The sequence below is a fragment of the Heyndrickxia sp. FW510-T9 genome (assembly GCF_058781025.1).
On sequence record NZ_JBYSWK010000011.1, the window covers coordinates 39,482 to 97,152 of the forward strand.

Here is a 57,671-nt window from a genome sequence, read left to right on the forward strand (position 1 = left end):
TTTTTATCGGTGACCTTCCCGCTGATTGTAATGCTATCTAGATCGGTTGATTCTGGAATGGTGTTGACTGTAAGAACTGGATTCCCTGGGTTAAAAGTAATTTTTTTCGTAACTAAGGATTGCTTTCCAAGACTATTCACTGCCTCTACTTTGATAGTATTTGTCCCCTCTTGTAGATTAATAGTCTTGGACCATTTACCACTATCATATACATTCACATACACTTCTTCATCATTTACATAAACCGTTGGGTGGCTATCATTTTTATCGGTGACCTTCCCGCTGATTGTAATGCTATCTAGATCGGTTGATTCTGGAATGGTGTTGACTGTAAGAACTGGATTCCCTGGGTTAAAAGTGATTTTCTTCGTGACTGTGGTTTGCTTTCCGAGACTATTCACAGTCTTTATTTTGATAGTATTTGTTCCCTCTTGTAGTTTAATAGTCTTGGACCATTTACCACTATCATATACATTCACATACACTTCTTCATCATTTACATAAACCGTTGGGTGGCTATCATTTTTATCGGTGACCTTCCCGCTGATTGTAATGCTATCTAGATCGGTCGATTCCGGAATGGCGTTGATTATTAAAGCTGGTGCGGCAGGTTTAAAGTTAATTACTTTTGTTATAGTTGTGGCTTTTCCGGATCTATTCACAGCCTTTATGACAAAAGTGTTAGTACCTTCAGATAGCTCTATATTTTTCGACCAATCTCCGTTATATCCTACGTAAACTTTCTGATTGTTGATATAAATTGTTGGGTCATCATCACTTGGATCCGTTACTTTCCCACTGATGTTTATGGACTGTTCATCTGTATTAGCAGGCAAAGTATTGATTTTCAGTGTAGGAGATGGAATTTTGTAAATAACCTTCTTATTTATTTCTTTTATACTGAAAGGCTGGACAATTCTTATATTAAAAATGTAAGTTCCTTCTCCATTTACTAATCGAAAGGATTTTGATGCTTCATCATAATAGTCAAATTTGACTATTTGATTTTCCAAATAAACTTTGGCATTTCCTCTCATTTTCATGTAAATTGTTACATTATTATTAAAAGTACTATCAGGCAAAGTATAGGTGAACTTTACATTGTCTTTATATTTACTATAATATTTTTCCGATGTTTGATTTACCAAATATGCGGCGTTTGCTCGGTCTAACGAGCTACTGCCTTTAAAGGTACGATTGTCATAGCCTAAAATAAGATCATTGTTAATAGCAATAGCCACCAGCTTGTAAAGACTTGGAGAAATCGTTTTATAATCCTTATACCTTGCCTTTAAATAGGATTCTCCACTTATGCTTTGCTGGTCTAATAATGTTATTCTTGCCATGACAGCTGCTGCTTCATCTCTTCTAATAATTGCGTTTGGATTGAATTTCTCGTTCTTATCTGTCGAAAATTTTCCATTAAAATAGTATTTAGCAGCTTCAATATAAGGATAATATGAATTATTTTTTGACACGTCTGCAAAAGAAGGAGTTGCAGGACTTATTGTTTTGATTTTATAAGCTTGCACTATTAATTTAGCGAATTCCCCCTTAGTGACTGCGTTATTCGGGTGGAATTTCCCATCCTTATAGTCCTTCATTAACCCTGACTTGGTAACCTTAATAATCGAATGGGCTGCCCAGTGAGTTTTGGCTACATCTTTAAATCCTGTCGCTGGTAAAGAAGCATAGACAGTATGTATTTTATAATTTTTCTGGTTATGATTAATAACTAATTTAATAGTAGCTTTGTCAGATGTAATGCTTACTTTGGCATTAGTACTATTCGAAACTAGCTTCCATTTATTTTTGCCGGTAGAGATATACCAAGAGCTTGATTCTGCCCCTTTAGATTGATTACTAAGGGATATGTTTAATGGTAACTGATCCAATTTTATCGGTTTTTTTTGGTTGTCTGTTACATTGGACCCTTTATATTGAATCGAAAATTGCGCCGGTAGTTTTAATTTTTTTTCATGTAGTTTTCTTGAGGCCGCATCCACCGATTTTTGCAAACTGATAATTTTCGATGGTGCTGGACCATATATATTCACAGGGACACTTTGACCGAATAAGCCAACTCCTGTGGTTTGTTTAATATAATAATTCCAACCATAGTAATTGTTATAACTAATATTACGTGAATCATAGTTTTTAATTACAATGTTACCATCACTTATGAGCCATCCTGGATGACTAGGTGAGGCATAGTCACTCGCTGCAGTCCCCCATATCCATAATTCACTTTTACTCCTTTTAGTGATCTCACCGCTAATGTAGAAAGCCGGAGTCTTTTTCTCCGCAGCATGCAATTTAGCAACCGCAGTTTTATAAGCGGATAATGCTGCATTATATTCTTTTGTTACCTTGTCAGTACTTTTGGCGCTAACATTATGCGTACCAACTAGGAATAAAAGAGTCGATAAGATTAAGACAAAAGTCGACAATCTCCAATTTTGTTTGTATGAAAATCCTTTTTTCACAATCGTATATATCCCCCTTTGTTCTAATATACTACTCCATTATATAATCCAGTGGAAAACTTAACCATATTTAATTTGTCATTGAGATAAAATCCTAGTCCAGCGAATCAATATTTTTCAGGTGGTGCCTGACACCCATAGTGTCAGGCACCGGCCAAGAAACCACATGAACCGTCCCCGTAGTTATTACTCAGCCTTATAATGTACTGCCAATTTGCTGCTTTCTTTCATTCCTGCTTTTTTAACAGTTAGATAAACAGTCCCTGCTTTTTTACCTAGTTGTTTGATGGATATTTTCAAGGAGCTTGCTTTGGCAGTAGCACTTGTTAGCTTAGATTTACTAGAATAGACAGTTACGATATCACCTTTTAATAATTTAGAAATAGTGATGGTGTCACTATTATTTTTATTATTTTTTACAGCTACTTGTTTGGATGTTAATTTCGCAGATTGTTCCCCGCTGTAAGAGATTGCTACTCGCGAACTCTCCGCATTTCCTGGGTGATTAATCGTTACGTATAGCTTACCGGCTGTTTTGCCTATTTGCTTTATAGATAATACTAGTTTCGAGCTAGTTGCCTTTTGAGATGCAAGAAGTGCACCTTTGTTACTATACACTTTGATTATATCGTTTTTAGCCAAACCGCTAACAGTTACGGTATCGGATTTTCCAGTATTGTTTACCACTTTTACCTGGGATGCTTTTAACGGATCCGATAGCTCTGGCACTAAGGAAACTTTGTAAATGTTTGCTCCCTGGGATAGAAGGATAAAGCCTTTTGGGTGCACTACATACATTGATGTTGGAAAATTTACTGTCTTCGTATTTTGTATTTTCCCAGTCTTCCTATCTAGCAATTGGATAATGGTCTTTCCTTTTCCGATATCTCCAATATCCTGTCTGTCAAACAGGTAGAGACCCCTATTATCCGGTATAAATCCCCAATACCCTTTGACTTTCCACTGAACCTTACCTTTATTTACTGCCACATAATATCCATCTTCTGATATATATGCGACTCCTTCGTTCGATACATATTCAAGGTTAGAATAGTTTTTTGCCTTATAAGTCCATAATGTTTTTCCTTTTTTATCCGTTACGGTTAGGACATCATTCTCATAATTAAAGGCATATTTATTTCCATTGTCATCATATTGAGGGTTAAAATAGTTTATTTTCTTACTGGAAATAATTTTTCCCTTTAGTGAAATAGTGTAATTCAAAACTCCGCTATTATCAGCGTCCGTATTAATGACAAGATCATTACTACTATTTAGAGTTATATCGGAATATCGTCCATCGCCTTGAAGCTTTATGCTCCACTTTTTCTTCCCTGTCGGTGAAATAGCATAGAAATAGCTTTCATGGTATGGTCCGACATAATCAGTAGGATTGCCAGTTCCGATATAAATAGTTCCATCATTGGAAATGAAAGGTTTGGAAGGACCATATCCTAGTGCATAACTTTGATCAATATGGAATTTCCAATTTAATTTCCCTTTAGAACTGATAGAGGCCAAGTAATACTCACGAGTATTGAGTTTTCTTAAACCCACATAGAAGTTTCCCTTACTATCCGTTTGATATGTAGTTCTCATGCTCTCTACTTCTAAATTTTCCTCAAAAGTATAAGTCCACTTTTTCTTACCTTTTGAATCGAAAAATGATATTTTTCCGTTATAAGTATTTACTTGGTATATGTCTCCTTTTGGTGTGAGGTATAAATTAGCATTACAAAAGTAATCATCACACTTAGCATTACTATTATCACTGTAAAAATAAGATCCGCTAGAACTAGCTGCTTTCGTGTGAATAGTTGGAACTGAAAATGATAGTAAGATAACTAGAAGTGCTAAACCAAGATGAAGCCATTTTCTCGTATGACTCATAAAATCTTTTCCCTACCTTCCAATGATTAATTACAAGTAAAATTTCCTGCATCATTTTACCTACTTTTCCATTATATTTAAGTGAATGGTAGTAATCACCATGATTCTCTCGACACTTTCCTACATCGGTTGATAGAAAAAAGGGCAGGTTCCTAATCTGCCCTTCTTCTTCCTATTTTTTTGAGATTATCCCGTCTTTCACTTTCACCTCATATGAAATCGATTGAAGATGGCTCCATACTTTTTTCTTTGCTGCTGTGCTTTGTGTGATAATTTGATCTTGATAGATTTTATATGGAGTGAAACTCATCGTGAATGTATTTTTGTTAATATCGATGTTTAATAGACCTGTTTGGGCTTTATCACCGGTGACATAGTTAGGGAATAAGAAATTTCCTAGTGAATATGCAATAGGCTTCCCTTTATAATATTCAAATCCTTGCAGGACATGTGAATGACTCCCTATTACTGCATCTGCACCAGAATCAATCATTTTCTTTGCCCATGTTCGTTGGAAGGCTTCCGGTTTTTGATGTGTCTCGACTCCCCAGTGTAGGTAGACAAATACGTAATCTGATTTTTTCTTTGTCTTTTTGATGGTGGATGTAATCATATTTAAATTGTATCCGTCCGCGATACCCGCACGGTTAGATTGGACCACCCAACTAGAAGCAGGAAGTACTCTTGAGAAGGCAAGGAAACTTACCTTTTTTCCTTTTATCGTATATGTCTTTGCAGTATAGGCTTCCTTTGAATTGTACCCTGCTCCTACGTAAGACAACTTGTATTTCTTTAAGGATTTCATCGTATCGGTTAATCCTTCTCTTTTAAAATCCATGGAGTGGTTATTTGCCAGAGATACGAGATCGAATCCAGCATTTTTAACTCCTTGTAGAGAGGATGGATTGGATTTGAAATTGTATTCCTTTGGAAATTTGGATGTTCGGTTCGTAACGGCTGTTTCCAAATTGACGAATGCAACATCACTTTTGGAAACTTCCTTTTTAACCTGTTGAAACGGATAGTTTACACCCTTTTTATTGATCGTGGATTTCACTGACCAATCCATCATCAAATCTCCGGCAAAAGTATCCCGAATAGGGGATGTAGACGTTTTCTTCGTTATTGCCTGTGCAGTTACTATTTGAATCGGATTAGGATAGCAAGTCACCAAGTTTTTTTGCACATAGCCTTTTCCTGTACCAAATGGAATCTCTAACCAAGCACCTTTTATATTGGTAATATCAGCCAAGGAATCTTTTTTCAAGGTTCCAAGTTTTTTCTCTGTGTTCATACTTTCGTATACCGCTACATCCTGATTGGCAATAATGGAACCAACTTGGTTTTTGATTTTGTGATACTTATAGATTATAGAGGCAATGTCTGCAATCACTTTTTTTGACTTATTGTATGATAATTTATTCGTAGTTATAGCAAGAATAAACGGTTCCTCATCATAAATAATGCCTACATCATTGGAAACCTTGTTGGTTGGAATCATCCCGACCTTATGTGCAACTTTTGCCCCTATTATTCCTTTAGGTATTGTTTCATTGTAGACAGATTGCTCTAAATAAGAAATTAGTTCTTTTCCATGCATACTCTTTTGAGAGTATTCGTATAAATGCTTAGCATAAATGTTTAGGTCATGTGCAGATGTTTTATTTTGTCCATTTGGATAGGTATATTTTCCGCCAAGCTTTTTCATATAGTTAATGAAGTTTTTCTTACCCACTTTTTCCTTTAACATAATAAACGCAATATTGTCGCTATAAACTACCGCTTTTTTCACAAGATCTTGGATCGTATATTTGGTCCCAAATTTAGCCTTTTTTATTACACCACTGCCGCCGGAGAAGTGAGATTTTTTGTAGGTGAGCTTTTGATTTAGATTAAGTTTCTTCTTATCTACCAATTCCATTACATAGGTGACTAATGGCAGTTTAATGGTACTTGCTGCTGCACACGATTTCGTGCTATTCCTTTGATACATTTCCCCGGTAATTAAGTCCTGATATTCTAATGTAATATCTCCGCCGTTTTTCTTTATGTAGGAATTCAGTTCTTTCGAAAGATTTTTGGTGAAAATTTGATTGGAAGTTTCCGTTGTCACGGCATTTGAAGTAGGTGCTATCATTGAAAAAATGCAGATTAATAGAATCATAGCAATGAAAGGTCTCTTTATTTTTCCCATTTCCCTATACCCCCTTCGTTCTTTTCTACTATATTAGCAAGAAAAATAGAGTGAATTTATCTATTTTTGTCGAAGGGATTGGAGAATTTTTCTGTAACATTATGTTCTATCAACTATAAAGAAGAAACATAGGGACGGTTCCTATGTTTCATTGAGCACAAAAAGAAGACTTCGATTACACACTGAAGTCTTCTTTTTGCTGTGAAACACAAGAACCGTCCCCATGTCTCCCTTATCTCTTGGATACATTGTCGAAAACAAATAAGTATATTTCTTAGAAATCTCAATAATAATATAAATTATATAGATTTCAGTTAGTTTTCGACACTTGCAGTTAGTTGTAGTATTTGATAGGATTGGAGGTAAGAGGTGATGTTAATGCCAATTACAACTACACAACAAAAAAAATTTGAAGAAATAATTCATTTATTAAACACGATGGAATTAGAAGATTGGGCTTCTCTTAGCTTCTCAGACAAAGAATTTCGCCTGATTCTTATTAAAACAATCGCCACTCTTATTCCGGATTCAATTAATTTGAAAAGTAATTGGTCCGACGAATCGATTCTCTTTAATAGTAAATTTGAAAAAACAGTCTTAGAAGAAACCTTCCTTAAAGCTGTTAAAGCTGCTACAACTCCATCAAAACCTAGAGTATTTAAGTTTAAGGGGGTAAAAAGTAGCGAGGTAAGAGGATATAGTACCGGCCAATTGGCTTCTTTCTTTGGTGTAAGTACAACAACTATTAACAATTGGATCAATGAAGGTCGTTTTTTACAGGAGCTAGAAAATGGTCAAATGACAACAGTTGTTCGTAAATCAATCAATGAAAAATTAAAAATTCACCCTGAAACTTGGTTCGATGCCCCATCAGGTGTTCGATATCAAGTAAAAGAAGCTGCAGAAGCATTTGAAAAAGATTTAGAAGAATGGGAAGCTTCTAAACAAGCGAATACGGTTACTGAACAAGAACAAATTCAATCCTATTTAGAGCATTTTAAAAACAAATATCATGGGAAAGACTTCAGTGAAGTCTTTGGAAACAAGGATTGGAACAATATAACTGCTGAAGAAGAATCAGATGCAGCAATGTGGTCTTTCTTCTTACAGAGGATTTCGAATGACCAAAACACTAGGGATTAATAGAACTAACTTCAAAAGACTTGAAACACTAGATTTTCGAGACATCATAGAAGAGGTAAATAATATTTTTGGTGTTGAAGTCCCTGGTTATCATGGTCCTAATGTATCTGTTCAGGCAAAACGTATTAAATTTAAGCTCCACTTAGATATCCCTTCCCTCGGGGTGTGTGGAATTTATAGACAATGCAACTAATGAGATTATAGAATACTTTTACGATTGGGATGATAGTTCTGGAACACTAATGAAATTCCATGGACATTATCATCCAGAAGAAGCACCCGAAGTCGTAAAACAATTTGACCCTTTTCATTTACATTTAAAAGAAGACCAATTTGATTTAGAAGCTAAAAAACAGGAGCGTGACAACGAGTATAAATGCTTATACACTGTTTTGATGTTTATTAAGAGACACGCTTACGTGACAAAATATACTGGGAAAATACATTAAGATTTTTGAGAAGCAATGAGGCAATTTTTCTGTCCCTATTTCATAATAAATAATTCTTAGACAAATTTCTTGGAGTCACTCTGACCATTCTCCAAGTATTAGATATCTTTTTATCGACATTAAAAATAGTTTAAATGGATTGGAAAACTGTATTTTTTCATTTTCCACCTGCCTAGAGCACAAAAAGAAGACTTCGTTATACACTGAAGTCTTCTTTTTGTTGGGAAGCACAAGAACCAAACCATGTCTCATTCTTTTTGTGGTGAAACGCAAGAACCGTCCCCATGTTTCACACTAAATCATCTTGAACCTTTGCAAATTCATGTTGAACTTTTGCTGCTGTTTTTCTTTTTGCTGCAGTGAGTTTGTAAAAGATAAATAGTATTGCCATCCAGATTGGGCATACGTAGAGAGCAACTCTAGTAGCAGGCAGGAACCACATTACAATAACTATCAGGGTCATGAAAGCGATTGCAAAATAACTGGAGTATGGCCAAAATGGCATTTTGAAAGTGAGTTTATCCACTTCGCCGTTTGCAATTTTCATTTTTCTAAATTTTAATTGGCTAAATAATATCGAAATCCAGTTGGCGATAAGTCCGATAACAACAATGGAAGAAAAGACTTCAAAAGCAGATGCTGGCATTAGATAGTTAACAATAATACCTACAATTTGTGTTGCAATCGTTAAAATAAGTGCGGCAAATGGCGCTTTGCTTTTGTTTACTTTGGATAAAATTGCAGGTGCCTGGCCTTGCAGGGATAAATTGTACATTACTCTTGAGGAAGCATAGATACCACTATTCATTGAGGAAACACCTGCTGCAATGACAACTAAATTAATAATGGATGCTGCTGCTGGAATGCCCATCTTGGAGAAAACCGCTACAAATGGACTTCCATGTGTTCCGATATCTTGCCAATCATACAAACATACCATAACTCCAATTGCACCGATATAGAAAACGAGAATTCTCCAAAATACTCCGTTGATCGCCTTTGGTATGGTCTTTTTCACATCTCCGGCTTCTCCTGAAGCGACACCGACCGTTTCCACACCACCAAAAGCGAAGGCTACTAATACTAAAGATAGAATCCATCCACGGATACCCATCGGGAAGAATCCACCATTCTTTACAAGATTACTAAATCCTACAGCATGACCGGCGTTGCCAATCCCAAAAATAATCATTGCACCACCAAGGATAATCATCCCAATAATTGCTACCACCTTAATGAAGGAAAGCACGTACTCCAGTTCACCAAACGCTCGTACAGCCACTATATTAATAATGGTTACAAAACAAAGAATAACGGTGGCAGAAGCCCATACTGGAAAACTAGGAATCCAGAACTGAATATATTGCCCAATTGCGTTATATTCTGCTGCTGATCCAGCTGCTATTGTTAATAAAAAATTCCACCCTAAGAAAAATCCAGCAAAAGGTGTAATATAGCGACTCGCATAGGATACATAAGAACCTGACACAGGCTCTTCCACTGCCATTTCTCCCAATGCTCGCATAATACAAAGAATTGCAATTCCAACGACTGCATATGCTAGAATAATAGATGGTCCTGCTGTATGAATAGCACCAGCAGCGCCATAGAAAAGACCAACACCAATTGCACCGCCAATTGCAATCATTTGAATATGGCGATTTTTTAACCCTCTGTTCAAGTGCTCTACTTCTACTTTTTGACTTGAGCGATTAACTCCCATTTGTTGTTCCACCCCTAAGTTTTTTATTAAAATATAATATAATTAGAAAATTCAGAATATTGTAGATGTGCTATTTTCAATAAAATGGAGATATGGTTAATTTACACAATCTAACGATTACATTAGATTGTGTAAATAACTTCTTCTATCAATCTTTTATTTATTTAATAATATATCTGTTGTTTTTTTCAATTTTTCTAATGCCTGCATAATGGTTTTCGTCGGACTCGCTAAATTCATTCGCTCAAATCCTATGCCTTCTTCACCAAATACGTATCCTTCATCAAAGAATAATTCAGATTCGTGCATTAGTTTTTCAAGCTCGTCTTTATCCAAACCAAGTTCATTAAAGTCCATCCATTGTAAGTAGGTACCTTGAATATCATAGACTTTGATTTCCGGAATATTTGCTTCAATGTATTTTTTTAGTTCCAGATGGTTGTGATGAATGAGTGCGAGTAGCTCATCTAACCACTTTTCACATTTTGTATATGCAATTTCACACGCTTTATAGCCTAGAATATTTAATGAATGAAAGCCTTGTGAGGTAACTTCTTTTACATAAGCATCTCTTATTTTCTTATTTGGGATGATAATGTTAGAAGTCTGCATACCTGCTAAATTAAACGTTTTACTAGGTGCCGTACATACTATCGTATTATTTGCTATTTCTTCTGACAGTGAAGCAAGTACTGTATGCTTATGGCCAGGCATGATAAGGTCAAAATGGATTTCATCAGAAATTATTAAAACATTATTTCTTAGACAAATTTCTCCTACCTGTTCTAGTTCTTCTTTCGTCCACACTCTTCCGGTCGGATTATGCGGGCTGCAGAATAATAAAATTTTATTATTTGGATCTTGTGCTTTCCTTTCAAGATCCTCGAAATCTATTGTATAATTGGATCCTGTATTGATGAGCGGATTTTTCACTACCTTCCTATTATTTAGCTCTATCGCACTGTAGAAAGGATAATAAACAGGACTCATGATGATGATTCCTTCACCCGGATTAGAAAGCGCCTTGATAGCTGAATAAAATGCACCAACTACACCAGCAGAGCCAACAATCCATTCAGGATCTATTTTCCAATGATGTCGCTTTTCCATCCATCCGCACACAGCATTTAAGTAATTCTCAGTTGGCTGTGTATATCCTAAAATATTGGAATCAAGATAATCTTTTAATCCTTCAATAATCTCGGGCGGGTTTTTAAATTCCATGTCCGCGACGGAGAAAGGAATAGTTTCTTCTGATACATTCGGATTCCACATTTTCATTTGTTCCCATTTTGCTGATCCTGTGTTTGTTCGATTCACAATGGTTTCAAAATCATACATAATCTATTAACTCCTTTACTTTACTATTTTGAGATTAATGCTACTGCCTCAATTTCGATTAACCCAGCACTAGGTAATTTAGCAATTTGTATAGCACTTCTAGCTGGAAATGGTTCTTGGAAATAATCCCCGTATATTTTATTTACCTCAGCAAAATCATTCATATCTTGTAAAAATACAGTGGTTTTTACCACATCTTTTAAGCTCGAACCCGCTTCTTCTAAAATCGTTTTCAAATTCTGAATCGCTTGTATCGCTTGATCGTGTAGGCCTTCTTTTAATTTATTTGTTACTGGATCAATTCCAAGTTGACCGGATGTAAAAATGAATTCTCCTACAATGATGGCTTGAGAATATGGCCCTAAAGCACTTGGAGCGTTTTTAGTAGAAACTGTCTGCCTTTCCATGACTATCTTCCTTCTTTCTAGTTAACTTAGAAATAGATTATTTTTAATAATTTATTATAATAATAATAAATTATTATCACCTAATGTTACACGTCTCCATGTTGCAATCTTTTTAAAGAGAATTTAGGAACAAACCTAATGTAAACCCTTTCATTTTTGTTTAATCATCAATTGAATATTCTCTATTTTTAATAAATTATGGCATTTTTAAATACAAACGTCAATAATTTTTTATTGTAATAATAAATTTTTATTAAATATCATTATCACACATGCTTCGTTTTCTCTCTATCGGAAATTTTTATTAATTTTACTAAGATAGCGATAAATAGTAGCCTCAGAAGTTTGTAGATTGGCAGCCACTTCACTTACCGCTCCTTTTATCTGAAATAGGCCCTTATTCTGCAATTGATCGACAATGTTTATTTTTTCATTTGCAGTAAGACGATTTATCTGTACTTCTTTGTCCGCAATAACCTCTTTGATCGTATCCTCCACCATCATCGGCATGGAGCTCGGGTATTCTTCCATTAATTTATCATTATCATTTTCTTCTGTTTGCAGCCCATCGAAAAAGGAAAGTCTCTTTAGAACTTCTTCCGCTCTTTTATATTCCGAAATATCAATATTGATACAAAGCATCCCTACCGTTTCACCATTATTATCACGTATAAAAAAGCTGGAAGAACGTGTATTGAAGCCATTTTTTGAGGTACCTTTATAATTCATGATTCTATTTTCTAGCCTATGTTCTCCGTTTTTAATTTTGTTAAGAGCAAACATTGTTAATGGTGCCCCGACTTCTCTACCAGTTACATGTCCGTTACAAATGGCAATAACAGAATGCTCTAAATTAGTTAAATCGTGCAGTACAACTTCAACATTTTCTCCAAAACATTCCCCTATAAAATAAACTAATTCTTTATACATATCCCAATTAATCTTCTTTTTCATTTGTACACCTTCCTATCTTCTTTCCTATCAATATACCAACGCATTAATGTTTTTTCAATTAACTATTTGTAAGATAATAATTTATTATCAATGAATTGGAATTTTTACAAATACAAATCTCATCATTTATACATGCTATATTTTTAAAGACATTATTAAATTCAAATCTGTTTGTAATAATTTGATAGCATACTTCTCTTTATCATCATTTATATATCATATTAGGTTATTCATATGAATAAACACATAAAATAAGCCAAGGAGCTGGGACCCCTTGGCTTGAAAACTTTAACTGTTTTTAAAGAATATGTTTATTAGAGCAGATCTATTTTCCGCTGATGAAATCTCAATTTAAATTATTTCCTGTGCATCAAATGGTAACTTTCTTACAATTTCAAGATACTTCGTCATATTTGTTTCTTCATCCATTGGATATGTGAACCATAAGTCTCTTGCAACATCTTCTGCTAAAGATCTAAACAATTCACAAGTGACAAATATAGAATTCCAAAAATTATCATATTCATGATCAGAATAAGTTTCTTCATACATCTTCCAATAAGATTCAGGAAGATACTGTTTGAAGTACTTCCCCATTTTTCCTACCGATATTTGAAAATCATGTTTACTTCCAATCCACCATGAGACCATTTCATCCAGTTCTTGTCTAATTACATATTCAAACATTTGTTTAGAGTATGGCAATTCATCACGCCAAATTCCTTTTGCAACGTTTTGCAAACACCACCAAAAATTATTACAGCAGCTCACAAACATTGATTCTGTTGGCTTTTTTACATAATAATCAATTTCCGTAGGAGCAGGAATTGGCGGTAATATGTTGTCCTTATCTAATAATGGGACTGTCAGTTTTTCACTAACATATCCTTCAAGCATGGATTCTTTTGTCTCAATATGGAGGTCTATCCGATTTCCATCTGTAAAAAGCATTAAGTAACCATAGGAACGATCAAAATCCATCTGTATACCACAAGATTGGTTATTTTTATCTGGTTCCTGAATCATAAGCAAATCTCCAAAAATGTTTATCCAACTCTCATCTTTGATAAAAGTTGCTGTTTCCGTCACTACATAAACAATATCGTAATCCTGAAAGATATCTTTTGGAGCATTAGGATTTGTTCTCGAACCATTCATATATACAGCTCGAATACGTTCATCATCCTTTGCTATATTCATTATTAAATCCATCATTTCTTGTTCATTTCTCATTAAATAACACTCCGTTTTCCTTTATTAATTTTGAATGGAATGTGATTCACATTGGAGGGGCTCGTGAATTATGTAAGCCTAATCTATTATAATGAGGTTATAATTTATTCAACTCTTTTTTCATTTCAACTTCCCTTTCGTATTTAAAGAAATCTTTTATTAATATTATTTCTACATTTGCAAGTCAATTCCTCTTTTAAAAAGCACCAACATTTTCATTAAGTAATTAAAGAATATCTATGCTTATTCAATAGAAGTAACATTCCATAATCCTTTAATACATTTCCCCGGTAATTAAGTCCTGATATTCTAATGCAATATCTCCTCCGTTTTTCTTTATGTATGAATTCAATTCTTTCGAAAGATTTTTGGTGAAAATTTGATTGGAAGTTTCCGTTGTTACAGCCTTTGAAGTAGGTTCTATCATTGAAAAAATGCAGATTAATAGAATCATAGCAATGAAAGGCCTCTTTTTTTCCCATTTTCCTATGCCCCCCTCGATCTTTTCTACTATATTAGCAAGAATTGAATTGTAAAATATTGTTCGCTTTACCATTCATTACGAATATCCTCCACAACGATTGGGAATTACAGAAAAAAAGTTCGATTTAGAAAATATCATTTATTTGATATTTGAGGTAGTTCTCTTAATACGAAGCGAACTTGTTTTTTGAAGGAAATTGGAATTTTTTATGACAAAGTAAATTTATAGATTGTGTAATGATGAAAAGGGGAGAAAAAAACTGGATAATAAAAAATGGTTATTTCTATTTTGTTCAATTGTGATTTTGAGTATTAGTATTGTAATAGCATCTAAGTCCATCTCAGATGCTATTAATAATGTTGGACTAAATTTGCCTGCTTTAAATTCAAGCAATTCAAGCAATTCTTCATATGGGCATTATGAGTTAATCGTGAATGATGGTTGGATGTATTTATATGACACAGACAGTGGACAAATTTATAAAAAAGCAGATAATGATAATCCAGATGCTAAATGGGAGGAAGTAAAGCATTATACCCAATAATATTATTACTCTAAAAAACGCTCAGAAAAAGGTGGTTACCCCCAAATCTGAGCGTTTTTGCTTGCCAATAATATTGCAAATTTACTGTTAAAATATTTGCTAATTGGGTTGTCATTTACATTGTTTTCATCATTTTTCCACCCATCAACCGAACCCATTAATCACACACAGTAGTCTTCTTTTTGCTGTGAAACACAAGAACCGTCCCCTTGTTTCCTAATCACAAGGGAATTTTATTCCCGCTTGTTTTCTACATTCTGTTAAAATACGATGAATAGTTAATGATGTTTTAAAGGGAACACTAGAGGATTCAATATAACCTTGTTTTACTCGAGTGATCATTTCATTAATTTCATAATAGAAGTTTTCTTTTGGTTTAATACTTAATATTGTTTCTTCTTGTGTTTTTCTATCTTTAAATATGATTTTCTGTGGTTGGCTAGGCTGATCAATTGTTAGTATCCCTTTTTCACCGCAAATCTCACAGATATTATTTGTATCGCTAGCTTTAGAATAAGACAAAGTAGCTATAAAGCCATCATATTCTAGTATACTGCTTCCAGCTATATCTACACCTGTATCTAGTAAAGCTGCTGTGCTTTTTATAGATTTTGGTATACCAAATAATCCAATACAATCAGCTATAACATACACCCCTAAATCCATTATTGCTCCATTGGATAATTCACTTCTAAATGTAGTAGGATTCTCTCCTCGTAGATATGCGTCATATCGAGATGAATATTTTGAAAAATTAAAGGTTACTTGACGTATCTTTCCTACTAAAGATAAATTGTCTCTAACAATTTTAAAATTAGGATTATATAAAGGCATTAATCCTTCTTGTAAGTAAGTTTCGCTTTTTGTTGCACAGGCAATCATTTCTTCTACTTGGGCTATATTGCTGGCTAAAGGTTTTTCACAAAATGTCGGAATCTTTCTAGACAAAAAGTATTTACTAATCTCACTATGTAATCCATTAGGGACAGCAATGTAAACAGCTTCAATTAATCTGCTTTCATACATATCTTGATAGGATCCAAAGTAATTTGGTATACCATGTTTATTTGCAAATTTTTCGGCGGATTCTAAAGAGGTGGCGCAGACAGCTACAACTTCACATTCATCTACTTGCTTTGCTCCATCAATAAAGCAATCAGAAACAAAGTTTGTCCCAATTATACCAAATTTCACAATATCCCCTTCTTCCTCTAATCAATAATGAATCCTTCATAAGTATACATAATGTTATCTGGTGATACACGTTGAGAAATTAATTTATTTATATCACTGGCATTTAAAATAGGAAAAACAGGGGACGGCGAGCCGTCCCCCATGTGAGAATTTACAGATATCCCTCTAAAATTAAGCATGGTTAATCCAAATAAAATCTCCAAAATGGAGCATAGCTTCCGAATGGGCCTTTTTATCCTTTAGCTATAAAATGAATTTTAAATGCAAAGTCATTAGGTCTAAGCTGATATTCCGGGAATGGTCTTGGGCCACAGCTATTGCTTCCAATTCCGTTTAGCTGATGGTCTATGTTTAAGGTTATATAGTCACGTTTCTTCATTTGATAGTGATGTTTCGCTTCTTCGATATCCTCTTTCGTATAATAAGAAGCACTAAAGTTTAAGGCATGATCAGCTTTTATCAAAAGACCCGCGTGATCTTCTTGTTGGAATTGTACCCATTTTACATCACTACGATTACCGTTTTCCTGCGGATATTCATAGGCAAAAAATAATTCATCGACCGTCATTTCATAATGTCCGAATGGGCAGGCAAGTTTACTGTCTGGATAGCTTTCCCAAGGACCTCTTCCATACCATTTCACTTGACTCATCTCTTTTGGTATCCGCATCTCAAGCCCAATCTTTGGCCATGTTTCAGGAAGTTTCCCGTAAGGCTTGCCTGAAACGGATAATTGAATCTGTCCGCTGCCATCAATCATATATTCATAAAGCACATTCACACCCCAGTCCACTACTAGTGGTGCTACAATTGCCTCCACTCGAACTTTTGCGGTTGTATCATTGATTTGAAGACATTCTACCTGTCTACAATCATGTTCCAACATATGAAGATAAGCTTCCTTCCACTCTTTCACCATGTACATTTCGTTATCTGTCATGGCTCTCCATAGGTTCAGCTTCGGCCCCTGTTCCATAATGGTGTGCCCCTGTGATGTCCATGACGTTATTTGTCCGTCTATTTTTGAAAATTCGATGTCGAAGCTTTTTCCACTAATGATGAAATGAGTATCCGTTGATTCAATGGCAACTGGAAGCGAGGATTTCGTCTCTGTCACTTCCTCCGCTTTCGTTTCCGCCGGGATGAAGAATTGTGCCCAAGCAACTTCATGCCCCTTATCCGCCCAGGATGTATCCTCATTTAAGGTAAAGGAAAGATTTAACCAGTAATCCCTGTCAGCTAAAAGGGATTGATCCATGTAAGGTATGGTTAGGACGCCCATTTCTCCAGCCTTAATTTCCGGTAATTTTACTATTTTACTATCAACTATATCTCCATCCTTCGTCAAACTCCAAGTACATTGAAGATGATCCAAGGATAGATGATTGTATCGGTTTTCGAATTGAATTCTTCCTGTTTTGATATCCAATACGGTTGCCGCTACGGGCTCAATCACCTTTTTATATTGATATAGTCCAGGTGACGGGATTCGGTCAGGATTCACAAGACCATCCATACAGAAATTACCGTTATTAGGCTCATCCCCGAAATCCCCGCCATATGCAAAGTATTCCTTTCCTTCGTCTGTCTTCCTGCGCAATCCATGGTCGACCCATTCCCAAACAAATCCACCTTGTAGACGTTTATATTGGTAAAAGGCATCCCAGTATTCCTTTAATCCCCCCGGACCATTTCCCATTGCATGGGCATATTCACATAAAATATGCGGTTTTGTCCAGTTTTCTTCCTTTGCAAAGCCTACGATTCTCTCAACGGATGAATACATCGTGCTATAAATATCCGCTGCTTTTGTCTCACGGTCTCCCTCATAATGCACGACACGTGTTGGGTCAAGTTCTTTGCATCTACGGTACATCACCTCAAAATTACGGCCAAATCCTGATTCATTTCCAAGGGACCACATAATAATACTAGGATGATTTTTATCCCTTTCCACCATTCTTTCTAATCGTTCCACATAGGCCGTTTCCCATTCAGGATCATCACTTAAGCGATTGGCATCCCCCAATAATTCAAAACCATGACATTCCAGGTCTGTTTCATCAATGACATAAAGACCGAATTCATCACATAAATCATAGAACCTTGGATCATTCGGGTAATGAGCAGTTCGAACCGCATTGATGTTATGCTGCTTCATCATGATTACATCATTTTTCATAGACTCATAAGAAACCGTTCTCCCCGTATCTGGATCATGTTCATGGCGATTAACACCTTTGAACATGATAGTGGTTCCGTTCACCTTTAAATTTCCATCTTTGATTTCAATGGAACGAAAACCAATTCGATAAGGTACCACTTCAACCACATCACCATGCTCATTTTTTAACGTCAGCAAAAATGTATATAAATAGGGATCTTCTGCAGACCACTTTCTTGGTGAAAAAATAGTCTCTTTAATAGAAAGTGACGTTTCTTTTCCGGGATCAATTTGCTGATGGGAAATGTCCCCTTCCATCACACAATTGCCTTTATCCAAAAGTTTATAAAATAAAGAGCAATATTTCTCTTGATCCTCAGTATTCTTGATTTCAACCTTAATTTCTATGTTTGCATCCTGATAATCCTGGTCCAATTCTGTTTTCACAAAAAAATCTCGAATATGTAACTTCGGAATGGAGATGAGGGAGACATCACGGAAAATTCCACTTAGCCACCACATATCCTGATCCTCTATATAGGAACCATCACTGAATTGGTATACTTGAACAACCAGAACATTTTCCCCGGTTTTGATATAGGGGGTAATATCAAACTCGGAAGGCAGACGGCTTCCTTGACTGAAGCCAACCTCCTCTCCATTTACCCAAACATGAAAAGCACTATCCACACCGTCAAATCTTAAATGAATGTTATGTTCGTTCCAGTCACTCGGGAGAACAAAGCTTCTTCGGTAACAGCCTGTTGGATTTTTCGCAGGCACAACAGGCGGATTAACAGGAAATGGATAATATAAATCCGTATAATGCGGTTTTCCGTAGCCTTGTAATTGCCAAATTCCCGGAACCTGAATGTCATCCCAATTAGTAGAATCAAAGTCTTCCAAATGAAAATTCTTCGTGATCATTAATGGATGTTCCGCATAGAAAAACTTCCAGCTTCCATTCAAGGTTTGAACCGTTTTTGACATTTTTCCAGTCAATGTAAGTGCCTCTTCTTCGCATCCAAATGACACGAAATGGGCTCTTGGCTTTTGACGGTTACGGTGAAGAAGGTTTTGGTTTTGTATATCGTTTATCGTAAATGTTGGAGCTTTCATTTTTTCACCTCTAACACAGGGATCTGCCCACTGCTTTTAATGTGTTGTAATGATTTCATTTCCTAAGACTTTCTTTTGATAGGAACGCCATGTAATACACCATTTCGTTGGATTATCTAAATAATCCTGCTCATCCATTTGATGAATTGTGCTTTGATGAGGCGCCGTTTTCACTATCTCAGGATTTTCATAGGCTTCATCTGAAATTTGTTGTAATGCTGAAATATATTCATCTAAATCCTTTTTCGAATAAGATTCTGTAGGTTCTAATGTGAATGGCTGCGGTACAATATACGGATGATGACTTGTCCAGTAATGTAAGCCAAAGTCAGTCATCCTTCTTTGCACATCCTCCGTTGTGATGCCCGTTTCTTTCGTCAGTTGTTCCCAGCTATAACGAACCTGTTCCAGTCTATGACCTTTTACATATGGGGCACTTGCACCATTAATTTTTACTATATGGTGGTACAGATAATTATTGTTTAAAACAGCGGTTTTCGCTACTTCCCTTAATCCTTCCGCTCCCAATGCACGAATCCATGCGTAAGACCGAAGAACGGTTTGGGCAACACCATGAAAGGCACGGACCTTACCTATGGAATGCTTTAAATCATGATTCAAGAAATAGTGTCTATCCTTACACTCCACAATAGGTGCCGGTAAAAATTCCTTTAATTCTTCTATAACACCCAAGGCTCCAGTCGCAGGTCCGCCACACATATGCGGTGCGGCAAAGGTTTTATGAAGATTAAAGAAACACATATCAAACCCGGCTTCCTTAGCTCTTGTAATCCCTAGGAGTCCATTCGCATTAGCTTGGTCATAATAACAAATTCCACCTGCATCATGAACAATCTTTGTAAATTCTTTAATCTTTGGATTAAATATCCCGGTATCCTCAGGATTAGCCACAACAAAACCGGCTGTTCTTTCTGATACGACCGCTTTTAACTTTTCTATATCCGGAAAACCATCTTCATCAGGATGTAGGGTTATCACCTTATATCCTTTTACCGCAGCCGTTGCTGCTTGTGATGGATGAGAAAAAATCGTTGTAATAATTTCATCCCGCATATCTGCCTCGCCACGAACTTCATGATATTTCCGAACGATGGAAGCCATCGTAAATAAAGCCTGTGTTCCTGCACTTGGTTGGAATGAAAAATAATCCATCCCTGAAATCTCTCTCATACATAAATCAAGCTTATGGAATATCTCTAGCATTCCTTGTACAGTGCTTTCATGTTGTAGCGGATGAAGCTCCGTGATTTTTGGATCCCGAACTAGTAATTCGTTAATTTTCGGTATGTATTTCATCGTGCATGTCCCTTGTCCAATCTCCACGTTAAAATCAGATCCAAGTGTTTCCTGTGAAAGTCGAAGATAATGACGTAATACTCGTGCTTGACCAATCTCCGGAAGCTGTGGTTTATCCTTCCGCTGCATGGAAATAGGAATTGCAGAAACTCCATCGCCAATCAATTCAATAACTTGATCATCAACAGGTGGTACTTCTACGCCCTTTTCTCCCGATTGATGAAGTTCAAATATGATTGGCTCATTCCACTTAGCTTGATGAAATTCTTTATTGTTTTCCAGATTACTTTGAATGACTTTCATTTTTAGGCTCCTTTCTATTTACCAATGATTTCTTTCATGATTTGAACGAAACGATCAATATCCGTTTTCGTATGGACCTCCGTAACACAATACAGTGCACTCTGCCCAAGCTCCGGAAATTCTTCAGATAAATCTTTTCCGCCAAATATTTTTTGTTCCAGAAGCCGTTGATTGATTTCCTCGACTGTCATACCAGTTTGATTAAAGTCGACAACAAATTCCTTAAAATAGGAAGATTGCAGACGTGAACCTGTTACCCCTTTAATTTTGTTTAATTGTTCCACTGCATACTGGCTATTTTGCATGATGGCTTGACCTACCTCATACATCCCATTCGGCCCCATTAGGGATAAATATACTCCTGCCGTGATTCCCCATAGCGCAGTTTGTGTCCCAACGGATTCTTTTCCTTTCTCACGAAGGGCAAAAGATGTACGTTCGTAAGCCACGTCCCCAAATCCGTATTCTGTTTCCTTTATCGTAGGAACAATTCCAAAGAGGCGGGATGGATATTCCGCAACAAATACTGGATCATCATTTGTTGCGATGAATCCTGCTTGGCCACCACTGAAATTCATATGCATACCGAGTGGCTGCAAATCTCCGCATACAATATCTGCACCGTAGTGACTAGGGGGAGCTAAAACACCTAGTGAAATTGGATCCACTCCAACGACCATCAATGTTCCATTTTCCTTCAATAGTTTGGAAATGTCTGCACCCTGTGTCTCAATAAATCCTAGATAGGATGGATTTTCAAAATAAAATGCCGCTACCTCATCATTTAATTGTGATTTCAAGTCTTCTAAATTTAACAATCCGGAATCCAATTGGAAATCGACAAACTCAAAATCCAAATCGGGTGTTCCATAATTCATGATGATTTTTTGTCTTTCAGGTGCTACTGTTTTGGCTAATAGCACTTTTTTCCGCTTCGTAATTCGCGCAGCCATTCGAATGGATGTGGCAGCTGCCTGCCCCCAATCAAACGTTGGAACATTGACTACATCCATATCAACTAATTCCGCTACTAAACTTTGATACTCAAAAAGGGCTTGGAAACGACCATGATCTTCATAAGGTTCCCCTGCGTAAGCCGTTAAAAATTCTGAACGCTGATTCACCTCATCACAAACAGCTGGAATAAAATGCTGCCAGCATCCCGCACCTAGGAAATTCAAGTATTCCTTTGAACTAATATTTTGGCTAAGGGTTTCTTCTATATGCCGACGCAATTCATATTCTGTAAGTGCCTTGGGCAGCTTCATTTTCTCCTTTAAATGGAGCTCCTCTGGAATGCATTCATATAATTCCATGACAGAATTTACGCCAATATCTTTTAACATTGTTTGCTGCACTTCTGGTACTGTATTTGGAATATATGGGTGTACTTTAGGTGACATATACTTTACCTCCTTGGAATAATAGAAACTACAAAAATATTTATCTGGACCTATACCTATGCTAACCCGCCGCCGTCTACCACTAACTCTGTACCGGTTACCCAAGAAGCTAAATCGCTGGCAAGAAATAATACTCCATTCGCTATGTCTCTAGGGGTTCCAAGTCTTGCTAAAGGTCGGTCGACCGCTGAGGATACTAAAAATGCATCCTCTACTAGATTTAATTGTTTCGCTTCATCACGTAATAAAGGTGTATCTGTATCACCAGGGCAAATACAATTGACACGTATATTTTGCGGTCCATGGTCAATAGCCATTGCTTTTGTTAAGTTCACAACCCCGGCTTTTGCGGCACAATAAGCTGCTGCTTGGTCCCCGCCTTTTAGTCCCCAACCGGATCCTGTATTGATAATACTTCCGCCACCAGTATTCGCCATTAAGGGAATTAAATATTTTGATAGAAGATAAACACCTTTAAGGGAAACATCTAATACGATATCCCAATCATGTTCCTCTAGTTCCACTACATTTTTCCGTCTAATAACACCTGCATTGTTGAAAAGGACATGAAGTTTTCCATACTCTTTTTTTATATGCTGTTGAACCTTCTGACAATCAGCTGCACTTGTTACATCACAGTTTATAAATTCAGCTGTAAAGCCTTGTTCAACAAGATTACTTGCGGCTTTTTGCCCATTTTCTTCTTGGATATCGAGTAATATGACTCTTCCCCCAACCTCTGCTAATAGGCTGGCTGTAGCAAGACCTATCCCTGATGCTGCACCCGTTACTACGCAAACTTTGTCTTTTACCTGAAAATAATCACGAATCATTTATTCCGCCCCTTCCTTCTTCTCATTTATTAATTGCCCTGCTAACAAAAATACACTAGACGTCCATGTAAATGCTGGATCTCTAAGGCCCTCACCAGTAATAGCATTGAAGTTTTCCGACATTCCCGACTGATTTGCCATCCTACAGAAGTTTTCGGCTGTTTTTCTGGCTAAGCCTTCCTCACCGCAGGCCATTAATCCATCGATTAAAAGCATTGTGGACGGTGCCCAAATAGGACCTCGCCAGTATCCATCATCCTTATAATGTTTACTATCTATGCATTCAGTAGCAAAGCCAAACTCCGTCTGGAATGTTGAATTATTTATTAATCCATCTATCAGGTTCTTTCTTTGCTCCTCCGTAAAACGATCTCCCAATATAATAGGTATATAGAGTAATAAGCTATTCGATTCTATTGGCTCATGGGAATGTGAAAGACATGCCCTGAATTCCTTACCAGTCCAGAAATGATCCATCATTTTATAAAACATTTCATCCGCACGTCGTTTCCATTCATCTGCTTCTTTTGTTTTTCCAAGTTGCTCAGCCACCTTGGCCAATACATCCATTTGAATGATTAAAAATGCCGACAAGTCAGGAGTTTCCACTGGAATTCCTGTTGAGAAAACCGTACTATTATCCCAACCGCTATCATTTCCATGATTATATTGGGGAACTCCATCCATATCGTCATCACGATAAGAGAACCACCAATTGGTCCAACGTACGAGCGGCATATACACTTCTTCTAATTTTTCTTGATCAATGAAACGGGAATGTCTCATCATCCACCTTAATGTCCAGCCATGGATAGGAGGCTTGCAGCAATTCCATAATCCCCACTTATTATTTAGAAAATCAGGTAATGCCCCACTTTCATCCTGCTGATCAAAAAAGATGCAAAATTGATCCCATGCAAGTTCAGGTTGATGCTCTATCAATGCCATTGCATTAAAGCAATGATCCCAGCTCCAAATATTAGTCATCCAGTTCTTCGACATATACATAGCTGGTCTTGTTAATAAGCCATCAGGATTGACGACACATGACCAAGTAATATAAGAGGCCCACTCAAAGCCATTATTATATTCAACTGGAACCTTTAATGTTTTTTGTTTCCACTTTTTAAACTCTGATTCTACTTGTGCGACATTTTCTGAAAAGGGAGACTTAAGGTTTTTCTCCGGTTCGTAAACAAGCTTATATTCGGAAATTGCGAAATCGAAATTACCACTAGATTCATTCGCTTCGCAATGCACGGTAATATATTTGCTTTTATCTACCTCAAACGGTGCATCCACCCTTAACGTCCCGTCTAAAGGAATCAGTCGGAACCGTCTTTCTTGTAAAAAGCTATTAATCTCCCATGTATGATCAGGAAAAGGTAATGCATAATCATATGCACCTACATTCCCTGTTAATTTGACAGTCACATTGGCTCCCTTGATTCGAATCGAGGTATCCGAACTAAAACAGCATTCCACCGTACATTCTTTATCTTCCGGTGAATACAGTTTTAATACGTGTGGTGCCCATTCCATTTCAATATCAAGCATTTTATCATCACGATAAAGCTCGATTTTAAATAAGGCATGATCTTTTTCATCGCCACCGCGGATATGACGAATATATAATGAAGGCTGTTGTTTCCCCCTGTTATGAATAGGGGATATAACTAGGTAAGATCCAAAGCGGCTGAACGGAATCTTCATTTGTTCAATCTTCATCCTGATTGCCTCCTTTTTATGGTTTCATTATTTTAATCCTGTAGACTGTACACCTTCGACAATCTTCTTTTGCGCTAAGAAGAACAACACAAGCGGGACAATACTAATTAAGAAGGTAACAGCCATTACCCCATTAGTATCCACATCATGAACACCCTTAAATTGGGACAAACCAAGTGTTAATGTATATTTGCTTTGATCGTTCAAGAAAATTAATGGACCTAAGTAGTCATTCCAGCTTCCTAGTATATTAAATACTGCTATTAAAACAATGACAGGCCAAACTAATGGCAGATAGATCTTATAATAAATTTGAAAAGAATTCGCACCATCCATTCTTGCAGCCTCATCTAATTCCTTTGGAATCGACATAATGAATTGTCGTAATAAGAAGATATAAAAGGCTGAACCGAACCATGATGGTACAATCAATGCCTTTAATGTATTAATCCACCCAAACATATTGAATTCCATGTATTGCGGAATCATTGTTACATCCCATGGGATCATCATGGTCGCTAAAAGAACGACAAATAAAAAATCTCTTCCTTTGAAATTAAAACGCGCGAACCCATAGGCTACGAGGGTTGATGAAAAGACCTGTCCAATCGTCGTTAGTACGGTAACAATCACACTATTTAGTAAGAAAAGATTAAATGGCTGGCTATTCCACGCCTTTGCAAAGTTTTCAAAATGCCAATGCGTAGGCAGTAGTTTAGGCGGAAATTGATACAGTTCGTCGGGTGCTTTTAATGCAGTGGTAATCATCCAAAAAAATGGAGCAAGAAATAAAATAGATAGTACAATCAATAATCCATAAGTAAAACCCTTTTGTATTCTGTTTTGTGCATTCACAGATGACACCCCTTCCTATTTATTCTCTTTTACTTCATTTTCGTAGTACACCCACATACTGGATGATTTAAACACAAGCATTGTCAGCCCCAATACAATAAGGAACATGATCCACGCATTTGCGGAGGAGTATCCCATTTTAAAATATTTAAAGGCATTTTCGTATACATACATTGCATAAAAGTAGGTAGACTGAAGTGGTCCTCCGCCTGTTAATACCAATGCTAGAGTCAGTTGTTGAAATGCACCGATAATGGTCATAATTAAGTTAAATAAAATGGTGGGGGTTAGCAGAGGCACTGTAATTTTAAAGAATTGGTGAATCCTTCCTGCCCCATCAATTTTTGCGGCTTCATATAACTCTTGAGGAATGTTTTTTAACCCCGCTAAAAAGATAAGCATCATGGTACCTTGTCCCCATAAACTGGCTATAACCATTGCTACCAATGCCGAGCTTGTGTTATTTAGCCAATCCGGTCCAGTAATTCCAATTAAAGATAAAAGATAGTTAAGTATTCCGTATTGACCGTCGTAAACCGATCCCCAGATCATGGCAAGTGCTACTCCGGAGATGACAGATGGAACGTAGAAGAATGTTCGAAACAATGAACTACCCTTTACTTTTTGATTTAATAATATGGCTAACAATAATGCGAGAATAATATTTAAAGGAACAAAGAAAATAGCAAATTTCACTGTGACCCATAAGGAGTGCCAAAATAAGGGATCATCTGTAAACATCGTGATATAATTTGATAACCCAATGAATTTTTTCTCGCCAACAATCGGCCAATCATAGAAACTAACGATAAGGGAAAAAATGAGCGGTCCTAATGTAAAGACTAAGAATCCGATAATCCACGGTGAAATAAATATATATGGTGTCAGCTTCCCCTTTTTTTTCTTCCTTTTTACCTTTAGGGGGATATATCCTTCTCCAACACTTAAATTGGCTTTCATTGATCATTTCCTCCTGTTGTAAAGACTCCGCATCTTGATAAATGCAGAGTCTTTATACATTTTTTACTTGGCTGTTTTCGCAAAGATTGTTGCTTTTCGTATAAGTATATAATCCTTGAAACGGATAGGATTCGCGCTCTTTTCTACATTTCGTTTTTCATTTGGTAGCAGAAAATCACCGTAAAAATCCTACTGCCGATTTTTACTCATATTTAAATAGCACAAAAGTTTAAGAAAAGAGCCTTTTACTTAGATAAATATTTCTCCGATTCATTCACTGCTTTATCTAATAATGGTTTTCCATTTTGTCCAAGCATAATGGCATTAACCGCTGCAGATAAGTTACGATTTACCTCGTTCCAATTTTTGTTTAATAAAAATGCTGGTGTATCTGTAGCATTTTCCAACATTGTATAGAACGGTTTATATAATGGATCATCTTGAACCTTTGTTTCTTCTACTACACTTTTTCTTACCGGAAGGTCCGCTGTTCTCATCTTGATTGCCTTTTCAGAGGAAAAGAATTTCACAAACTTCCATGCCAGATCCTTATTTTTGGAATCCTTTGCAATGGAAATGGAGGAGGAACTAATCACCCCTTTAATAGGCTTAGAACCGAAAGCAGGCATTTCAACTGTTCCAAAATCAGCCTTTGCTTCTTTAAAGCCTTCAAGCGGCCAAATACCACTTATAACCATTCCTAATTTATTTGCTTTAAAAATATCACTCGCACTTTGTTGATTTTTCCCTCCTGTTAAGACAGCAACACCGTCTTTAACCATGTCACCATACATTTGAAGTGCTTCTACCGTCTCCGGACTATTCATTACACCTTTAATTTTCTTTCCATCCGCACTAATAAAGCTGCCTCCATTACTCCAAACTAAGCTTTGTAAATCATACGTATCCGGCTCTGATGTAACAGCAAAACCGTATTGTTTTTTACTTTTATCCGTTAATTTTTTTGCAATATCTTTAAATTCATCCCATGTCCAGCCAGTTTGTGGATAAGAGATATGGTATTGATCAAATAATTTTTTATTGTAATACACAACCATCGTTGAAAATCCAGCAGGCATTCCATAAAGTTTTCCGTCTACTTTCGAGTAGTTAAACAATCCATCATAGAAATCATCCATTTTAAGATCTGCATCTTTTTCTACATAGGAATCTAATGGTTCTAATGACTGATGGTAGGTAGTAAAATCCCACATATACATAACATCTGGAGGATTTTTTGCGCCAAACGAAGCGGCAATTTTTTGGTCAAATCCATCACCATATGCCTCCACTTGAACCTTTACATCTTTGTTTTCCTTTTCAAATTCTTTCGCTATATCTTGTTGAATTTTTAATGTTTCTCCCGTATCCCAGGTTGCAAAACGAAGGACCTTCTTCCCGTCTTTTTCCCCATCCCCAGAAGAATTTGAGCTACATGCAGTCATCAAAAGGATAACAACTGTAACCAACATCGTTAACCACCATTTTCGTTTCTTCACTCGGACCCCTCTTCCCTTCTCTATTTAAGATAAAAAAAAATTTAACCGCTTTCATTTTATCGTGTGTGAAAGCGGTTAGAAACTTCTATTTGTTTTGAATTGTTAGTATTTTTTAATTTAATTTATCTTTAGGAGTTATTTTGTACTGTTTTATTCGTCTTTTTGTTCGATTCTATAATTGGTAGGAGTCAATCCTACACATCGTTTAAACCATTTGCTAAAATACTTGGAATCTTGTATTCCAATTTGTTCTCCAACCTCCTGAACATTAAGGGTAGATCCCATTAACAGCTGTTTTGAAAGTTGAAGACGTTTTTTATCAATAAAGGAATGAATGCTAATACCCATTGTTTTCTTAAAAAGCGTGCTTAAGTGGCTTCTGCTCATTTTAACAGCGGAGGCAATGTCAGAAACCGTCATGGGATAAGATAAATTTCTTACGATATACTCGACTGCCAACAAAATTCCCGTTGGATAATCGGTTAATGGATCAGTTTGGTTTTGTATATGATGCATGGCCGTAACAATTTTCATCCAATCCTGTTTTCCTTGAAGCGGTCCAGCCTGAATCCAGTTCAAGTTGGTCTTTTCTACCCGTGCTTCTGTTAAGTTTGTCAGAAACTCCTTATGGCAGGTATCCTCAATAAAGAAAAAAATGGCTTGCCGTCCAAAATGCAAAGTTACAGACTGGGGTGAATGATTGAAAATAGTTCCGCATGATTCAGGAGGATTTTGAATAAAGAAGACATGATAAGAATCATTCATCCAACTCCAACCTTTTCGAAAAAGAATATTCAATGTCTGCTCAAAATCATTTTCATACCCGTTAAGCCACAGTAAAAAAGATTCCTGAATAACGATTGAATCATTATCCATATTTCCCTTCTTGTTTCTAATCTCCTGTTGAAATTCAGAAAGAAAGTGGTCGATTTCTTGGTCATCAAAATCGGTTTTTAGTAAATAGCCGGAAGCCCCAAGTTTTAGTCCCTCTTGTGCATATTCAAAATCTTTATGGCAGCTAAGCAACAAAATTTTGGATTCAGGGGAATGGGCTTTCACTTTTTTTGAAAGCTCGAGTCCATTTTCCTCCGGCATGACAATATCCGTGATCACAATATCTGGATGGTGGGTTATAAATTCTTCCCATCCTCTTTTCCCATTTGGAGCATCCGCGACCACAACCATCCCATACTTCTCCCAATCTATCGTTGCTTTTAATCCCCTTCGAACAATCGTATCATCATCCACTAGGAGCACTTTAATCGGTTCCATTTGCATCCGTCTCCACCCACCTTTTTGGCCAAGTAATAGAAATCATTGTACCTTCATTAGCAACTGAATCTGTCTGAATAATATACTCCTTGCCATAATGAACCGTAAATTTTTGTTTTATATTGGATAAACCTATCCCACCGCGCCCGACCTTCGAGCTTCTAGAGAAAAGTGTTTGAAGGTTTTCTTGTGATATTCCTTTTCCATTGTCCTTTAAAATGAAGTGGAAGTAGTCATTCAGTATATTAATCTCCAATTCTATCTCACCTTTACCGTCCTCAAAAGCATGAAAAAAAATATTTTCAAGCATAGGTTGGAAGGTCATTCTCGGAATCAATCCGTATTTCAACTTTTCATCCATCCGTAATGTAAATGTGAAGTTGGGACCATACCTTAATTCTTGTATGGCTAAAAAATGTTGGATGGATTCCAGCTCCTCTTCTAAAGAAATTAATTCTATATTGAAATTCAGGTTGCCCTCTAATACTTTCGATAAATGCCTTAGCATAGATCCGATTTCCACATTGCCATCAAGTCGTGCTTTCCACTGAATGGTATTCAATGTGTTAAACAATAGATGGGGGTTAATTTGGTAATGAATCGCCCTCATCTCTGCCTCACGCTTCGCCGTCTCCTTTTCCCTTACCTCTTCCATTAATTGCTTTATTTTATCCACCATCCGGTTAAAATGTAACCCAAGCTTTCCAATTTCATCCTTCATGTGAAAATGCAATTTTGTATCAAATATTCCTTTGCTAACCTCATCAATGGCAAATTTTAATTTCAATATTCTTCTAGTAAAATGATTAGAGAATATATAGGATAGGAGAAGCGCCAGCACAAGAGAAATGCAAATTCCAATAGAGACTATTTTAAAGATAATATTGGATGATCGGTAAAACTCCTCCCGCGGAATCCTGATTTCTATTGTCCAATTATTCGTTTGTGTCTGTTCAGTATAGACAATATCATCTTTATCGTTTTCTCTATTATTATTAGTAGAATAAATGAAACCTCCAGCTTCATTACGTATAAAAATGGTTGAATGGAAACGATTCTCTAATACTTTCATTAATTCAAATAAATCATCTACATTCGTTTCGATTAATAGATAACTATTATTTAAAACACCAAACGAAGATTTAAGTGGTACGATTAAACTAAGTATATGCTTAGGATTATCCATTTCATAATGCGGGGAATCAGATATCCCTATTTCCGAATTTCCACTCTTGATAGCACGCTTCCATAATTCTTCCCTTTTAAATTTATCTATTTCAAGATCATTATGGCCGTAAAAATAACCAGATGGTGTAATAATATATATCCCGCGAATATTAGACTTTTTATGGGCCTCAAGCATTCTTTCCAGATTATTTGCTGCCTTAAAATCAGAATAGGTCTTAGGTATTTGATGCTTTAAATCAATAGAAGTACTGTCCGACACATATTGTTTTATCGCAGCAGCCCCATAGTACATATCCTCCAATGTTTGATCAAGCTGTGTTTCAATTTTTTCGCCTGCAAATTCATTATAATCTGATAATTTACCATTCACCACATTTGCTGATTGCTTGTAAGCAATAACTCCTAGTGTCAATAGTGGAATCAATGCTACCAACAAGAACATAATAAATAATCTTTTTTGCGTACTAAGGCTATTTGTAAACATTTATGGTTCATCCCTCGTCTGTAAAATGTTGCTATATAAAAGGAAATACATGAATATTTGAAATACTAAAGGCAGGAATCCTTCACCGAAGACAAGGCTCCCTGTCCCTTTGTCTCTATCCGTTTCGACAAATTTAGAGATGTCCCTGCGACAATACTTTTTGATCAGCTGGAGAAAGATTCACCACAACCTTTTTATCTGTCCCATCAAGGTCAAAATGAGCGATCGATGTTAACACCCGCTCCCTAGATTCCTTAACAGAGGCAGCAGGCAACCCTACAATTACCATTGATTCCGTATCATATGTAATGCCTCTACCTGCAAACGGTACCCTTCTAAACTCTTAAAGCCAATAATGGTACCATAAACAGTCATAGTAAACCTCCAATTATTGAGTTATTATACATATTGGGATTTTGAATATCTAAAAAATTCGTAGAATAAATCTAGAAGAAATATAGGGGATATTTAGTCAAAAAGAAATGTAAAGGGATACATCTACATTTCCATTTCTACAAAAAAACTTAAAGTCCTTCAAAATAACAAAAAAAATATAACTTTTCTTGTCATTATTCACCCATCATCGGTAAATTTTGAGGTTTAGCCTTGAAAAACTACCATCCTTTTACAACCTTCAATAAAAGTTATCGTGGTCAAGATTGACAAAACAAACTTCTTATTTGGAGCGTCACTGTGACCGTACCTTCGAAAAACAAAATCAATATTTGAAATTTTTATTAATCTGGGTATACTATATAAACATAAAATAAACCAAGGAGGGACAAATCCTTGGTCAATACTTGTAACTACTGGTCTGCAAAGGCAGTATGTTTAGGTAAAATTATTAATGAGAAGAACTATCTTTACGGGTGGTTTCTCTGCGGCTGAAAGACTTTGTTGCTGACCAGACCCTAAAGGACCTCTTAATGGTTCCCCAAGTGTACTACTTTTATTGGCCAAGCTTCAAAAGCCTTCTATTTACTGACGTTTCTTTTTCTGTACCTCTTCACCTGTGAATGGATCAATATATTCCATCATAGTCAATTGTGGTAGGGATAAATGAAGCCAGTTTAATCGCTTAAAAATGCACTGTTCTCATTAAAATCTGTTATAAAACATTCCCGTGAAACCAGATTTTTAAAGGCGTGACGGGCACCCTAACTTAATACCAAACTGTTAACTTCCTACACTAAATGATATTTTGTTTCTTTCGAAAATCCCCAGACAACCCAGAGGATTTGATAAACAGGGGTTAAGAAAATATCAAATAATACGTAGGCTCCACTTTTGCCATAAGCATTCAATAATTTAACTTGCCAAATAATTGCAAAAATAAAATTAGCTACTGGCACCAAATACATTAGTATCCACCAACCGCTTTTTTTAATCAATAGCAATTGTTGAACAACATTTAATATTGGAATCCATGCCATCCAAGCGATATCGTTGCGGCCAGCAATTTTAGCCAAATTCATAAATGCGATCCCATTAACAACGTAACAAGCTACTCCAAAAATCAAATAAAATGCAATAATAGAATTTTCCATACAAACTCCCCTTATTTAATACTCTAATTTTTAAAATTAACCATTTAATAAATCAATAAATAATTGCTATGAAAAATCAGTCGTCTCATTACATGGTGCAATAATCATTATTTCCCCGTTTACATGTTTCTCTATGTTGATATTAATAGCACCGATTATTATTAGTAGCGCTGTAGGAATAAGATTCAAGACAACTCCAATAATCCCTAAAACTAATCCGGCAACTGATAATCCATTTCCTCATGTTTCTGCATAATAATGGTTTGTGGATTATCGTTACTTTTAGTTCCCTCTCCTTTCAATTAAGAATCTTTCTATTTTTAGGAATTATCTATATTATTAATCTAAAATTATTACGAAATTGTGTCAACAACTTTCGCTAAAATTCTACATAAATCTTCATTTAGAATTTTATAGTTCTAATGCTGGTATGTGTTGGTTACTTTCAGTGGTAGTGTGGATAATTATTATAGTTTTTGGTATTAGTGGGTAATTTATTTCTCTTTTATTTAGTTAATAAGCTAATTCAGATACTATTTTTATTCCTTAAACATAATAGCATTTAAATATTTATTCATATTAGTCGATATATATTATGTACGTTCTCGTGTGACAACGGCAAACTAAGAGAAATCTTAGGACGCAAAACTATAGGGGCTACGGTGCAGAGAACACTATGCCAGCCAGTTACCGAATGTGGAGGTGCATACAAATGGTCGGAATACTAATTTTCTTTATGTCAGTAGCCGGAATAATTGGTATTTTTAGCCTAATTAACATCTCTCTTGTAAAAAGAGAAAGTTATGCGGCTGAGGAACATTTTCAGTTCATTTCTGATCAGACGATGGAAAGGAGTGCTAGCTAGCGCTCTTTTTCTATGTAGTAGAGTTTTTACTGTTTCTATTACTTCAAGGAAAGAAATTGGTGTCATGGCTATTAATTTCTAAATAGATCTATTTCTTTACATCAATGCTGCGATAATGAAGTAGTATTTTCATGGTAGGTATTTTTCTAAGAGGATTTTTGTATTTTTTCAAAAATGTCTTGCACAATGTTCACTATCCCATCTATTTCATTATCTGATATATAATTAATAGAAAAGTCATTTGTTCCTCCCGTTATATAATATTTTCCCCCTCCATATAAGGATCGCACAAATACATCTTTAGGATAGTTTTTACTAATGATACTCCCTGGGATCATTAACATATTCATCATCATATTGATTTTCCTTCCATGATAAGATAACCTAATTCAAAAAAATTAAAGGTAAAATTATAATTTACTCAACCTCTTTGTATACAACACCTGGTAAAAACGAAACCATTCAATCGTTCATTCCTTCTCTTCCTTTTTCACTAAAGGAATAAGCTTTGTTGATAATTCCTGTATTAATTCGATAACAGATATCTCTGATTGATTATTTCCTTTTTGAAAGCCATAATCTAAAATTTCCTTCAATTGATTTTCATCTATTTTCCCGTTCATATTCTTCCTCCGTAAGTATAGAGATATTTTTCAATCCATCAAAATAAATGATTATTTACGAATTCTGTGGAAAATGATTTCTAATTTCCATTTTATCTTCCATATATTTTTTCCTCCTATTGGAAAAAACGTTGATTTAAGCTGTCTTGCTAAAAGGCTAATAAAAAAAGGATTCAGAAAAAGAATCCTACGTTTTTATGTGTAATCTAATTTCTCATTGAGATCTATGGATAACAGTTCAAGCACGATTCTAACTAACATGACGAGAACACTTCAAAACCAACTACCGTTTAAAAAAATTGCTATATCCATTCCCCTCTTAAAATACAAATTTTATAGCTACACTTCAAAATTATTGTGTATAAAAGGTTAATGGTGTATCGAAATTCTGAAAAACTATGCATATGGATATAGCATCTTCGTTTCTACTAATTGCTTATATTTTTCATAAGCACAAACAACAGAATTATTTAGTAAATTAAGGATGTAAACGTGACCATAAATTATATCAAAACATAATTCTACATAGAAAATGGTTTTGGTTTTTCATTCCTTAACCCAAAATGGTATAGTATTGTTTCAACAATCCTTTGAGATGCTAGTCCATCTCCATATGGATTACTAGATTTTGACATTAAATCATATTTATCTTTATCATTTAATAATTCGCTTGCTAATTGATAAATGGTCTCTTCTTCTGTTCCAGCAAGTTTTAGTGTCCCTGCCTCCACTCCTTCTGGTCTTTCAGTAGTATCCCGTAAAACTAGTACAGGAACACCTAATGAAGGAGCTTCCTCTTGTACACCACCTGAATCTGTCAAAATTAAATAAGCCTTAGACGCGAAATTATGGAAATCAATAACATCTAATGGCTCAATTAAATGAACTCTAGGATTATTACCCAAAATTTCATTTGCCACTTCTCTAACTGCTGGGTTTAAATGTACAGGGTAGATAACTTGAATGTCATCATGTTCTGCTAATAATCTATTAATAGCTTTAAACATATTTCTCATTGGATGTCCCAAGTTCTCTCGGCGATGAGCTGTTAGTAGAATCAAACGATCATTTCCAATTCTATCGAGAATATCATGCTGGTAAGATTCTTTAATTGTGGTTTTTAATGCATCAATAGCAGTATTCCCTGTAACAAATATTGTTCCAGCTTTTTTATTTTCACGTAACAAATTTTGTTGTGACTGTTGAGTAGGAGTAAAATGTAAATCTGCTATGGCACCTGTTAATTGCCGATTCATTTCCTCAGGAAAAGGAGAATACTTATTCCAAGTTCTCAATCCCGCTTCTACATGACCTACTTTAATTTGATTATAATAAGAAGAAAGACTTGCGACAAACGTAGTACTTGTATCACCATGTACTAATACTATATCTGGTTTTACCTTCTTCATAATATCATCTAGACCTTCTAAGGCACTTATAGTAATTTCTGTTAATGTTTGTTTGTCTTTCATGATATCTAAGTCATAATTAGGCTTTATATTAAAAATATCTAGTACTTGATCAAGCATTTGTCTATGTTGAGCCGTTACGGTTACTATAGATTCAATTTGATCAGTATATTTTTGAAGTTCTAACACTAATGGTGACATTTTTATTGCCTCTGGTCTTGTTCCAAAAACGGTCATAACTTTTATTTTTTTATTTTTCATCTTTTTAACTCCTTATATAAAATTATTTGTTGTAACTTTATTGATTAATATATTAACTATCCAGATAAGTAGTTGTCTGATCCCAAAAGTCCGAGACTCTTTGAGATGATAAAAAGAGGAATCAGGTAATTGTAGTCCTGATTCCATAAGAGAAATCTAATTTGATATACTCTACTTTAAGGATGCTTGATATCTAAAATTAAATGTCATTAGAGAATAATAGCAAACACTTTTAAAATGACAATTTTATATAGTATCGCCTAATCGCTTCTATGCTATAAATGATTTTTGGTAAGTCTTCATAAATTATAGAAAAATATCTTTAAAATAATAAAGTATTCATTAGTACCCTATTTTACATAAACTACGTGTATGGTTTCCAATATTTTCTAACAGTCCCATTTACCTATTTATTATTTAATTTTCTATATTTCCTTTTAATTAGGCTTAGTATGTAATCTAATTCTTTACACTTTGTATAGTATAAAACTACCCAGTAAATAATTAAGCCCAGTACACAAGATGACATAAATCTTAACAGGGGAATAAAACTAGATGTATACATATAAAAAAAGTTCTGTACTAGTATCATGATAATTGCCGACAATAATAATTTAATAAAAGTTGGATAAAGATCTGAGACTGATATAAACCGTATCTTCTTTTTTATACTTTTAATCATAAGTATTGCACTAATAAATGCAGAGATTGCTGATCCAAGTGCTAATCCTCCAATCCCCATGAAACGTATCAACACAACGCTTGAAATAATATTTATTACAACCGCTAAAATACCATTATACATAGGAGTCTTGGTATCCCCTAAAGCATAAAATCCTCTAATTGTGATTTCTCGAATAGCTATAAATGTATAACCTACGGCATAATATTTTAATGCCATAGCTGTTAAATTCGTTGCTCCTTCATTAAAATTACCTCTCTCAAATACAAATGAAACTATATCTTTTGAACTTATTATTGTTATTATAGATATTGGTGTAATAATGATTAATAAAATAATAAGGTTTTTTAAAATGTTCTCACCAAATAATGCATAGTTTTTACTTGATACATGTTCCGTAAGGGCTGGATATAAAACAGTGGATAATGATACTATAAAAACTGAAGTTACAATAGAATTAAGAGAATTAGAATAAGATAATGCCGAAACAGCTCCTTCTTTTAAGCTGGATGCTAGAAATCTATCTACTATAGAATTTATCTGAACTATACTATTACCAAGTAATATTGGCAGTGCGATTACAATCATTTTTTTTATATCGTGATTAATTTTCCCATTAAATGATAGTTGTGCTTTTTTCTTTGCAAATGAAAATAATATTAATACCTGAACTACCAAACCAGCAACAACTGTCCATGATAGAAGTTCAACACTTTGACCCTTTCCAAATAATAAAGTTACAATAATTACAATCATACTTTGAATTACACCAGATATTTGTGCACCGTAAAAAAACTTTTTTGAATTTAAAACCGCCGTTAACATATATTGAGCCATTGTTAGTACAAAGGATCCCATAGTTATACGAGATAGTTTTATTGCTAATTCAACAGTAGCCTTATCAAATCCAGGGGCAAATACCGGAACAAAATAAGGTAATAGAAAAAAAGCCATTATGCTTAATACGAGTGAAATCATTAATGCGATAGTCAAAGCACGTGATGCAAAAATGTCGCCTTCTTTTTCCCCCTTTTTAACAGTCTTACTAACATATAATGAAATAAATGCTGTCGATAAACTGCTACAAACTGCGGGAAAAATCATTCCAGGCATATTTTGCGCGAAAAAATAAGCATCAGTTGATGCACTCGCTCCATAATATGCAGCAATAATAGCTTCTCTTAAAAAGCCAATAACTTTTGAGAGAATTGCAATTAAAGATACTAAAAGTGTCGCCTTAATTACGCTTTTACTTTTCACTTTTTACACTTTTTCCCTTCACTAATTTTAAGAAAGCAATACATTCAAGAGTATTACTGGAAAAATACTCATTACCTTTTAAAGACTCTTTAAAATATTGATACTTTCCATATAAACCACCAACTAGTAAAGGATCTGAATAATATTTTATTAATTTGGAAGCCTTCCTAATAATAATTCTTGACAATGTTTTTTTTCTTATAATATTAGAAATTTTTTTATATGTTGTATCATCTGCCGTTGATTCTATTACATTTAACCCAATAAAGTCTCTTATAAACTTTTTATTTTTCTTTAATTCTAACGGTACTTTTTTCATAAAATTTAAAAACTCTAAATCACATAAAGGTAATATCCATTCATAGCCAAAGTATTCGTAAACTCTTACTGAATTACAAATGAATTTAGATTGTCTCTCTATCATTTCGAAATTATGAAACTGGGCTTCCAACTGTCTATTATTAATATTTTCACAAGTAAAATTGGATGATATTTTCTCTTCTAATTTTGAGGATAAGTTCTTATTTTGGTAAAATTCCCTTTTAATAATCTTTTTAAATTCATTAAAACTAATAGACTCAATATTTAAGAAATCTTTCTGCAGTCTCCCTCCAACTATTGCACCCGCATGCCCAGGTAAAAAAACGCTATTTTTAGGTATAAGTTGTTTCTCGATAAGTTCTTTAACTGCTAAGATTTCTAAAATATGAGGTAAACTAGTAAAATTATTTGCAAATTCACGATACTCTATAAGCTCGGATGATCTTGAAAAATCTTTCCATTTCTTTTTGGAGTAGTCGATTCCTATCCATCTATAACCAAAGTATTCTGCTAGTTCTTTCGCTATTTTCCTTTCCTTACTACCATACTTTCCACAAGTGTAGCAAATTACATTTTTATATTCTACTAAATCCAACATCACCAATAATTCTCGAGAATCAACACCACCTGTTAATGGAACGACAGCCGTCCTACCATCTAGTGTAGTAACCATATTATTAGAAACAATTTTAAAAATATCCTCAAATTCCTCTCTTTGCTTTTTTAAGGATTCTTTTGAAACTAAATCAGTTGAATGTTTAAAATAGAACTGCTTAGTTAATTTGTTGTATTTTTTATTATAAATAACTATTTCTCCTGCCTGAACTTGTTTAATTTCTTTATAAAGTGTGCTACTCCCAGTCACGAAACGTTCAGTTATCTCGAATTCTTCTAATGAAACTACATCTAAATTTACCTTTTCTAAATTGTTAAATATATTCTCAGCAATATTACTAATTATTATTATCTTATCTTTAATAGAATAAAAAAGTGGTAAACTTCTCATACGGTCTACTGCAAATTGGACTTCGTCCCCTGTGTCAATAACAATAGAAAAAATACCATTTAGTAATGGGAGAATTTCATTCAGATGTTTTTCCTTTAACATTTTCTGTAATACTTTTATAGCACTTTCATTTCGATAAAGGAAATTATCTAATACAAAATATCCTCTAAAATTAATGTTTCCAATTTTAATCCAGGGATAGATTTTAGTTTTATTTGTTAATACCTTTGTCACTTTTTTTCCCCCAATAATTGAGATTAATAATATTTTTTACAACTCTTTTACTTTTAAAGAATAGTAATTCTAGTAGTTAGAGAACAACATCTCAATTCTTGACAATCGATATAAATTAACTATTTATTATGCGCTAAATTTAATTTCCTTCTTGGAAGATAGAATAGAACAATACAAACGGCTAAGAAGCCATGAGATAACATTACAGTAAAAAAAGATGAACTAATTAGATTTAAACTGGAAGTTATTATACTTGCAATAATAATACGTGAATCTAGCTCTGCAGTACAAGCGTCCAGGAAACGAAGTGCTGTAATTATTAAAAAAGGCATAATAATTACTCCAATTAATCCCATGTTATAAAATGCATCAGCAAATAATCCATTATTTGCTGAACTCCCATAATAATTATTTCCTATTATGTTAGGGATTCTAATATCATATGGGGAATTTAAACCTAGTTTTCCAACAAAACTTTGTCTGAAGTAATCAAATTGATTTTTAGAAAAAAAGTCATAATAAAAGTAATTTAATAATTGCGGTAAAAACATAAGTCTACGTATAAAAATACTCATCACATTTGTTGTTTCTAGGATACTCTTCTCCAATATAGCAATTATATTTATTAAAAATAATATCCATGCAAACCAAGATATCCTATTTTTTTTATAAATCACATAGCCTCCAAAAGCTAATATTAAAGAAAATAGGACTGATTTTGAACCATCCACAGAAAATATCAATAACTGAATAAAGCCTAACCAAAGTGCGATCATTCTTTTTTTTCTAGACAAAAAATAAACTATTATAGTTGGTAAAATAACCCTAGAAGTTGCATATATATATTTGAGAAGAATAAACATATTAAAATCCCTAGCTTCTTCTCTTAATTCGTATACATTGAATATATTTAAATTTATACGAAAATGTGTATATCTAAAAGAAATATAAAGAATAACTACTGAAAAAGTTATTAAAACTATATTAGTAATTAAATTACTTTCTTTAGGATTTACTTCCTTAAACTTAAAATACGGAATTACTTTTTGAAAAATAGTTAACATTATCCAATATAGAAGAAGTAATATTAAAAATTCCCCTTCCATTGGCTTAAATGCCATTAGTACAGTAGCTGGAATAAAAGCGATTAGATATAGAAGTGTTATTACAGCACTGGATGGTTTATTACTTTTATAATTCCTTTGGATAAACGGAATACTTATTATCAAAATAATCCACGTTAAAATATACCTTTTAGTACTATAATCAATAGTAAAACCACTATAGGCCCAACCAGGATTAACTTGATATATGTATATTAAATCAAGTGTAAATCTATAAAGTACAATTCCAACTAAAGACCATACAGAACTTGGCCGATATACTTTTGTATTACTAGTAAATGATCCTTTATCTTTCAATACAGATCCTCACTTCCAAAAATATTATATTGAATACAGTGAAACATTTTAACAAATTATACATAGAAAATCGAACAGAGAAACTTTTTAATTTCACTAAATACATTATAAATGTGTATTGATTTAGAAAATTAAGTATTTGGATATTCTTAAACAAGTTTGAAATAATATTATTTTATACCTTAATTAATATTCTCTTTATTAAGTTATTTAATTTTTGGCAATATGATTAGAAACCTTTTAGAATTAAGCACTTATAATAATCATCATTAGGTTTTTATATTCTTTATTTATTGCAGATATTATAGGAATTTTCTTTTTACTAGTATCATATATTAAATTATTCGCTTAAATGAATTTCTATTAACTTTTGGTGGATTCAACATTGAGTTCCCACTTTTAACCAAGTTCAAAATTTCACAATATGTTGCTTTAGCATATACTACTCTGCAATGAATATTTCCAACTTTTCTGTACAGATTTTTATCCTCTGGTAATTTTTTATATACCTTTTTAATATTTTTTCTATAGAGCTTAGCTTCCTTACCTTCAATCATTTCTCTTCTAGTTGTAACACCTTTATTATTAATTACTGTTGCTGTATATTTGTTAGATAAATATTCATTAAAATATGGGTATATATCTTTATAAATATATTCAATGCAATGTATCAAAGTCAATTTTATTGGATATTTTCCCATTCCTATCATAAGTACTTTACTCTCATCCTTCTGTGAAAAAATATAATATGGAGAATATTGATCAAAACCAAATTCACTATTTTTATGATATTTTGTTAAGTTATACGCCTCTTTTCCAAAAGCGCACACTGAAAAGTGTGAACATTCACTTCTTTTTACACCTTTTATTTTTCGAAACTCTTCTGAAAGGGCTCCTGCGTAAGAACTAGTATTTCTAACATCAAAATATTTTCTATCATCTCCGTAACTTGGCATCAAGAGAGTTCCGTCTTCACCAAGAAATTCAATAAATTTATTTATAAAACTTTTTGGGGTACCTGAAAAATTATAAAATTTCCTCCAAGATGCATGGAGCATTAATGTGTCACCTTTTTTTATCCCCATACTTTTTAATGTATTAAATAATTCCTCCTCCGATATTTTTCTTTTATAAAAAATTCTTTCAAGATGTGTTTTATGTCTATCTACAGCATCTGTTATTTTTTCGTTTTCCTTACACTTTAATACGAATCTTATAATTTTCCGAAGAAATTTCCTCATGTTATAACTTTCACTCCTAACATTGTTATGAAAGTACTAACTAAATTACCATAATAAAAGTTAATATACTTAGTCTATTATTTACCTAATAAAATAATTTATAGTTTTGGTGTATATAAATTATAGATGTTTATTTTTAATACATATTACAAAATAAATAATGAAAAATGTTATTGCATTTATATTTTCATTAATATTAATATAGTTAAAAAACATTGTATATTTAGTACTTAATACCTATTATTAAATAAGGATTTATCAATAATGAATAACGATTATCTGTAGTTTCTTATAAAAAATCACTGTATGTTTCTTCCAACTTTTGATTTACAATATCATATCTCCACTTTTCATAAAACTTTCTTCCATTATTTTTAAGTTTATTACGATATAATGAATCATTCTTTAGCTTTATTAATGCCTCGACTAATTCATTTTTATCTCTATCCTCTACCGCAATCCCAATTTCCTCACTCTGAACTATTTTTGAAAGTTGGGTTCCTTTTGAAACTATAAGCGGTAACCCGCAAATTGCTGCTTCATAAAGACGGTTAGGTAAAGCAATGCGTACGTTTTGAACCTTGGTATCATACATAGAATAAACACAATCAATTTTTCCGTATAATGATGCTATTTCTCGTTCATAATTATAAGGACCATAAATATACACATTATTCTTTTTTTTACTATATTCAATAATTTCATTCAAATCGATGCCATTCCCAGCTATTAAAACATCAATATCAGCTAGTTCTGAAGCATCAATCAATAATTTAAGCTGTTCCTTATATCTGACTTTACCTATAAAACCTATTTGAAATCTACCATTTTCCTTTGCCCTATATTGTTTAAATATAGATTCTCGTGGTGTATTCGGCAAAAATAGAACGGACTTTTTAGGAATCAGACTTTTGTAATATGAAGTCCAAAATGATTCTGAAGTAACTATTAGTCTGTCCACCACACTCATACCGATACTTTCTAAGATAAAAAGAATTTTCTTTATTATTATCTTCAAAAGAGATTTAGAATTATTAAGTGCCATACTATGAATGTCACTTACTTCGTAAATTACTTTTGGTCGTTTTCTCCTAGTAATACAATAAAACCATGTTATTAGTAGCATATCAGTTTTGGTTACATGGATGCATGACGGATCTTCCTTCTTTAAAAATGAGAAAACCTCTCTACAAAAAAGAAAAGTAGAACCAAGTCTTTTTAAGGGTTGCCCCTCATTTGCCAACTTAATAACGCGATTCATGTGTACTTTTGGAGGAAAAGTTAAGTTATTTGCATCGTCAGTTCCCCTATCCCAAAAAATTACTGAGGTAGTCCCTACGGTAGTTGCTGTATTTATTCGTTTAATCACCCTAGGAATCGGTACAAATGGGATAACAAATACTATTCTCAAATTTACACATCCCTTCTAAAATTTTTGTATTTGAGAAATCTCAGCCCTTCTAGTACTAATGAATCTTTCATAGTATTGATTATTAACTTTACTAATATTGTAATATTCAGTCTTGATTAGTAACAAATTAAAAGTTTGATAAATAATATCTTCACCCATACCCTTCAGGTCATTTAGTATAGTTGAATCACGCATAGTTAAGTTTTAGCCACATTCGGTTTCGCACTCTTGAAAATTAACTTTCATTTTTTCAATAAAGACAAACTAACGTCAAATATTTTCTGGTTTTCTTTCATTATACAAATCATAGTATTGAACAACATATAAATGCATTTTAATTTAATCTAGCATCTCAATGTAGCCATGTTAGAAGAACAACAGTATTTAACTTATCTCTTTACTTTAATTATGGTTTAATTCCAAAAGGGTACGTCCTTAATTCCTATCTATTCCTAAATTCAGCAATTATCTCTTTAATCAATAATCAATTGGCTTTAATTTATAATTTATACGAACCTTCCAATTCGCAAATATTCTTCGTATCAAGAATAAGCTTGTTTTTAATAATCCCCATATTATTCTTAATATGATCATGTCCAACCATAATAACAAGAATCTCTATCTCGTTTAAAAAATCCTCGAAATTCAAAAATTGATCATCTAAGATTTTTTCTTTTACATATGGATCAAAGACTTTTACTCCAAATGCTAAATGTTCATCCATTCTTTCAAGTAATTGAAGACTAGGGCTTTCTCTTACATCATCAACATTTTCTTTATAGGTTAATCCATATAAACCAACTTTTGTTATATCATTAATCTTATGTTCTTTCATAATATCTCTAATTCTACCTAATACGTGCCGAGGCATAGAATCATTTATTTTACGAGCAGTTAGGATAAGATTTGTTAAATCTGGATAATCTCCAACTAAAAACCATGGATCTACTGAAATACAATGTCCTCCAACACCTGGACCTGGTTGTAATATATTTACCCGTGGATGCATATTTGCAATTCTAATAATCTCGTAAACGTCCATATTATCCGTACGACAGATTTTAGCTAATTCGTTAGCATATGCAATATTTATATCTCGATAAGTATTTTCTACAACCTTAGACATCTCTGCAGATCTAATATCAGTCACCAAGATTTCTGCCTTACAGAAGTTTGAATATAGCTCTTTTATTTTTTCACCTATTTCCATATTATCTGCCCCAATAGTTCTTGAATTGTGTTCAAGCTCATGGATCATATTTCCAGGTATAATTCTTTCAGGTGCATGTAACAAATGAACATCTTTTCCAATAACAAAACCTCTTTTTTCTATTTCGGGTCGAACGTATTTATCAATGGTTCCCGGCGAAATAGTTGATTCAACAATTAATGCTGCACCTCGTTCACAAACATCTAGAACACTATTCACTGCAGAAACAACATACTTAGGGTCTAGTTTCTTGTTATTTTTTAAATAAGGAGTCGGAACAGATATAATATAAGTGTGTGTTTTCTGATATTCAGTAGTAAATTGAATGCCATTTGTAAGGGCATCATTAAATAATTCTTCTAACCCCTCTTCTTCAAATGTAAGCCTGCCTTTTTTTAATGAATTTACTAGATTAGTATTATAATCAGTTCCTACTACTTTCAATCCACTCTTTGCAAACATAAGAGCAGTTGGTAAACCTATATAACCGAGCCCAATTACATTAATCATGAAAGAAACATCCTTTCTTTTTCTCTACTACTTTCTTTAATTAATTAGATTTATATTAAATTTTACAGTGCACTTCTTATTGATTATGGCACTTCTTACAGTCACGCAATATATCTCTTCTTTTTTTTGATAATACAAGCTTCTATATGCCTTATCTACTTCTACTTGACCATCTGTTATTATTTTGCATATGAGGATATTTTCATGATATAGTTCAAATCCTGATGTATTTATTATGACTTTGCACGGAGTATGAAAATAAAAATCACAGTACTCACCTGTACCAAAAACTTCATCATCAATCAAATAACCATTTTCACATTTTTCTATATATCTACTATGTTCATAGCCATTCATAGATACCATTGTCCCTTTAAAACATGTGTTATCAAAATGTATTCCTTTGCGTCTTGTCCAGTCTGTTATCAAAAATGCACCTTTTTTATTCATCTGCTCAATGCCAGAGAACTTTACAGTATTATGACCCGTTGTAGAAGTAAGCTTTTTTCCAAGATCACTTGCATAAGAATGGGTGCCACTATCACATAGGATATTTACCCCTTTATGCCATAAATCTATATGAAGTTGATCCATGTGAGCAGGTCTAGATTTATAGTTTTGAAGACAAGTCATTAAAAATCCAACGCCATGATGAAACTTATAAAAGCCAGATTCATCAAAGGAAGATGTTTCGCGTAATATTTTTTCAACAGGTAGATTTTTTTTAGGTCCAAACCATAATAGTTCCTCATCATAATAACCAGATTCATATAGTCTTTTACCCTCAATTAATGCGTACACTGTATTCAAGACAGGCCGAAAATCACGATAGTCACAAGACGTCAAAGGAAATATTAGAGCTCCATCATTTGAACCATAGTTTGGAACGTCTCCGTTATCATTTTGAACTTGATATAATAAGAGTACGCTATTTTTTATTCTTTCTTTTTCAGATATATTCATTTGAGTCTTTTCGCTTATTTTATATATACACTCAATAATTTGAAGAGTGAATCTATGATAATTAAATGAATATTGTGTAAAGCCGCCATCTTGTAAAAATTGATTTTGTATTTCTTTATCAAGAAGTTCGTATGCTTTTTTGACTCCACTCTCATCACTACAACACCAGGCACCAACAATTAATCCACAAATCTCTGAAAAGGTGTGATTATTTTTAATACACTTATGTGCATAAAAAAAGTTTGATAACACTTTCCTATAACATACTTTCACAATAGCAGTTACATTATTTTGATCATCCTTAGTAATAACTCCACAACTCTTGAAAACTGAATATGCGATTAGAACATTTATCATGCGTAGAGTACATTCTTGTCCACACTTAAAGTTTGCACCATATGGATACGGATTTTGTTCCAACCAATCTCTAAGCTGATTAGAAAATGCTTTATAGTATTTCAAATCCTTAGTTAAAAGATATGCTCTAATAAAGTAAAACAAATGTGTAAAACGAGATGCTTCCCAAACAACTTTAATATCTCCTAATTGACTATCAAAGTCTGGTATTTCATACCATTTGATATTTTTTTCACTTTCAAAACCAGTTAATGGATTATAATTCCAGTTAATAGGATTACCATAATCAAGTTCAATTGAAGAAAAACCCTTAATAATGCCATTAATTGCTTTATCAGCAATAGAAATAATTTCAACTTTTTTCTTTTTTGGTAATCCATTTAAGAAGGTTGTAATTTTTGAAATATCAAAATCAAATATATCTATTCTTTTTATCTCAACATTTTTTTCATAAAATCTTTCGGTAACAGGGATTGCTGACATTGTTTTTAACTTTGCTGTATATAAAGCACGATTAATTGTCCACTTCAACCCATATTCAGTTATAAGTGATTTAACTACATTTTTCATGAAATTAAATCCTCCATTACTTGTTTCAATTTTTGGGTTAATACTTTATAGTCAAAATGCTTTGCACCATTTTTAGCATTTTGACTCATCTCGCTATAGATTTCATTAGGCATTTTATAAATTTTCAAAATAACTTTTGCTAAGTCTTCCGGGGTATCTTTTGTCAATGATAACCCACAATTATATTTTTCTAATGGGCTAAATCCCATTTGAACAGTTGATATAATTGGCCTACCAGACGCCATATATTCAAACAACTTGTTTGAACTATTCCCTCTTGACCAATTGTACTTTGTTTGAGAATAATTCAATATGTTAACTGTAGATTTGCTCAACACATATGGAATATATTTTTTATCTACATATCCCTTCATCTTAACATTAGATAATCCTTCGTTATTTACTCGTTTTTTTAAATCATTTAATTGATTCCCGTCGCCATAAATTAAAAATTGAATGTTTTCGTATTCCTTTAATAATCTAGCCGCGTCGAGGATATTTCCTACATTATTAATAGGACGTATTGCACCTGTATAAACAACATTAAACTTACCGCTAAGTAAGTCTTCATCTTGTAAAACATTATTTTTAATCTGCCAATTAAATGAAGCGATATCTACTCCATTATTTATGTAATGGCATTTATCCAAGTTAATTTCTCCGCCTTGTTCTGTTGTCCAATTTCTATCTCTGAGATAGCCCGTATCCCCTTCTTTTAAAAACACTAGTGCATCTGCTCTCTTGTAGACCCAATGTTCTCCAGCTATAAGAAGTTTCCCTAGAATACTAGTTTCTTTAGTCTTTCCGAAGGCAAATATTGCCTCTGGCCACAAGTCTCGAATTTCACATATACAAGGAACTTTGAGCTTTTTTGCAATTTTTATTCCTGCAACCATTGCTAAAGGGTGCGGAGATGAGGCAATAATTACGTCAGGTTTGCCAAATTTATCAGAGTGTTTTTTTGCAATACTAAATACATTATTAAAATAAGCATACATATTTTTTACTCTTGCCAAAGTATTTTTAGCAGAGGAAGGGGTATTTACAAATACAAAAGAGACATCTGAGTAATCTTCTACAACATAAGGAGCTTTATCACTAATTAAATTTAAATCTGAAAAATGAAGATATGACGCAGCAAACACTGTAGTCTTATAATTTTCATCGTTCATATTTATTGCAAAGTTGTACGGCCTTATAAATCCATTCATAGTTGGCGGTGTTGCATAATGGTGAAAAACCCATATATTCTTACAATCTGTCAGTTCATCCATAATTTTAATCACCTATTCTTTTCTGTTGCGATAATTGATTCTTCAAACGAAAGAGTCTCATATTCTACTTTTTCCCCATTTATTAAATCCATCGGACCACCTGAAATTCTTTTATCATAAACGAAAGAACCAAATACTTTCCTTATTGTTCCTGACAATTTTAGACCAATTATGACAGCCCAGTTAAAAAACTTTGATGTCTTGATTTCCTTATCTTGAACTTTTGCAATAAGCCGAACTAGATTAGTGGTATTCACATAATCTTTATTTTGTGGAAAATATAAACCACCTTGATTCTTCTCAATTAAAATCCTTATAAATTCAGATAGATTATCAATAAATATCATACTACGCTCATTTTCTATATCAGGGAAAATTGGTAGCCTTCTTGCCATGCTCGCTAGTCTAGCATAGTTCCCAGGACATCCTTTTCCATACACAATTGGAGGTCGTAGAATTGCAATAATAAAATTATCAGAATTATTTTCTAATAAAATCTGTTCTGCTTCATATTTTGACTGAGCATATGGAGTTTTGGGTGTTGGTATTGTATCATTAGTAATATATCCTGTTTCAGTGCCATAAACCCCCATAGTACTTAAGAATATAAATTGCTTCACACCTTCATTTTTCGCCTTTTTAACTAACTCGCCTGTTAGATCTCTATTTACTTTAAAATACTTAGCTGTATTGTTTTCTTTAACATGCACAACTGCTGCAGTATGAAAAATAACGTCGTATCCAGAGAAAGACCTTTTTTTCCAGTGATCATCTCTTACACTAATAGCATCTACAGTATATTTATCAGAATACTGTGACATCCATTTTTGAAATGATACACCTATATAACTACTAACTCCTGTAACTAGTATCTTCTTCATTTGAAATATTCTCCTCTTTTGAAGGTGCTACTTCTTTAGAACTAATATTTATTTCAGCCAAACACTTATTTATATATTTTTCTTCCCCGAATAAAATAACTCCAAGAGTTCTTATAATAATTTTCAAATCAAGTAATAAAGTGAAATTCTCTACGTAATAAACATCTAGTTTATACCTATCTTGTAAGGAAAGATATATATTTCCACTTACCTGTGCTAAACCAGTCATACCTGGTTTCATATTCAGCCTTTTAGAAATTTCATCTGTATAATCAGCTAAAGATGCCACTCTCTCAGGTCTTGGACCAACAAGACCCATTTCCCCTTTTAATACATTTAATACTTGAGGAATTTCATCAATTTTACTTCTTCTAAGAAACTTACCGATTATCGTGATACGGTCATCATCTTTCATTACTTCTTGGCCTTTAACCATTTTTTCCGAACCCGGTCGCATTGTTCGAAATTTGTATACCTTGAAAAGTTTTTTATTTAACCCAGGCCTATCTTGTGAGAAAAAAACTGTTCCAGGTGAAGTAGCTTTAATTAAAATTGCAATTAATACCCATATTGGAAGAAAGGGAATAAGAACTATTAAAGAAACAACAATATCAAATAAACGCTTTATTAATTTTTGAAATTTCCTTTTTTTCATGCTTATCCCTCTATCTCATATTCAATTGGAATCAAATAACCATCATTAAGTTTTATAGACCCATCATCTTTATTTGTTTTAGCTAACCAAACTCTGTAAGTTTTATCGCCATCTTTATAAAACGCACCAGGATAGGGATGTGTAACTGCGCGTACCAACTTATCAGCTTCATCCATAGTCATGTTACTAAAAATCTCACCATCTTCTGGCTTTCTACTAGGCCATTCAGTAGCATCCGCTTCATTTTGCTTTGTAAGTGTAATGTTGTTATTCACAATATCATCCCAATGCTTCGCAATAAGTGTAATGTGCATATCGTCCACATTTTTATAAAGTTCTGTTGCTGCAATCCTCTGATCTAGTTTAATTACCCCTTGACCAATAATATCACCGGTATCTATACCTTCATCCAACTTAAACATTGTTACACCAGTTTCTTTTAACCCTTTTATAATTGCCCATGGTATTGCAGCTCTTCCCCTACCAATTGGCAATAAAGTAGGGTGCATGCCTATACAACCATACATTGGTGTTTCAAGCACATCTTTCTTAGCAATTTGAGACCAACCAATAATAAATAACCAATCAATCTGGTATTCTTTTAAAGCACTAAGAACTACTTGATCATTGATATTATCAATCTTCAATAGAGGTGAATTGTGTTCAGTTGCAATTTTATCTAAATATATTCTTCCGGACTTATTCTTAGCTCTTTCATCTTTCAGCGTAATAAGTAAATCCAGATTTCCACCAATACGATGTATTTCTTCAATACAACTTAGCCCTAGTTGAACACAGGTTGCAAATGCAATTCTCTTTTTCAACTGATACCATCCTCTCTACTTTCTAGAACCCACGTCTAAATACACTTTCAAAAGCTTCTGCATATACCATACCTGATTGTCCACCACGATAAGCAGCCAGACCTTTAATAGCTTCCTTGCTTCTTGGATGTGGATAATCTCTCATTACCCCACGATATTGTGCAAGCGCTTCTATCTTTTTATCCACACTCAATTCACCAACTTCTATAAATGTATTAGGTGAAAACTGGTTAAAAGCTTTATTTAATCCCCACTCAGTAGAAGATGGAACTTCCATGAATAAAAGCTCTTTTAAAGGAGTTACATCACTTCTTCTTTGGAATAACCTAACTGCAGCTTGACAGGCCATAGAAGTGTGTAAATGGTCATTATTTAAATCTGACGGATGATGAGTTAATACAACTTCAGCATTTGTTTCAAGAATTGCAGATTCAATAAACTGAACTAGCTTTAAATGCTCAGCATTATTAAATTCTATGTTCGGAAAGGTACCTTTGAAGATTCTATCAACACCTAATATATTCATAGACTTATTCACATCTTCATTAAGTTCATCAGTAGTAGGACGGAAGTTTCTAGCATTTACTTCCCCCGATAGAATGCAGACATTGACTGAATGTCCTTCCTGAGCAAGCTTATACATTGTAGCTCCTGCCCCTAATACCTCATCATCTGGATGCGCAACAACAACTAAAAATGACATTTGATTTCCCTCGCTTAATTTATATACATCAATATTTCTTCATAAACTTAAATTTATTCTTGTAAAATTAAAATCATTTGTACTACAAATAATAACATTACTTTAGTCGCCTAGTACTTACTTGAAAATCACTCTTTCAACTAACGACTAAATACTTTGTTACCTTACCAATTCTATGTTCAAAAAAATTTTTTTGAAAAATAATAAACATTTATAGTTCGAGGAGATATTTAATATCTCCTCGAAAGGCAGATTTCTCCATTATTCTTAGGAGCTACTAAGGCTAATAAAAAAGCACTAAACTACTTTCTTTCAAATAGTTTGTGTACTTAATAATTGTTTTTCTTTACTAAATTTCGTATTCGCAACACTAACAAGAATATCCTTAACCTCCGAACCATCCTTCAGAGCCAGCTTCTCTATCAATGAAAACAACTCACCTTTCCCCATTGGCTCTGCCTTACCAATATGAATTTTCGGAAACACTTGCTTTACCTGCACCTCATTTTCATTCAACAACTCTTCATAAAGCTTCTCCCCAGGTCTCATCCCAGAAAACTCAATCTTTATTTCATCTTCAGTATAACCAGAAAGAGTAATAAGGTTCTTAGCTAAGTCCACTATCTTCACTGGTTCCCCCATATCAAGTACAAATACCTCACCACCACGTGCTAAAGCGCCTGCTTGAATAACGAGTCGAGAAGCCTCCGGAATCGTCATAAAATATCTTGTCATATCCGGATGTGTTACGGTAACAGGTCCACCAACCAAAATCTGTTGCTTAAAAAGTGGAATAACACTCCCTCGGCTCCCAAGAACATTCCCAAAGCGCACCGCAACAAAATTCGTACTGCTCTCTTTCGCCAAATTCTGAATAATCATCTCCGCGAACCGTTTAGTAGCACCCATCACATTAGGAGGATTTACAGCCTTATCAGAAGAAATAAGTACAAAATTCTTAACTCCAAAAGTATCAGCTGCTTCTGCTACATTCTTCGTTCCAAAAATATTATTCTTTACAGCTTCCATTGGATTATCTTCCATTAAAGGTACATGTTTATGTGCCGCTGCATGATAGATTACATCTGGTTTATACTCATCAACAATATTAAATGTCCGAACACGGTCTTGCACATCTGCAATTAAAGGAATGATTTCAAAATGATTGCTATATTTCTTTCTTAATTCCATATCAATCGTATAAATACTGTTTTCACCATGTCCTAGTAATAGGAGCCTCTTAGGTTTAAACGGACTTACTTGTCTACATATCTCTGAACCAATCGATCCACCTGCACCAGTAACTAATATCGTTTTACCTGTTAATTTTTCAGATATACTATCCATATCTAGTTCAACTGGCTCTCTACCAAGTAAATCTTCTACTTGTACATCTCGTATACTGTTAACGGAAACTTTCCCTGTAATTAAGTCTTCTAATAATGGAATAATCTTTGTCTTTGCTTTCGTTTTTGCACATTCTTCATAAATTCCTTTTATTTTAGCTCGCTCTAATGACGGAATCGCAATGATTATGTTTTCAATTATTAATTGTTCCACTAGTCTAGGAATATCTTTTATCGTACCTTTTACGGTTAATCCATAGATTTGTAATTTATACTTTCTAGGGTCATCATCTACAAATGCAACAGGGTATAAATCACTAGCTGAATTTTTCATTAATTGTCTCACTACCATTGTTCCAGCTGATCCTGCTCCTACAATTAATGTTCGTTTCTTATCAGGATCAGGAGCAATAAAGCGATCTCGAAAGACTCTCCAAGAAAATCTAGATCCGCCAATTAATATCACATGCATCATCCACGTAAGAGTTAGTACTCTCAGATAAATATCATGATTAATTAATAGTTGAATGGCAGCAGTAAAAAAGATAGACAAGGTAATTGCTTTCACAATGGCTAACAGTTCCCCAACACTTGCATATTCCCATGCCTTTTGATATAGCCGATAAATTGTAGCGAATATATGATGGCTTAATAAAAGGGTAATCGAGCTTATCCAAATCATTGGAACCGAATATACATTCATGTACGGGTTTAACACAAAATATCCTATAAAAATAGAAAACAAAACAATTATAGAGTCTAATAATACTAACAAAGGAATTCTTTTATGATAGGACAACCTTTCTCCCTCCTTACTACAAGAGATATTTTATTTACGATCTTTTTTCTAAAAGTTCATCCTTTAGTAGCAAATGAAGATACTCTATTAATTCTTCTTTCATTTCTACATTCTGTAAAGCAAACTCCAACGTCGTTTTTACAAACCCCAACTTCTCTCCAACATCATACCTTTTCCCTTCAAAATCATAAGCAAACACTCTCTGAATCTGATTAAGCTGTTGAATCGCATCCGTCAACTGAATCTCCCCACCAGCCCCAGTCTCCTGCTTTTCCAAAAACATAAAAATCTCAGGTGTTAACACATAACGTCCCATAATCGCTAAATTAGAAGGCGCCGTCCCTTGCTTCGGTTTTTCCACAAAGTTATCCACTTGATAACGTCTGCCTTCTTGTGAAGAAGGATCAATTACGCCATAACGATGTGTTTCATTTTCAGGTACCTGCTGCACTCCGATTACAGATGAAAGCGTTTCCTCAAATTGATCTATTAATTGTCGCAAACATGGTGTATTACTTTGAACGATATCATCGCCTAATAACACCGCAAATGGTTCATCCCCAATAAAGTTCTTCGCACACCACACTGCATGTCCCAATCCTTTTGGCTCTTTTTGACGGATATAATGAATATTTGCAAGATTAGAAGAGTACTGTACTTTCTCTAACAGATCCAACTTCCCTTTTTCAGCAAGATTTTGCTCTAGTTCCATTGCATTATCGAAATGATCTTCAATTGCACGCTTTCCTTTACCTGTTACAATAATTATGTCTTCAATCCCTGATGCTACAGCCTCTTCCACTATGTATTGAATCGTTGGTTTGTCCACAATTGGCAGCATTTCCTTTGGCATTGCTTTCGTTGCTGGTAGAAATCTTGTGCCAAGACCAGCCGCTGGGATGATTGCCTTTCTTACTTTTTTCAACTTTCTTCCCCCAATTATTTTTACTATTTTATAAAAGAATGATAATAAATACATGTTTTGTCCAAAAATAAATATTTAATGAAAGAGCATCTTACAATGCGCTTTCATTAAATATTTAAAGATAAACATTCGCATTTGGTTGCAACATACAACCAATTGATAGAACAGTTTATTACAATCAGCTTGTAATCTTCCTCGAAGATTGTTTTTAAAATGGGCATCTAACCCATCCTCACACCACACTACCGACGACCTGCGTCTAAGGTAATAGTTGAAATTGCCCACAGCGTGACCGAGTGCCTCCAGTGATAGTGGACAGGAGACATTACCGAGTATAATAGAATGAATTCATTCTAAGTTCTATTTCAAAGAATCTATTATCATTGAATTTCTGTGTATGCAATAACCTATCTATTTAAATCTGTTAAAAAATCCCTAAAAACTTTTTTTGCTTAATTTTTTCCGGTGCTTCACGATAGATATTCTTACCATCTACTAGAAGTTCCGCATTATCCATAAAATAATAAACATAATCTATTCCATATTTTTCTTCAATCGTATCCAATGCTTCTGCAAATTTAAATGGACGAGTCTTCACATTATGCGCATCTGAAGCAATGAAATGCGTTAGATTCGCTTCCATAATTTGCTCTGTAAACTTTTGAATCTTTTTCCCAAAATACCCTACTAAACTAGCAGCAGTAATTTGCGTGGAAGCCCCATTTTTCACAAATTCATATAGTTGATTTGGATTTTGTATAAGCTCAGCGTTGCGTTCAGGATGAACGATAATAGGCTGTAAACCTTTGAGTTGGATATCATATAATAGTTTCCCAGCATAACGTGGGACATGACCTGATGGAAATTCTATAAAAATATATGAGGATTGGTCGGTTAACGTAAGGATTTCACCTTGTTCGTAATCTTCTAGGATTTCACCGTAAATGCGATTTTCTTGTCCTGGTAAGATCGTTATATCGATCCCATTCTTCTGAAATTCCTCATTTAAAGTTTGTACCTTTTGAACAATGTCGAATTTTCTGTTATCGTATTGGCCATTTTTATGATGAGGGGTTGCGATGATTGTGGTAATTCCTTCACTTATAGCTTGTTTCGCCATATCGATGGAATCTGACAATGTTTTCGCTCCGTCATCGACTCCAGGCAATATGTGACAGTGTAAATCAATCATACAATCCCTCCTCATAATTTAGTATTTCGAAATAACGACTAGTTCTATTTTACCACGACCATTTTACTGGTAAAGGGGTGAATTTTGTCGAATGTTGTCTAATTAGCGCCATAATAGTAATAATATTGGGTTTCTTTCATCTTTTTATTATTTAGTACGACACCAATTATCCTTGCTTTTGCCGCAATTAATAATTCCTTCGCCTTTGTAACTGCGTCTATTTCCGTACGTCCACTCGATACAATTAATAACGTCCCGTCACATTGATGAGCTAATACTTGACCGTCTGTTACCGCATTTACCGGTGGTGTATCAAAAATGATCATGTCATATTCTTCTTTTACATCATGGAAGAATTGGCCCATCGCTCGAGAACCTAGTAACTCCGCAGGATTCGGCGGTATCGGACCAGATGTTAAAACATGTAGATGTTCAATATCTGTTGCATCTACTGCTTCACTTAGCTCTGTTTGCCTTGTTAGAACAGATGTTAATCCATAAGTGTTTGTCAAACCGAATGTATAATGGACGGTTGGTTTCCGAAGATCCGAATCTACCAATAAAGTGCGTTTGCCTTGTTGCGCAAAAACAACTGCTAAGTTTGCGGCAGTGGTCGATTTCCCCTCCATTGGACCAGAAGAGGTTACCATAATGGATTGAATCTCTTCGTCTACAACAGAGAATTGAATATTCGTTCTAATCGTCCTGAATTGTTCAGAAATCGGTGATTTAGGGCTAAATTTTGTGATTAACTTTCTTCTAGAGTTTTTTAATGTCTGTTTTTTCCCTTTATTTGCTGCCAACTGCCTCACCTCTTGTACGCTTTTTATTTTCCATTCGGCTATTTGAGCTAGAATCAATCTGTTCATTAATGGTGGTAATTGAACCAAGTACTGGTAATCCTAGTACTCTCTCAATATCTTGTTCTGTTTTAATTGTGTTATCTAAATATTCAAGTATGAAGGCAAGTCCTACTCCAACCATAAGACCTACTATCAAAGCAATAGCAACGTTTAACAATGGCTTTGGCTTGACAGGTGAGATCTCTTTTCCCACAACCGCTTTTGTAAGAATGCTAACATTATTGACACTCATAATGTTTGGGACTTCTTCCTTGAATACTTGTGCAATCGTGTTTGCAATTTTCGCTGCTTTGTTTGCATCTTGGTCATCAACAGCAACATCAATAACCTGTGAGTTTGTTGCATTTGAAACAGTTATTTTCGAATTTAATTGACTAGCAGTCATATCCAAATGTAGTTCATCGATAACCTTATCTAAGATAGCAGGACTCTTAATAATGACGTTATAAGTATTGATTAATTGAAGGTTTGTCTGAATCTCACTTGGATTATATACACTTTGATCTGGGTTTTTTTGATTTACAAGAATTTGAGTTGATGTTTGGTATACCGGTGTTAAAACAAAATAGCTGATGACTGCACTAATAATAACGGCAATAAACGTAATGACTAGAATTAAGCTCATCCGCTTGCGTAATGTCTGCATCAACTCTTTTAAGCTAATCGTTTCTTCCATGGTTTCCTCCTGAAAAGTTTCTAGAAAAATATGCCTATAATTATATCATAATAGATTGAAATTGCTGATGTTTTTTGTCATAATTTTAATAATCTTGTTATTTTATGTAGTTCTTTATTCATTATACCTTTAAAACTATTATTTTAAAAAGTAAATTTCTAAAAATGGGAGAAAAATACAATTTATTCGGGGGTCATGCCATGAAAGTTGCTTTACCATTATTGGCGGCAATCATTTGTGTTATTGTTATCATTGTGGGGAAATTGCAGTGGAACGAGAAAACAAAAGTGACGGTAACCAATGAAGCAGTTGCTGCGGAAACAAGTTCTAAATCTGATTCCAATGATACGAAAGCATATGTTAGTCAATCATTATTTTCTTATACGAAAAACTGGCCGCAAGCTGCTCAAGAATCTTTTAAGAAAACATTGGAAGCTGGGAAGATTTATAAGATTGCAATAGTTGGGTCGCAAAG

General features: G+C 34.2%; 48 protein-coding genes and 1 riboswitch (1 of these 49 cut by a window edge). Of the genes, 6 read left to right on the forward strand and 42 right to left on the reverse strand.

Features of this window, described 5'->3' with window-relative positions:
- The 3 genes from AC3WJF_RS08055 to AC3WJF_RS08065 form a co-directional block, all read right to left on the reverse strand.
- Positions 1-2,486 (reverse strand): S-layer homology domain-containing protein (locus AC3WJF_RS08055; RefSeq protein WP_492451012.1); only part of this gene is annotated, 2,486 nt, incomplete at its 3' end.
- Positions 2,487-2,672: 186 nt separating this feature from the next.
- Positions 2,673-4,376, reverse strand: coding sequence for an NHL repeat-containing protein (locus tag AC3WJF_RS08060; RefSeq protein WP_492451014.1), 1,704 nt, complete (start codon positions 4,374-4,376; stop codon positions 2,673-2,675).
- A gap of 172 nt (positions 4,377-4,548) precedes the next feature.
- Positions 4,549-6,570, reverse strand: coding sequence for a CapA family protein (locus AC3WJF_RS08065; RefSeq protein ID WP_492451016.1), 2,022 nt, complete (start codon positions 6,568-6,570; stop codon positions 4,549-4,551).
- 372 nt (positions 6,571-6,942) lie between these two features.
- On the opposite strand from AC3WJF_RS08065, the gene AC3WJF_RS08070 reads away from it, so the two are divergent.
- Genes AC3WJF_RS08070 through AC3WJF_RS08080 form a run of 3 tightly spaced genes read left to right on the forward strand, consistent with a single transcriptional unit; the run spans position 6,943 to position 8,162 of the window.
- Positions 6,943-7,713, forward strand: a complete 771-nt coding sequence (locus tag AC3WJF_RS08070; protein ID WP_492451018.1) for a hypothetical protein — start codon at positions 6,943-6,945, stop codon at positions 7,711-7,713.
- Positions 7,691-7,906 (forward strand): hypothetical protein, encoded by a 216-nt coding sequence (locus AC3WJF_RS08075; RefSeq protein WP_492451020.1) that lies wholly within the window; start codon positions 7,691-7,693, stop codon positions 7,904-7,906. The genes AC3WJF_RS08070 and AC3WJF_RS08075 overlap by 23 nt, the downstream gene beginning before the upstream one ends.
- Positions 7,881-8,162 (forward strand): hypothetical protein, encoded by a 282-nt coding sequence (locus AC3WJF_RS08080; protein ID WP_492451022.1) that lies wholly within the window; start codon positions 7,881-7,883, stop codon positions 8,160-8,162. Before AC3WJF_RS08075 ends, AC3WJF_RS08080 begins: the two co-directional genes overlap by 26 nt.
- Positions 8,163-8,451: 289 nt before the next feature.
- On the opposite strand, the gene AC3WJF_RS08085 is transcribed toward AC3WJF_RS08080, so the two are convergent.
- From AC3WJF_RS08085 to AC3WJF_RS08110, 6 genes are all read right to left on the reverse strand, one after another.
- Positions 8,452-9,885, reverse strand: coding sequence for an amino acid permease (locus tag AC3WJF_RS08085; protein ID WP_492451024.1), 1,434 nt, complete (start codon positions 9,883-9,885; stop codon positions 8,452-8,454).
- 156 nt (positions 9,886-10,041) lie between these two features.
- Entirely contained in the window at positions 10,042-11,226 is a 1,185-nt protein-coding gene (locus tag AC3WJF_RS08090) for a MalY/PatB family protein (protein WP_492451025.1), read from the reverse strand.
- 23 nt (positions 11,227-11,249) lie between these two features.
- A complete protein-coding gene (locus tag AC3WJF_RS08095) occupies positions 11,250-11,633 on the reverse strand; it encodes a RidA family protein (RefSeq protein ID WP_492451027.1) in 384 nt (127 codons plus the stop codon).
- Positions 11,634-11,921: 288 nt separating this feature from the next.
- Complete coding sequence (locus AC3WJF_RS08100; RefSeq protein WP_492451029.1) at positions 11,922-12,587, reverse strand: helix-turn-helix transcriptional regulator; 666 nt, start codon at positions 12,585-12,587, stop codon at positions 11,922-11,924.
- Between the two features lie 351 nt (positions 12,588-12,938).
- Positions 12,939-13,820: an aminoglycoside 6-adenylyltransferase gene (locus AC3WJF_RS08105; protein WP_492451031.1), complete on the reverse strand. Its 882-nt coding sequence runs from the start codon at positions 13,818-13,820 to the stop codon at positions 12,939-12,941.
- A gap of 274 nt (positions 13,821-14,094) precedes the next feature.
- On the reverse strand, positions 14,095-14,376 hold the full coding sequence (locus tag AC3WJF_RS08110; protein ID WP_492451033.1) for a hypothetical protein: 282 nt from the start codon (positions 14,374-14,376) through the stop codon (positions 14,095-14,097).
- A gap of 232 nt (positions 14,377-14,608) precedes the next feature.
- On the opposite strand from AC3WJF_RS08110, the gene AC3WJF_RS08115 reads away from it, so the two are divergent.
- Entirely contained in the window at positions 14,609-14,848 is a 240-nt protein-coding gene (locus AC3WJF_RS08115; RefSeq protein WP_492451035.1) for a hypothetical protein, read from the forward strand.
- 216 nt (positions 14,849-15,064) lie between these two features.
- On the opposite strand, the gene AC3WJF_RS08120 is transcribed toward AC3WJF_RS08115, so the two are convergent.
- The 13 genes from AC3WJF_RS08120 to AC3WJF_RS08180 form a co-directional block, all read right to left on the reverse strand.
- Positions 15,065-16,042, reverse strand: coding sequence for a Gfo/Idh/MocA family protein (locus AC3WJF_RS08120; protein ID WP_492451037.1), 978 nt, complete (start codon positions 16,040-16,042; stop codon positions 15,065-15,067).
- Positions 16,043-16,274: 232 nt separating this feature from the next.
- Entirely contained in the window at positions 16,275-19,325 is a 3,051-nt protein-coding gene (gene ebgA, locus AC3WJF_RS08125) for a beta-galactosidase subunit alpha (protein ID WP_492451039.1), read from the reverse strand.
- Positions 19,326-19,361: 36 nt separating this feature from the next.
- The gene (gene gcvPB, locus AC3WJF_RS08130; protein WP_492451040.1) at positions 19,362-20,945 is read right to left on the reverse strand and encodes an aminomethyl-transferring glycine dehydrogenase subunit GcvPB; all 1,584 of its coding nucleotides are present in this window, start codon (positions 20,943-20,945) and stop codon (positions 19,362-19,364) included.
- A gap of 14 nt (positions 20,946-20,959) precedes the next feature.
- Complete coding sequence (gene gcvPA / locus AC3WJF_RS08135) at positions 20,960-22,348, reverse strand: aminomethyl-transferring glycine dehydrogenase subunit GcvPA (RefSeq protein WP_492451042.1); 1,389 nt, start codon at positions 22,346-22,348, stop codon at positions 20,960-20,962.
- A 56-nt stretch (positions 22,349-22,404) separates the two neighbouring features.
- Complete coding sequence (locus AC3WJF_RS08140) at positions 22,405-23,181, reverse strand: SDR family NAD(P)-dependent oxidoreductase (RefSeq protein WP_492451044.1); 777 nt, start codon at positions 23,179-23,181, stop codon at positions 22,405-22,407.
- Positions 23,182-24,909: an amylo-alpha-1,6-glucosidase gene (locus AC3WJF_RS08145; RefSeq protein WP_492451046.1), complete on the reverse strand. Its 1,728-nt coding sequence runs from the start codon at positions 24,907-24,909 to the stop codon at positions 23,182-23,184.
- Positions 24,910-24,936: 27 nt separating this feature from the next.
- On the reverse strand, positions 24,937-25,677 hold the full coding sequence (locus AC3WJF_RS08150) for a carbohydrate ABC transporter permease (RefSeq protein WP_492451114.1): 741 nt from the start codon (positions 25,675-25,677) through the stop codon (positions 24,937-24,939).
- Between the two features lie 102 nt (positions 25,678-25,779).
- Entirely contained in the window at positions 25,780-26,724 is a 945-nt protein-coding gene (locus AC3WJF_RS08155; RefSeq protein WP_492451048.1) for a carbohydrate ABC transporter permease, read from the reverse strand.
- 245 nt (positions 26,725-26,969) lie between these two features.
- A complete protein-coding gene (locus AC3WJF_RS08160; RefSeq protein ID WP_492451116.1) occupies positions 26,970-28,169 on the reverse strand; it encodes an ABC transporter substrate-binding protein in 1,200 nt (399 codons plus the stop codon).
- 204 nt (positions 28,170-28,373) lie between these two features.
- Complete coding sequence (locus tag AC3WJF_RS08165; protein WP_492451049.1) at positions 28,374-29,495, reverse strand: response regulator; 1,122 nt, start codon at positions 29,493-29,495, stop codon at positions 28,374-28,376.
- Positions 29,482-31,167, reverse strand: coding sequence for a sensor histidine kinase (locus tag AC3WJF_RS08170; protein WP_492451051.1), 1,686 nt, complete (start codon positions 31,165-31,167; stop codon positions 29,482-29,484). Before AC3WJF_RS08170 ends, AC3WJF_RS08165 begins: the two co-directional genes overlap by 14 nt.
- Before the next feature lie 133 nt (positions 31,168-31,300).
- Complete coding sequence (locus AC3WJF_RS08175; protein ID WP_492451053.1) at positions 31,301-31,456, reverse strand: magnesium chelatase domain-containing protein; 156 nt, start codon at positions 31,454-31,456, stop codon at positions 31,301-31,303.
- Positions 31,457-32,351: 895 nt separating this feature from the next.
- Complete coding sequence (locus tag AC3WJF_RS08180; RefSeq protein WP_492451054.1) at positions 32,352-32,714, reverse strand: DUF5684 domain-containing protein; 363 nt, start codon at positions 32,712-32,714, stop codon at positions 32,352-32,354.
- 607 nt (positions 32,715-33,321) lie between these two features.
- A riboswitch (cyclic di-GMP riboswitch) is annotated at positions 33,322-33,409 on the forward strand.
- Positions 33,410-33,426: 17 nt separating this feature from the next.
- Here AC3WJF_RS08180 and AC3WJF_RS08185 point away from each other — a divergent pair.
- A complete protein-coding gene (locus AC3WJF_RS08185) occupies positions 33,427-33,579 on the forward strand; it encodes a hypothetical protein (protein ID WP_492451056.1) in 153 nt (50 codons plus the stop codon).
- A 146-nt stretch (positions 33,580-33,725) separates the two neighbouring features.
- Here AC3WJF_RS08185 and AC3WJF_RS08190 read toward each other — a convergent pair whose 3' ends face one another.
- The 20 genes from AC3WJF_RS08190 to AC3WJF_RS08285 all read right to left on the reverse strand — a co-directional run bounded on the left by AC3WJF_RS08190 (position 33,726) and on the right by AC3WJF_RS08285 (position 57,196).
- Positions 33,726-33,935 carry a hypothetical protein gene (locus AC3WJF_RS08190; protein WP_492451057.1) on the reverse strand — a complete coding sequence of 70 codons (210 nt, stop codon included), beginning with the start codon at positions 33,933-33,935 and terminating at the stop codon, positions 33,726-33,728.
- Positions 33,936-34,049: 114 nt separating this feature from the next.
- Positions 34,050-34,202 (reverse strand): YwzD family small protein, encoded by a 153-nt coding sequence (locus AC3WJF_RS08195; protein WP_492451059.1) that lies wholly within the window; start codon positions 34,200-34,202, stop codon positions 34,050-34,052.
- A 521-nt stretch (positions 34,203-34,723) separates the two neighbouring features.
- Positions 34,724-35,872: a non-hydrolyzing UDP-N-acetylglucosamine 2-epimerase gene (gene wecB / locus AC3WJF_RS08200; protein ID WP_492451061.1), complete on the reverse strand. Its 1,149-nt coding sequence runs from the start codon at positions 35,870-35,872 to the stop codon at positions 34,724-34,726.
- A gap of 406 nt (positions 35,873-36,278) precedes the next feature.
- Positions 36,279-37,814, reverse strand: a complete 1,536-nt coding sequence (murJ, locus tag AC3WJF_RS08205; protein WP_492451062.1) for a murein biosynthesis integral membrane protein MurJ — start codon at positions 37,812-37,814, stop codon at positions 36,279-36,281.
- Entirely contained in the window at positions 37,804-39,375 is a 1,572-nt protein-coding gene (locus AC3WJF_RS08210) for a hypothetical protein (protein ID WP_492451064.1), read from the reverse strand. The genes murJ and AC3WJF_RS08210 overlap by 11 nt, the downstream gene beginning before the upstream one ends.
- A gap of 119 nt (positions 39,376-39,494) precedes the next feature.
- Positions 39,495-40,796: a hypothetical protein gene (locus AC3WJF_RS08215; protein ID WP_492451066.1), complete on the reverse strand. Its 1,302-nt coding sequence runs from the start codon at positions 40,794-40,796 to the stop codon at positions 39,495-39,497.
- Positions 40,797-41,131: 335 nt separating this feature from the next.
- Positions 41,132-42,037 (reverse strand): AAC(3) family N-acetyltransferase, encoded by a 906-nt coding sequence (locus AC3WJF_RS08220; protein ID WP_492451067.1) that lies wholly within the window; start codon positions 42,035-42,037, stop codon positions 41,132-41,134.
- Between the two features lie 289 nt (positions 42,038-42,326).
- Entirely contained in the window at positions 42,327-43,448 is a 1,122-nt protein-coding gene (locus tag AC3WJF_RS08225) for a glycosyltransferase (RefSeq protein WP_492451069.1), read from the reverse strand.
- 499 nt (positions 43,449-43,947) lie between these two features.
- Positions 43,948-45,168 carry a nucleotide sugar dehydrogenase gene (locus AC3WJF_RS08230; protein WP_492451071.1) on the reverse strand — a complete coding sequence of 407 codons (1,221 nt, stop codon included), beginning with the start codon at positions 45,166-45,168 and terminating at the stop codon, positions 43,948-43,950.
- Between the two features lie 36 nt (positions 45,169-45,204).
- Complete coding sequence (locus tag AC3WJF_RS08235) at positions 45,205-47,058, reverse strand: heparinase II/III family protein (RefSeq protein WP_492451072.1); 1,854 nt, start codon at positions 47,056-47,058, stop codon at positions 45,205-45,207.
- Positions 47,055-48,332 (reverse strand): glycosyltransferase family 4 protein, encoded by a 1,278-nt coding sequence (locus AC3WJF_RS08240; protein WP_492451074.1) that lies wholly within the window; start codon positions 48,330-48,332, stop codon positions 47,055-47,057. The genes AC3WJF_RS08235 and AC3WJF_RS08240 overlap by 4 nt, the downstream gene beginning before the upstream one ends.
- 8 nt (positions 48,333-48,340) lie before the next feature.
- Entirely contained in the window at positions 48,341-49,213 is an 873-nt protein-coding gene (locus tag AC3WJF_RS08245; protein ID WP_492451076.1) for an NAD-dependent epimerase/dehydratase family protein, read from the reverse strand.
- Entirely contained in the window at positions 49,185-49,868 is a 684-nt protein-coding gene (locus AC3WJF_RS08250) for a sugar transferase (RefSeq protein ID WP_492451078.1), read from the reverse strand. Before AC3WJF_RS08250 ends, AC3WJF_RS08245 begins: the two co-directional genes overlap by 29 nt.
- 2 nt (positions 49,869-49,870) lie before the next feature.
- On the reverse strand, positions 49,871-50,692 hold the full coding sequence (locus AC3WJF_RS08255) for a formyltransferase family protein (RefSeq protein WP_492451079.1): 822 nt from the start codon (positions 50,690-50,692) through the stop codon (positions 49,871-49,873).
- Between the two features lie 22 nt (positions 50,693-50,714).
- The gene (locus AC3WJF_RS08260) at positions 50,715-51,395 is read right to left on the reverse strand and encodes a PIG-L deacetylase family protein (protein WP_492451081.1); all 681 of its coding nucleotides are present in this window, start codon (positions 51,393-51,395) and stop codon (positions 50,715-50,717) included.
- 312 nt (positions 51,396-51,707) lie between these two features.
- On the reverse strand, positions 51,708-53,540 hold the full coding sequence (locus AC3WJF_RS08265; RefSeq protein ID WP_492451083.1) for a polysaccharide biosynthesis protein: 1,833 nt from the start codon (positions 53,538-53,540) through the stop codon (positions 51,708-51,710).
- 34 nt (positions 53,541-53,574) lie between these two features.
- Complete coding sequence (gene galU, locus AC3WJF_RS08270; protein ID WP_492451085.1) at positions 53,575-54,465, reverse strand: UTP--glucose-1-phosphate uridylyltransferase GalU; 891 nt, start codon at positions 54,463-54,465, stop codon at positions 53,575-53,577.
- A gap of 424 nt (positions 54,466-54,889) precedes the next feature.
- Positions 54,890-55,657 carry a tyrosine-protein phosphatase gene (locus AC3WJF_RS08275; RefSeq protein WP_492451087.1) on the reverse strand — a complete coding sequence of 256 codons (768 nt, stop codon included), beginning with the start codon at positions 55,655-55,657 and terminating at the stop codon, positions 54,890-54,892.
- A gap of 98 nt (positions 55,658-55,755) precedes the next feature.
- Positions 55,756-56,460, reverse strand: coding sequence for a CpsD/CapB family tyrosine-protein kinase (locus tag AC3WJF_RS08280; RefSeq protein ID WP_492451089.1), 705 nt, complete (start codon positions 56,458-56,460; stop codon positions 55,756-55,758).
- Entirely contained in the window at positions 56,447-57,196 is a 750-nt protein-coding gene (locus tag AC3WJF_RS08285; protein ID WP_492451091.1) for a YveK family protein, read from the reverse strand. Before AC3WJF_RS08285 ends, AC3WJF_RS08280 begins: the two co-directional genes overlap by 14 nt.
- A 200-nt stretch (positions 57,197-57,396) precedes the next feature.
- Between AC3WJF_RS08285 and AC3WJF_RS08290 the strand changes: the two genes are divergently transcribed.
- Positions 57,397-57,671, forward strand: partial view of an SGNH/GDSL hydrolase family protein gene (locus AC3WJF_RS08290; protein WP_492451093.1) — the beginning only. The gene runs 502 nt beyond the window's last position; the window shows 275 of its 777 coding nt (coding positions 1-275); it begins with the start codon at positions 57,397-57,399; its stop codon lies beyond the right edge, outside the window.

Excerpts from the sequence above, each read along its gene's own strand:
- AC3WJF_RS08160 (WP_492451116.1), bottom strand. The coding sequence starts at position 28,169 with ATGACTGCATGTAGCTCAAATTCTTCTGGGGATGGGGAAAAAGACGGG.
- gcvPA (WP_492451042.1), bottom strand. The coding sequence starts at position 22,348 with ATGTCACCTAAAGTACACCCATATATTCCAAATACAGTACCAGAAGTG.
- AC3WJF_RS08075 (WP_492451020.1), top strand. The coding sequence starts at position 7,691 with ATGACCAAAACACTAGGGATTAATAGAACTAACTTCAAAAGACTTGAA.
- AC3WJF_RS08100 (WP_492451029.1), bottom strand. The coding sequence starts at position 12,587 with ATGAAAAAGAAGATTAATTGGGATATGTATAAAGAATTAGTTTATTTT.
- AC3WJF_RS08060 (WP_492451014.1), bottom strand. The coding sequence starts at position 4,376 with ATGAGTCATACGAGAAAATGGCTTCATCTTGGTTTAGCACTTCTAGTT.
- AC3WJF_RS08065 (WP_492451016.1), bottom strand. The coding sequence starts at position 6,570 with ATGGGAAAAATAAAGAGACCTTTCATTGCTATGATTCTATTAATCTGC.
- AC3WJF_RS08110 (WP_492451033.1), bottom strand. The coding sequence starts at position 14,376 with ATGGTAAAGCGAACAATATTTTACAATTCAATTCTTGCTAATATAGTA.
- AC3WJF_RS08090 (WP_492451025.1), bottom strand. The coding sequence starts at position 11,226 with ATGTATGATTTTGAAACCATTGTGAATCGAACAAACACAGGATCAGCA.
- AC3WJF_RS08190 (WP_492451057.1), bottom strand. The coding sequence starts at position 33,935 with ATGATGATGAATATGTTAATGATCCCAGGGAGTATCATTAGTAAAAAC.
- AC3WJF_RS08175 (WP_492451053.1), bottom strand. The coding sequence starts at position 31,456 with ATGGTAATTGTAGGGTTGCCTGCTGCCTCTGTTAAGGAATCTAGGGAG.
- AC3WJF_RS08165 (WP_492451049.1), bottom strand. The coding sequence starts at position 29,495 with ATGGAACCGATTAAAGTGCTCCTAGTGGATGATGATACGATTGTTCGA.
- AC3WJF_RS08155 (WP_492451048.1), bottom strand. The coding sequence starts at position 26,724 with ATGAAAGCCAATTTAAGTGTTGGAGAAGGATATATCCCCCTAAAGGTA.
- AC3WJF_RS08250 (WP_492451078.1), bottom strand. The coding sequence starts at position 49,868 with ATGAAAAAAAGGAAATTTCAAAAATTAATAAAGCGTTTATTTGATATT.
- AC3WJF_RS08095 (WP_492451027.1), bottom strand. The coding sequence starts at position 11,633 with ATGGAAAGGCAGACAGTTTCTACTAAAAACGCTCCAAGTGCTTTAGGG.
- AC3WJF_RS08085 (WP_492451024.1), bottom strand. The coding sequence starts at position 9,885 with ATGGGAGTTAATCGCTCAAGTCAAAAAGTAGAAGTAGAGCACTTGAAC.
- wecB (WP_492451061.1), bottom strand. The coding sequence starts at position 35,872 with ATGAAAAATAAAAAAATAAAAGTTATGACCGTTTTTGGAACAAGACCA.
- AC3WJF_RS08230 (WP_492451071.1), bottom strand. The coding sequence starts at position 45,168 with ATGATTAATGTAATTGGGCTCGGTTATATAGGTTTACCAACTGCTCTT.
- ebgA (WP_492451039.1), bottom strand. The coding sequence starts at position 19,325 with ATGAAAGCTCCAACATTTACGATAAACGATATACAAAACCAAAACCTT.
- AC3WJF_RS08150 (WP_492451114.1), bottom strand. The coding sequence starts at position 25,677 with ATGATTACCACTGCATTAAAAGCACCCGACGAACTGTATCAATTTCCG.
- gcvPB (WP_492451040.1), bottom strand. The coding sequence starts at position 20,945 with ATGAAAGTCATTCAAAGTAATCTGGAAAACAATAAAGAATTTCATCAA.
- AC3WJF_RS08220 (WP_492451067.1), bottom strand. The coding sequence starts at position 42,037 with ATGAGGAAATTTCTTCGGAAAATTATAAGATTCGTATTAAAGTGTAAG.
- AC3WJF_RS08195 (WP_492451059.1), bottom strand. The coding sequence starts at position 34,202 with ATGAACGGGAAAATAGATGAAAATCAATTGAAGGAAATTTTAGATTAT.
- AC3WJF_RS08170 (WP_492451051.1), bottom strand. The coding sequence starts at position 31,167 with ATGTTTACAAATAGCCTTAGTACGCAAAAAAGATTATTTATTATGTTC.
- AC3WJF_RS08105 (WP_492451031.1), bottom strand. The coding sequence starts at position 13,820 with ATGAGAAATGAACAAGAAATGATGGATTTAATAATGAATATAGCAAAG.
- AC3WJF_RS08185 (WP_492451056.1), top strand. The coding sequence starts at position 33,427 with ATGGTCGGAATACTAATTTTCTTTATGTCAGTAGCCGGAATAATTGGT.
- AC3WJF_RS08275 (WP_492451087.1), bottom strand. The coding sequence starts at position 55,657 with ATGATTGATTTACACTGTCACATATTGCCTGGAGTCGATGACGGAGCG.
- AC3WJF_RS08070 (WP_492451018.1), top strand. The coding sequence starts at position 6,943 with ATGTTAATGCCAATTACAACTACACAACAAAAAAAATTTGAAGAAATA.
- AC3WJF_RS08180 (WP_492451054.1), bottom strand. The coding sequence starts at position 32,714 with ATGGAAAATTCTATTATTGCATTTTATTTGATTTTTGGAGTAGCTTGT.
- AC3WJF_RS08145 (WP_492451046.1), bottom strand. The coding sequence starts at position 24,909 with ATGAAGATTGAACAAATGAAGATTCCGTTCAGCCGCTTTGGATCTTAC.
- AC3WJF_RS08235 (WP_492451072.1), bottom strand. The coding sequence starts at position 47,058 with ATGAAAAATGTAGTTAAATCACTTATAACTGAATATGGGTTGAAGTGG.
- AC3WJF_RS08240 (WP_492451074.1), bottom strand. The coding sequence starts at position 48,332 with ATGGATGAACTGACAGATTGTAAGAATATATGGGTTTTTCACCATTAT.
- AC3WJF_RS08245 (WP_492451076.1), bottom strand. The coding sequence starts at position 49,213 with ATGAAGAAGATACTAGTTACAGGAGTTAGTAGTTATATAGGTGTATCA.
- AC3WJF_RS08140 (WP_492451044.1), bottom strand. The coding sequence starts at position 23,181 with ATGATTCGTGATTATTTTCAGGTAAAAGACAAAGTTTGCGTAGTAACG.
- AC3WJF_RS08285 (WP_492451091.1), bottom strand. The coding sequence starts at position 57,196 with ATGGAAGAAACGATTAGCTTAAAAGAGTTGATGCAGACATTACGCAAG.
- AC3WJF_RS08260 (WP_492451081.1), bottom strand. The coding sequence starts at position 51,395 with ATGTCATTTTTAGTTGTTGTTGCGCATCCAGATGATGAGGTATTAGGG.